We start from the raw sequence: 57,671 nt of genomic DNA, 5'->3' as shown, positions 1-57,671 counted from the left end.
AGTTTCTAACCCTTGAGCGCTTGACCCTCATTAAAACGAGCGCCAATTTTTCTACAAATGTCTACAGGCACCTCCAAATATTCCTGAGCTTGTAAATACTGTTCAAGTTTTATTAGAGTCTCTCCCAAATTAGCCATTGCTGCTGCTTCCCCAAAGCGATCACCTATCTCCTGTGCTATCGCTAAATACTGCTGATGGAAAGCAAAGGCTTGGTCATAGTCTCCCAGAAAATATAGCGCTTCTCGTTTGGATGAAGTAATTATTTATCTGTGTCCATCTGCGTCCATCTGTGGTTCTTATTTGTTGATGTATTGCACTCAACACTCGAACCGCTATAGTAGACATTACCCAAATTACCCACCGTTTACCCAACACCTGGGCGATCGTAAATCGAGGTATTGATGTATGAACAGGAACGGGGGAAACTACGTCCCCTCTCCCCACGGCGGGGGGCACCTGGAGAGGTTAACCGAGAAGTATTGGGACACTCCTCCCAAGTGGCGTCCCCTACAGTATAGATATTTAATTCAGCAACGCCCGATTTTTCATCTGAATTCAGCCTGTTTGCTCCTCCTACCCCAGCGCTTCAACTGTTTGGGCGCTACTTTCTAAAAAATTGTTTGCTTTCATAATTTCATAAAGATTCGTATCTGTTTCTAACAAGCAAGCGTGTCCGCTTTGTGGTAATACCACCATTTTGGCGTTAGGCAAGATATTGACTAAACGTCTTGCTTCATCCAAAGAAGGTAAAAGTCGGTCGTTGGCACCGGCAATCACCAAAACGGGTTGAGTGAGGTGACGTAACTCCACATCATCAACATGAAACTCTCTGAGTAAAGAGATTCGCCAAAGGACAGTTTGTGGTGGTACGGTGCGCATGGTTTTCAGGAGCTCGTGCCTATCGCTCTTGGAAATGCGTGCCAAAGCTGCCAAAAACGGCAATAAACCTAATGCGCCGACGTCATAAAGGTTGGATGGGACTAAGTAAGTCAGTTGAGAAGTCCAAGTTAACAAAGGGCGAAGATTAAAGGCGCTTGCTGAGTTGATAAGAACGATGCGCTTAAAAAGCTGCGGTGCTTTGATCGCCACTTTCTGAGCCAAACAACCCCCAAAGGACTCTCCACAGAGGTAAACAGGACGTTGAGAGCTTTTTTCTAATTCTGCATGGATCAAGTCCAATACGTTATTAGCCAGCACATCCCAACTGGTCAAGTCTTCCCTTGGTATTGCTAAACAACGCACATCAAAGCCGGCTTCTAATCCAGCAGTTTGCGATCGCAATAGTTGACCAGTTCCATCCATCCCTGGCAAATATACAAACAGCGGAAACTCTGGCTGGAGTCGTTTAGGTGTGAGGAAACACGGTTTTAGGTCAACTTTTGGAATAGTCATGAGTCAACAGTCATTAGTCATGAGTCATGAGTTAACAGTCATCAGTCATTTGTTATTTGTCAATAGTTATTCGCTCACTAAGGACAAACCACATCGGACTAATGACAAAGGTTATTAGTAGCAACCTTCATGTAGTAACTTTGCAATTTCAGAGTGACAATGATTTGTCAATTCCGTCACCACAGTTTTTGCTTTTTTCCCTTGGTATTTTTCTTTTTGTAGAGGCTTAATCCAATATGGGCGACCAATCAATACGGCTACACGACGATATGTGACTAACGGATGCCAACCTGGTTGATTAAATAAAGGTTCTGAAGGGTCAAACAGGCTTAATACCCTCAAAGGTACAGCAGATGTGTTAACTTCTTCAAGGGACGCTATTGCAATTGGCAAAATTGCTAAATCCTGTACTTGGGCTCGCAATGCCAAGTGAGCAAAACCTCGTTGAAATTCGCCCACCCGGTTGGGCTGGGTAAATTCCACCATCGGTTTTGTTCCTTCGGGAAAGACTCCTACTATTTGCTTTGACTGCAACAGGAGTTGTGACTGCTGAAAAAAGCTTTGCTGGCGCTGTTGGTTTGCCTCCTCTAAGGGAAAACAGCCTAATTGTCCTGTGACAATCTCCCGCATTATTGGGACTTGCCCCATGTAGTGATGGCAAGCAAAGCGAATCGGATTAGATAGCGCCGCCATTAAAATTGGTGCATCCATAAAGCTGCGATGATTGCTCACTACTAACACACTGGCATCTTGGGGAATGCGATCCTCGTAATAACGAAATATTTTGGTTGATAGCGCCGCCAGTAACCAGCGAGAAATCTCAAGGGGGCTACTTACACTCATGTCTTTTCAATATAAATTTTCCGAAAATTTCGCAGCTGAACTTGATAAAATTTTTACATTTCTTTACTAATCAGGACGACTGTCTTAAGGTAGAAATGTTAAAGCAACAAAATCGTTAAAATCCATTGTGCAGCAATAGGTTTATCCTTTAATAATCTGAAATGTAATGACAATTTTTTGTGGATATTAACAGGAATTTCTTGTCTTTTTTATAGAGATTAACTGAATTTATACCTATGATAAAACAAACTTAAACCAAAGAAATTTGTTATTATGAAAATATTGATTGAAAAGATGAGATTTATGTTATATAATGACGTGGTTTTACCAAAAAAAGTAAGATAGAAAAGATTTTTTACAAGTGATTTTTTATTCTCCATGAATCAAGTAAATAAAACAGAAAAGACATTTGCACTCACAACACCGCTATATTATGTAAACGACTTACCCCACATCGGCAGTGCTTATACAACGATGGCAGCAGATGTAGTGGCACGATTTCACAGACTTTTGGGGCGTAGGGTACTGCTGATTACGGGTACAGATGAGCATGGGCAAAAAATTCAGCGGACAGCCGAGAGCAAAGGGCGATCGCCACAAGAATATTGCGATGACATTGTGCCTAGTTTTGTTTCTTTGTGGGAGTTGTTAAACATTCAATATGATCGCTTTAGTCGCACCACGGCTCCTCGTCATGAGGCGATCGTCAAAGAATTCTTCCAGAGACTGTCCAAAGCAGGGGACATCTACCTGGGACAACAACAAGGCTGGTACTGCGTCTCCTGTGAAGAATTCAAAGAAGAAAGAGAACTGTTAGAAGGACACCGCTGTCCTCTCCACCCAAACAAAGAAGTTGAGTGGCGAGACGAGCAGAATTACTTCTTCCGTTTATCTAAATATCAAGAGAAACTGCAAGCACTTTACGAGTCTCAACCGGATTTTATCCAACCACAGAGTCGTCGGAATGAAGTCCTCAACTTTGTCAATCAAGGGTTGCAGGACTTTTCTATTTCGCGGGTGAATCTAGATTGGGGTTTTCCAGTACCAACCGATCCCAAGCACACTCTTTATGTTTGGTTCGATGCGCTTCTAGGTTATGTCACCGCATTGTTAGAACCGGACGAAGAACCGACGTTAGAAAATGCCCTAGCGAAATGGTGGCCGATAAACCTGCACCTAATTGGTAAGGACATCCTGCGCTTCCACACAATTTCCTGGCCCGCAATGTTAATGTCAGCTGGTTTGCCATTGCCAGATCGAGTTTTTGTGCATGGATTTTTAACCAAAGATGGTCAGAAAATGGGCAAAAGTTTGGGTAATACCCTTGATCCTGTAGCGCTGGTGGAGCGGTATGGTAGCGATGCTGTTCGTTATTACTTTCTTAAGGAAATCGAATTTGGCAAAGATGGAGACTTTAATGAAAGTAGATTCATTAATGTTCTGAATGCAGATTTGGCAAATGATTTAGGTAATTTGCTAAACCGCACTCTAAACATGGTGAAGAAATACTGTTCAGGAAATGTGCCGCCAATTACAAATGAAGATATTCCTATTGACAATCCGTTGAAAGCCATTGGTTTACGTCTTGGGGAACAGGTGGAAAATGCTTATAAAACGCTAGCTTTCAATCAAGCTTGCGAGGCTATCCTCTCACTGGTGCAAGCCAGCAATAAATTTATTGATGACCAAGCTCCTTGGTCATTGTATAAACAAGGACAGCAACAAGCGGTAGAACAAGTTTTGTATGCAGTTCTTGAATCAGTGAGACAAGCAGCTTATCTCCTGTCTCCACTGATTCCGGATATTAGTAGCGATATTTACCAGCAATTGGGCTACGGAATAAATTTTAATGAACAAATAAAAACTGCCATAGCCGCTCCTTTTGCCATTCATGGCACATGGGGGGTGCTAACCAATCAACAACAGCTGGGTGAACCTCGACCAATCTTTAAGCGAATAGAACCTCCTAAAAACAATTAGTTGTTTCAAATTTCAATTACTGATTTTGTCTGAATTTATCGGGACTAAATTTATTTGTCCTGAAAGATTATCATAAGCGGCTCTAACCTTGCATCTAAAAGTAGACAATTAAGTATCAATTATTACATTTGATAAAAGAGGTATGACAACAATGTTGAATAATCTGGAAAACGACTCGATATTTACGCCAGAGCAAGTTTTAGAAAATCGGGGTCGTGTCGCCATATTTATTGATGGCTCAAATTTATTTTATGCAGCCCTGCAACTAGGAATTGAAATAGATTACACAAAGCTGCTCTGTAGATTAACCGCTGGCTCTAGACTGCTGCGAGCCTTCTTTTACACTGGAGTAGACCGCACAAACGAAAAACAGCAGGGTTTTCTGTTGTGGATGCGGCGCAATGGGTATCGAGTCATTGCTAAGGATTTGGTACAGTTGCCCGATGGCTCAAAAAAAGCCAACTTAGATGTAGAAATTGCCGTGGATATGATGGCTTTAGTAGATTCCTATGATACAGCAGTGTTAGTCAGTGGCGATGGAGATCTCGCTTATGCAGTCAATTCTGTGAGCTATCGTGGTGTAAGGGTAGAAGTGGTGAGTTTGCGCTCAATGACGAGCGACAGTTTGATTAATGTTAGCGATCGCTATATTGATTTAGAAGCGATAAAAGACGATATTCAAAAAACCCCTCGCCAAAGCTATCCTTATCGACCATTATCCAGTATGGGTTTTTTGGAAGACCCCAGGGAAAGTGATGGTCATCTAGAAATCCAAGACTAATGCTGCAGCAAAAAAGCAAAAAAAGAAGAACGAAGAGTGAAGACAGAAAAATTTTTCTTGTTCTTTCTTCTTTATTCCCTCTTCTATCTTCTTTCCTGGTCATAGGACTCGTTGCTTGTGGCGGGAGTCAATCTCAAGTAGCGACCAAAACACCTTCTGAAACCCCATCACCTGGAGAAAAAGAAAGCAATTTGACTTTCTCTGATGTCACCTTAGAGCAAGCAGATGAAGTTGGACGACCTGTATGGAAAGTCAGAGCAAAAAAGGCGAAATACACCAAAGAAAAACAAATTGGTGAGGCGGAAACTCCATATGGGGAACTTTACCAAGATGGCAAAGTTGTTTATCAAGTACAAGCTCAAACGGCAGACATAGCACAAGATGGTAAGCAACTTTTTCTTAAGGGAAAAATCATTGCTACAGACCCTCGCAATGGTGTTGTGTTGCAGGGTAATGAGTTGGAATGGCGACCTAAAGAAGATTTGCTGATTGTCCGCAACCAGCTTAACGGAACCCACAAACAATTACAAGCGATCGCGCAAGAAGCACGAGTGACAACCCGTTCTGAACGCGTAGAATTTTCTGGAGGGGTGGTGGCAAACTCCTTGGAACCGCAAATGCAAATGCGAACTGAGCATTTGATTTGGCGAATAAAAGAGGAAAAATTGATCGGCGATCGCCCTGTGCAAATGGATCGCTATAAAAATAACCAAATTACCGACCGAGGTAGAGGAGACGCTGCCGAAGTCAACATGAAAACAAAGATTGCCACTATTAAGAAAAATGCCCAGATAGAATTACTAGACCCACCAGTGCAAATAGCTAGTAATTCTATGACCTGGAACCTAAATACAGAAACAGTCACCACAAATTCTCCTGTGCGGGTATTCCATCGCGCTGAAAATCTGCTCGTGACTGCTAAGGGCGGTGAAATGAAGATACCACAAAAAACTGTTTATTTAACAGGCAACGTTTACGGTGTTGGGCAGCGTCGCCAGTCGCTCAAGTCTAATACCCTAACTTGGTATCTTGACAATCAATTAGTTGAGGCTCAAGGCAATGTGCTTTACCGCCAAGTAGACCCTCCATTCGCTTTTACGGGTGAAAAAGCCTCTGGTAATCTACAAGCAGAAACTATTGTCGTCACTGGTGGCAGTTCTGGCAATAAAGTGGTAACAGAAATTATTCCCCAAGAAGGTAAAGTGAAAAGTCAGTAGTTTATGGTTAGTTGTTAACAACTCACAAATGTAGAGACACGCTATAATCCGTCTCTACAACAACTAACCTCCATATAACATCTCATTACGATTGGCTGCACCAAATTGGGGTAATGTGTTGATTGCTACATGGGGAGTCAGGGTAGCAGGGACACTTGGAGCAACTTGTAGTTGCTGCGAAAGACGTTGCAACAATTGGTCTTGCCCAGTGCGGAAAGCTGATACATTAGTACCACGGTTAATAATGGCAAACCAGACCAAACCGCGATCGCGTGTGGGCATAACTCCTGCTAAAGCACTGACATCGCGGAGAGTGCCAGTTTTCATAACAGTGGCAACGGGTAGGTGTCTGGAGTGCATCGTTCCCCGATTGTCGAACCCTGAGACGGGAAATAAGTCAGCCAAAGTCAACTGATGAGTGAGTGCTTCCTGTTGAACTGCCATAAACATAGCACAAACTGCTCTGGGGGAAATGCGATTTTCCTGCCCTAGTCCTGAACCGTTGATTAACTGAATTTCTGACTGCGGTACCCTTGCCAGCCGAGCAGCTGTTGATTGTACTATCGGCGCTCCTCCTACAGCGTCTGCCAGCATTTGAGCGATTTCATTGTTGCTGTAAACGTTCATCTCCCGGATAATTTGCTTTAAGGGGAGCGAGTAGTGACGCAGTAGCAAGGTGTGTTGAGGATTGAGTTGCGGTTCTACTTTTACTCCTCCAGCAATGACAACTTGAGGCTTAGGAGTTCCTTTTGCCATCAGCGAGTGTTGGAAAGTGGTTGCACGGGGCCAAGTGGTAGCATTTAATGCTTGCTTGAGCATTTGACCTGCTAGCAGGGGATGGCGTTGGAAATTCATGGCAAAATTGCCGGTAATGACCAAATTTCCTGTGATCCGCTTTATGCCCATTTTGTTGAGACTATTACCAAGGGCGATCGCTTCCTCCCAGACAAACAACGGATCGCCGCCACCTGTGATCACCAAATCGCCTTGTAATACCCCATTTTGCAATGGTCCTGTCGCACTAACCAAAGTTTGAAATTGATGATCTGGTCCAAAATTGTTTAAAGCAACGAGTGAGGTGGCAATTTTGGTTAAGGAAGCAGCCGGCAGAGGAACCGTACCTTGGTGATTAGCCATGAGCATAGGTCCTGATTGTATCCAAACTCCCTGGCTCTCGGTTTGATTCGCTGCCACTAATTTCAATGTTTGCAGCCCCTTGAGATATTCCAGCACTGTAGTAGCCCCAGCTGGATTTGGATCGGCGGCAACAACCAAGCCAGGGCTACCTTGCCAAGCCAATAGATCCAAAGCATTTATCGGCTTAACTTGTACCCCAGCCATTTCGAGCCAAAAAGAAATTAAACCTGAACCAAACAATTCCAGCATGCTTCATTCCTCTGTAGAATGTGCTACTTTGTTTACTGTATTATTATGTAAGTGTTTAATGCTGCTAAGCATTGAGTCATGATAACTGGTGATTTTGCCTTGTGAAAGTGGGGCGCATAATAAAGTTTTTGTAGAAAGCATAACCCTCACTTCATGCATATCTGAAAATAGGGATTTTCATCTTACACTGTTAGTTAATCTAATACTTAATGTCAGGGTATCTATTTCTGGGCTTGCAGTCTGTTGTTGCCCAGATTCCAATCTACATTTTCTCCTAAAATATACACTGAGGTTCTTTCCCTGAAAGTACAAACATAAACTTTAGGGGAAGAGTGATTCTACTGTGTTAGGAGAACGAAGGGAAATTTCCAAAAAGGATGGATGATGTGAAAGCAGGGAACAAAGAATGAAGAAGACAGGATGAAAAATGAAAATTTTATACCTATTACTTCATTTTTTTGCCTTTTCGGACTTGCTCCGACCCTTTGGCAAGCTGTCCTGCAGGAAAAGACACACTTTTGCTTTTAGTTCATATTTCATCCTTCTCAATTGCGCCTTGAATTAACGAGCGTTTTGTCTATCCAACATCTTCCTGATATGAGGACTTCAATCAGGCTATTTTTTGATTTTAGGCAGGTGTGTGCTTTTTGTACCAAAAAAATGCTATGTCGGTTGAAAGCTACTAAATTTTATCCTCCCTGCCGTGATTTTACTCCTCAGTTACAGAGGGAATTCATGCTATGTTGGGCTTGGCAGAACCTCTCTTTGAAAGGATGAAAGAAAGGGTAAAGGACAAAGGATAAAGGACGAAAACTTTATACTTCATGTTTCACACTTTATACTTGATTCTTTTGCCTTCATCAGAACATCTACGACTTTCAGCGGAGGCATCTGGTAAAATTTGTAAGGTTTCTAGAAGCTCTGAGCAATGGGATCGACTTGCGTACGGATAGCAATTGACGCAATGGGAGGGGATCATGCACCCAGTGAAATCGTTGCTGGCGCACTGCGGGCACGAGAAGAATTGGGTGTAAAAGTATTATTGGTGGGCGATCCCCAACAAATAGAAAGCAAACTGCCGCCAAAAATAAATATGGCGCAGTTAGAGATCGTTCCTGCTGAGGATGCGATCGCAATGGATGAGGAGCCTTTAAGCGGCATCAGACGCAAACCGAAGGCTTCAATCAACGTAGCAATGGATCTGGTAAAACAAAAGCAGGCAGATGCTGTGGTTTCTGCCGGTCACTCTGGGGCAGCGATGGCGTCAGCTTTGCTCCGGTTGGGACGACTACGGGGAATTGACCGTCCAGCAATTGGTGCGGTATTTCCCACGATGGTAGCGAGTAAGCCAGTCCTCATACTTGATGTCGGCGCAAACGTAGACTGCCGTCCTAAATTTTTAGAGCAGTTTGCCGTTATGGGGTCGGTTTACAGTCAGTATGTCTTGGGTATTCCAAAACCATTAGTAGGTTTGTTAAATATCGGTGAAGAAGACAGCAAAGGCAATGACGCAGCTGTTCGTGCTCACCAACTGCTGCGTGAAAATTCGCGAATTACTTTTGTTGGCAATGCTGAAGGGCGTGATGTCCTTTCGGGTCACTTTGATGTAATTGTGTGTGATGGATTTGTGGGCAATGTGCTGTTAAAATTTGCCGAAGCAGTCGGGGAAGTCATGCTGCAGATTGTGCGAGAAGAGTTACCCCAAGGATTGCACGGTCAAATTGGTACAGCAATTTTAAAACCAAATCTAAAGCGAATTAAGCAGCGCATGGATCACGCAGAACATGGAGGTGCTTTACTTTTAGGTGTTGACGGAATTTGCATTATTAGCCACGGGAGCTCTCAAGCACCTTCAATTTTTAATGCAATTCGTATGGCAAAAGAAGCTGTAGATAACCAAGTGCTGGATAGAATTCAGTCACAATATCAAAGCATTCAGCGCGAGAGTGGTTAGCAGCAGTCACTAGTCATTAGTGAGCCAGCGCTGCAGGGGGGTTTCCCTCCGTAGGCGACTGGCGTTCGCGAAGCGTCTCCGAAGGAGATACCCGAAGGGTCATTAGTCATTTGTAATAACTCCAGACTAAGGACTAAAGACTAACGACTAAGGACTAAGGACAACTATGCTGATAGCTTTGGAGATGCTAGAGTGCAAAATTTAGGAATAGCAATGACAGGAAGTGGGTCAGCAGTACCAGCAACTTTCCTGGATAACCAGTCACTTACAGAACTGGTTGAGACCTCAGATGATTGGATTACCACAAGAACAGGAATTCGTCAACGGCGGTTGGCTTCTTCAAGTGAAACCTTAGCTGAGCTTGCCACTGCCGCTAGTCGGCAGGCGATAGCGGCGGCTGGAATCAACCCACTAGACTTGGATTTGATTCTACTAGCAACCTCTACTCCTGATGACTTGTTTGGCACTGCTTGTCAAATCCAAGCTCAATTAGGAGCCACCAAAGCGGTAGCCTTTGACTTAACAGCAGCCTGCTCTGGCTTTGTGTTTGGACTGGTTACAGCTGCCCAATATATCAGGACTGGCGTTTATCAGAACGTGCTGCTGATTGGAGCGGATATCCTCTCTCGTTGGGTAGATTGGCAAGACCGACGTACTTGTGTATTGTTCGGTGATGGTGCTGGGGCTGTGGTCATGCAGGCGAATGAGAAAGATTGCTTGCTGGGATTTGAACTCAGAAGCGACGGAACTCAGAACAACTGCCTTAACCTTGCCTACACAGCTGAACCCAAAGAACTTACCCAAGGCGTCAACGTTGGTAAAGGCAACTTCCAACCCATCACTATGAACGGCAAAGAAGTGTACCGCTTTGCTGTACAGAAAGTGCCAGAAGTTATTGACAAAGCTTTGTTCCGCGCCAACCTGAGTGTTGACCAAATAGATTGGCTACTCTTGCATCAAGCAAATCAGCGTATTCTCGACGCTGTTGCTCAACGCCTGAACATTCCAGAACAAAAAGTTATTAGTAATCTTGCTAACTACGGCAACACCTCTGCCGCCTCCATTCCCCTTGCCTTAGATGAAGCAGTGCGGCAAGACAAAATTAAACCCGGTGACATCATCGCCACCTCTGGCTTTGGTGCTGGACTAACTTGGGGTGCAGCAATCTTCCAATGGGGAAGATAGTCTTTTGTTCTTTGTCATTGGTTATTTGTCCTTTGTTAATAAAAAATGACTAATGACCAATGACTAATGACTAATGACTAATGACTAATGACTAATGACCAATGACTAATGACCAATGACTAAAACTGCATGGGTGTTTCCTGGGCAAGGTTCGCAGTCCCAGGGAATGGGAATAGACTTATTAGATGTGCCATCCGCGAAAGAGAAATTTGCCCAAGCGGAGGACATATTAGGTTGGTGTGTGATTGAAATGTGTCAGAATGCCGAAAAGTTATCGCACACTCTGTATACACAGCCTTGCCTATACGTTGTAGAAAGTATTCTTGCTGATATCTTACGAGAAAAAGAACAACCAAATTTAGTTGCAGGTCACAGTTTAGGAGAATACGTCGCTCTCTACGTGGCTGGCGTGTTCGAGTGGTCTGCTGGGTTGCGCCTGGTGAAACGTCGTGCCGAACTTATGGACAACGCCGCAAGTGGCGGGATGATGGCGGCTTTAATGAATTTTGATCGCGAACAGTTGGAAAAAGTGATTGCCGAAACTCCCGACGTGGTGGTGGCAAACGATAATAGTCTGGCTCAAGTGGTCATATCGGGTACACCCGCAGGAGTAGAAGCCGTGATGTCCCAAGTCAAGGCAAAGCGTGCTAAGCCCTTGAATGTTTCTGGAGCATTTCACTCACCCTTAATGGCAGCAGCTGCTGCTGAATTCCAAGATATTTTAGAATCTGTCGAATTTCAACAAGCTTTTGTACCAGTATTATCAAATGTAGAACCAGTTCCGACTGTTGATGCGACTGTTTTGAAACAGCGTTTAATGCAACAGATGACTGGGGGAGTGCGGTGGCGAGAAATTTCACTAGCACTACCAGAAATTGGCATCCAGCGAGTGGTAGAAATTGGTCCTGGTAACGTGCTAACTGGTTTAATTAAACGTACTTGCCCTGACTTAATTTTAGAAAATATCCGTAGTCTGGGTGAGCTAGGAATGTAGAAAAACTAGGGGAAGCAGGGGACTAAGGGGAGCAGGGGAGGTGAAATTAATCTCCTTCATCTCCCCTCACCCCCTCATCTCCCTTATCTCCCTCATCTCCCTCATCCCCCTCCCACTGCATTATGTCTCAAAGCCGCGAACCGTATGTAAGTTTGTTACTTTACCACGCCTTGAAGTGGTCGGTGGTCAGTCCTATGTTCCACAATTACTTTCAAGGAAGGATTTATGGTGCCGAAAATGTCCCTCCAACCGGATCACTGGTGATAGTCAGCAATCATGCCAGTAACTATGACCCACCAATTGTTTCTAATTCCGTACGCCGTCCGGTGGCGTATATGGCAAAGGAAGAATTGTTTAAAATCCCGATTTTCAGTAAAGCAATTCAGTTGTACGGTGCTTATCCGGTAAGTCGGGGTAGTAGCGATCGCACTGCTATCCGTGCGGCATTGAAGTATCTTGATGATGGATGGGCTGTAGGTATTTTTTTGCAAGGGACTCGCACGCCAGATGGACGCATTACAGACCCTAAACGGGGTGCAGCGCTGCTCGCAGCTAAAGCAAAAGCCCCTATTTTGCCTGTGTGTTTGTGGGGAACTCAGGCGATCGAGCAAAAAGGTTCGATAACTCCTCGTCCAGTTCCAGTAACAGTGCGAATTGGCGATTTGATTGATGCTCCCAGTTCCACTGATAAACACGAATTGGAGGCGGTAACGCAAAAGTGTGCAGCAGTGATTAACGCGCTCCACGATTTGGGAAGATAATTTGGAAAAGCCTGAAAATATGCTTAAAGGAAGTGGCAAGAGCCGCTCATTTTGTGTCAATTTAAAACCATGCGATTTTGGATTTTAGATGTTAAATCGCTAATGGGCTTAGATAATTGCCAATAATTATCTGAAAATCAGTAGATTTTTTACGTCCACCAGTGGGGAAAAATACCACAAACCCCTAATCTAAAATCTTAAGTTCAAACTTATGCTTGTTCCAGGCTGCTGGACGCAATTAATCATAATTAGGCTCTTTTTAAAGCATACTTCCTAAACAGTATATGAGCGGTTTGGATGCCAACAATTTGTGGAATCGCCTGAATAATCTGGCGTTAGTTCGTTTTTTGCTTTTAGTTGCTTCTGGCTGGGCAATTGTACAACTTCTAGCATACTTTGAACCAGTTATCGTTATTTTCACATTTGCTACTATTCTAGCTTTTTTGTTGAGCTATCCCGTACAATGGTTACGGCGTTTTTTGCCTCATGGTATAGCGGTTGTCGTAGTTTTTTTGTTAAGCATTGTCATTCTTGGTGGTCTGACAATTACTGTAGGCTTAACAGTGTTATCTCAGGGACAACAATTAATTGACAGTGTTACTGGATTTTTAAACTCTTTAATACCGTTTATAGAGCGAGTAGAGGAATTTTTTCGTAACCGTAATTTGCAAATAGATTTAAGTGCGCTCGAAGAGCAATTGCGAAATCAAGCTATATCCCTACTTGTTAACAGTTTAAATATTTTTCAAAGCTTTCTCAGTAACTTTGTGACTTTTATCTTGATTGCAGTCGTCGCTTTTTTTATGTTACTAGATGGCGAAAAGCTTTGGCATTTTGTTATAAAAATAGTACCAGAACGACGACGAAATAGATTTACAAAAATAACGAAGCGCATCTTTTTAGGTTTTTTTCAGGGGCAATTGATATTAACCTTGTTTCTGACATGTTCGACTTTCATTGTTTTCTTGGTACTCAAAGTACCTTTTGCATTGATATTATCAGTTTTCGTTGGAATTATTGATATAATTCCCGGCATAGGAGCTACTTTAGGGGTTAGTGTCATTACTCTAATTGTGTTATCACAAAGCGTTTGGATGGGGCTCAAAGTTTTGGTAGCTTGTATCATACTTCAACAAATACAAGACAACTTGATTTCACCTCGGATTATGCAAGGTGCTCTCAATCTTAATCCTGTAGTTGTATTCTTTGCTTTGCTTGTTGGGGCTAGAGTCGCAGGGTTATTAGGAATTTTTATTTCTATTCCTATTGCTGGGGTAATTGTTTCTTTATTTGAAATTGATGAAATGAAATCAGAAGTTGAGTGATTATTTATGTTGGGTTTGTTTAATATAGTAACTAATGACTACTGACGAATGACTGATGGCTAATACAGATTTAAGAGTGCAATTAACAGAAAATTTGGATGAGGCGGAGTGGGAATGGTTAATTCCCCATGTACAACGAGATGCTGTGATTTTAGTGGCTGTAGAACTGGATTTACTTGATGTGGGGGTAGCGATCGCTAGCGATAATACCTTGAAAGTGCAAACATGGATAGATGAGGCACTGATTACCAAACCTTCAACGGCACAACTGGGAGAGTGGAACACTCAGCATACAAAGCGGTTTAACACTCTGATTATCCAGCCTTATGTACTTGTACAAGAAAAAGCTGCTGCTTAACAAAATATAGCCATTTGCAATTGGGTAAGGTACACAAAGAAATAATGAACCACAGATGGACGAGGCAGTGCGTTGCGGAGCCAGTGCTGAAGACGGGTTTCCCGTCGCAGGCATCTGGCGTTGGGGTTCCCCCCGTTGAAGCAACTGCCGTACAGATGGACACGAGATTTATCTGTACTTCATTCAATTGAATTGCGCTATATAAAATTATGGCAACAAAGAAACCCAGTTTCTTAAAACCGGGTTTCTTTATAGAGTTTTTTAATTCATGAGATCCCTTGCAAAAACCGATGGGAAGTCTTGAAAAGAGCTTTGCCTTTGAAGCAAAGTAACATTCCTTTACTGCTTGTTTTGAAATTCGTTAGCACCAGCATAACCAGTTGCTACCCAAACTATAGCTCTGACTCCATCACGGATAGATTTTTCAATGGGTTCAGGAGAATTTTCAGAAGGAACTGCTACAGGTTTAAAATCAATCCCTCGACTACTTAAAACAATCTCACCGATAACTCTGGCGCGGCGCATATGGTAATCAGAAGTTACTAAATATACACTCTTTATGCCACTTTTTTTTAAATCATCGACTATTGTAGTGAAGTTTTCCACAGTATTGTTTGCTCTGTAATCTAGGTGCAACCGTCTTGGATCAACCCCAACTTTAGCAAACACCTTTTTGGTCACCCTCGGCGGACTACCCCCAGAAATCCAAATGGGTAAATTCGGGTGTTTGCGGGCAAAATCTGCTGTAAACTTCTCTCGCTCTAATTTTGATGTCGAACCACCCAAGACTAAAATTGCTTGGGGCGGGACAAATTGGCTTTGAATTTCCTTATAACCCCACAACATCATCAGTGGTAGGGCTAGGAACATAAACCGAGAAGAAATACCTTTAAATCCTGTCTTTTTCAAGGGTCTATCACTTGGGTTGCTTGAACAGAATTTTATAGCCAGAAGAATAATAATCTAGATTATCAGAGTTCTGAAAAGTATAGCTAAATTTGTATTTGACTATACTTTTCAGTTGCATGTGTCTATACCAAATCCGCTGTAGAGACCTCCCCTAAAGACCGCCGATGCGGTCTTTTTTTGACAAGCCGCAACTTGCAACCGGAACTGGTGGAGGTAACAGACGCAGATTTGGTATCAACTGTGCCTATAAATAAGAAACATTTCTAGATTCAAAGCACAATTGTTTCCGCAACTGGAGCAGATACAAAGGTTTTTTGACTAGTTTATTGAATCTATCAGACAACGGGACTGGCCAGATTCGAACCGGCGACCTAGCGCTTAGGAGGCGCTCGCTCTATCCTGCTGAGCTACAGCCCCAAATAACTACTATTTTTGATAATAGCAGTTTTAGCGCGACTGCCAAGAATTGTCCCAGGGTCCGCCGCCTATTTCTAATCCACACAGAAAAGTACGTGCTTTCAGGATAATTTTTCTTTTTCCAATACCTAATTCTCGCAGTTCTATATTTAACTCTCCCTGCATAGTGTCACGACAGCAAAATATCAAACCTTTGGCTGTTGGCGCACGTAGAGGAGTCCCGGGTAAATTGGTAGTTCCCGTTACCTCAACCTCGTACTGCAAATTTCGCGCTTTCATTTGCCATCTACCCCAAGGTTGAATATCCCAGTGTACTTGGGAATTCCAAGGTACAAATTCATAGAACTTGCCTTGATGGTGTATGCCAATCATTGCGACAGATTCCATCCACCATAAAACACCACGCCGTCCGCCACCAGCGGTGAGGGCGAGGTCATCTTCGCCTTCAAAGCTATTGCAGTTCATCCAAAACCATTTTTGGGGAAAAGCGCCTCCCCAATTTTTCTCGCTGTAAGCTGGGGCGTTAGTAAATTCGTAGCGTTTGCCATTCCAGTCAATCCAACCGGAAGCCAAGCCATGCGCCATCAAAATTTGCCATCCAGGTTCAAAAATTTGCAAAAATGACAGCCAACCTGCTGTTGATTGTTGAATACTTCGTTTATCACCCCATCCGTAGATAGGATGGATTTCATACTGCCAACGACAGTAGCACCCAGTCGCAGGGTCGTGAATTGACCCCTGATTTAGGGTAGCTGTTGCTTGATAGCCTTCTTGCACATGGTGTTCAAACTCGGGTGGTGGTAGGTACAGAGGTTGAATGTGTAGATTTGTTTTACCCCAATGACCCAAGCTCAAAACGTCACGACTCGCCCAAAATTTGCTCACATCCGGAAAAGTCCGGCACAGATACTCATCGTTGGGACCGAGGATTTGTGCTGCACCACCACTGTGGGGTTTACCGCCAATGGGGTCTTCAATAGAATACATAAAGGCAAAAGTTTCACCTTCTGCGGGCAAAGTGACCCGGTAGTACCAACCTTCAAAGAAGCGACGACTACTACCATCCCAGTGGTAACCGCTATGGGGTGTTTGGGTTGAATGATCAGGGTTTGTGGGAATAGTTAACATAGATTTACCGTGGTGCAAAATTCCTCTGTATGAGCGATCGCCTTAACATAAATGATGCCTACTCTATCCTGGAACTGAAACCTGATGCATCGCCAACAGAGGTTAAGCGAGCTTATCGTAAGCTAGTTAAGATTTGGCATCCTGATCGGTTTTCTCATCCACAGAAGAAACAGGAAGCAGAACAAAAAATTAAACAAATCAACGAAGCTTACAACAAGCTTAAATCTAATCTACCTAGTTCTGCACCTCAGCCAAGTCAAACAAAAGAAACAAAAATTTATGCAAATCGCTCCAACGCCGAACTTTTCTACAACTCGGGAGCAGAAAATGCAAAATTAGGAAGATACGAGGAAGCACTTACAGACTTTACTCATGCAATTCGCCTCAATCCCCACTACATCGAAGCGTACAAATACCGTGGCTTTATCTGCTCCCTACTTGGATATGAATATCGAGCCACTGCTGATTTAAATAAAGCTGCACAGATGGAAGCGAAGTTAAAAAATAAACAGGCTCATTCTGCATCGCCATCATCAAGACACTCCAGTAGAACCCGAGGAAAATCAAAGCTAAAAACCCTTTTAGAAAGGTTTTTGCGGTGGATAAAGTCCCTGCTAGGGTTCAAGCCGCGCTGGCGATGAAATCTCTACCGTTTCATCCAAGGCGCGAAAAATCCGGCTACCTCATCACCCTTCGGGTATCTCCTTCCCAGAGGCTGCGCCAACGCCCAACGGGAGAGGGGGAAACCAACGCCAGTCACCTGGGCGTGGGAAACCCGCCTGCAGTGCTGGCTCCTCCTGCAGCACTGGTCTCACCTCGTGCATAGCCCTGGCTGACAAGTTAACGGGATCACAAGTCCACTATGTTGGCGGAAAAACCGCCCCAAACCGGGATTTTTCACCTCAAAACGCAGCTTACGATTGGGCGGTTTTTCACTTTTGTTGCCGGATTTTTACACGTTTTAGCCCAACCGATTGATGCACTTGTTTTTGTCATGTTCCATTGACATGAGACAGGATAAGCACAGATTCGAGAAATTTATTGGAAGAAGATGAGGATAGGCTTGTGAAACCGCGTTACGCACTCAAGTTGTTTTTTGATTCGAGGACCCAGCACAACAGTCTCCCTATTATGACCAAATTCCACTGGCTAGAAGTTAGCGAATACGCCTCCCTCTCTCTGTCTGCACTAGGATTAGTCACAGCGGCTGTCACTCAACAGATGATTTATGCAGCAGCTCCCTTGACTGTTACAGTTTGTTTGAACGCCGCGAATCGGGAAAGGTTAAAGTATTTGACGACTCAGCAACAACAAGCAACAATTGCCAAACTTGACCTACTGATTGACCCACTCCGACAGCGGCTTGCAAACTTTGATACTTTCACTCAAAAACTTAGTACCACAACCCAACAGCAGCTTGAGGAATTACGAAACAACCAGGAGCAAGACTTTAATATTTTTACAGAGCAATTTGAACAACTTTATGGGTCTTTGCTAGAGATCACTATAAAAATTCAACAACAGATACAGGAATTACAGCAAAATCAGCAAGAACAAAATATTGATACCTTGAAACAGCGCCTGACTCAACTCGATAACCTGACGCAAGAGTTGAGTACAGCGACTCAACAGCAGATTGATCCACTTTATGAACGCCTTGCACAACTTGATGCCTTGACACAACAGGTGAGTCAATCCACTCAGCAGCAGATACAAGCATTACAGCAAACTCACCAAGAACAAAATACTGACGCCCTCAGACAACGCCTGACTCAACTCGACGCCCTCACGCAACAGTTGAGTAGAACAACTCAACAGCAGATTGACCCGCTTTATCAGCGTCTTTCTCAACTCGACTCGTTTACACAGCAATTGAATCAATATACTCAGCACCATATACAAGCATTGCAGCGAACCGTGAACGAACAAAATGTCGATGCGATGAGACAACAGCTGAGTCAACTCGACGCCCTCACAGAACAATTGAGTACAAATACTCAAAAGCAGATACAGGAATTCCAGTATGCGATCGCCGTCATTCAGACGGAACTACAAGAGTTATCTCAAATCAAACAGCAATACCAAAATGTGCCCGAAAAAAAGAAAAAACCAGAAGGTTTCAGCCCTCACCCAGGTCAACCAACGACTAAACCACCAGTAGCTGTCGCCCAAAACAAGCAACGCACAAATTCTTCTCCACCCTTACCCCCAGTTACGGCAATACAAAGCTCGAATCAGGTAAATAACACAACAAATGAAGTGTTGGCACCGATTGTAACGGCACCCACATTAGCGCCAACAACAGAGAATTTAACAATTGAAACCACTGTTAAAAAAGTTTCATATAAAGTGACTTCCGTCGCCTTTAGTCCCAACGGGCAAATATTAGCTAGTGGTTGTGATGACAAAACCATCAAAATATGGCATCTGGCTGATAAGGAACCCCGGATTCTCAAGGAAACCGGAGGGTTTTCCTGTACTGAAGCAGTCAATTCCCTGGCATTTAGCCCTGATGGCAAGATTTTGGCGAGTGGAAGTGACGACAAAACCATTCGCTTGTTGGATATCTCCATAGGGAAGGAAATCTGTACCTTCACAGGACATAAAGAAAAGGTTTATTCTGTTGCGTTTAGCCCAGATGGAAAAACTTTAGCCAGTGGTAGTAAAGATAAGACCATAAAGCTTTGGTCTATAGATACATATAAAGAAACATCTATACTCCACGGACATTGTGACGAAGTTTTATGCGTTGCTTTCAGTCCGGATGGCAAGATTTTAGCGAGTGGTGCTGCTAGGAAGGATAAAACTATCAAAGTTTGGTATCTGGCTGAAAATAAATTTTTGACTCTTAAAAGTCATTCTCAGGAATTGGGAGGAATTCATTCTATTGCTTTCCATCCAGATGGAAAGCAGATCGCAAGTGGTAGTACAGACAAGACAGTTAAGATTTGGGAACTGTCAAGCGGTCAAGAACTCCGTACTCTTACAGGACACTCAGATGATGTGTTTTCTGTTACCTTCAGTCCAGATGGCAAGCAGATTGCAAGTGGTAGTAAAGACAAGACAGTAAAACTTTGGCAGGTGGACACAGGGCAGGAAATACGTACTTTCACAGAGATTGAAGAGCCAATTTATTGCTTAGCTTTCAGCCCAGATGGTAGGACGCTAGCAGTTGGTGGCAATGGTGATAATAGTGTCATGTTATTGCCTTGCAATTGAGGCTGGCACAAGTTAAAAGCGCCAGTTTGCTCTTCTTATCAACTCAAACATTGGCAAATCGACTTCTCCAGGAACAATGTAAAACAAGATTATATTTATAAGAAATTTTGGAAAATGTTAAGACGGATTAACCGTTATAAAATTTGGTAAATTTATAGACTAGCATCAACTGGACAATGCTACTTTAAAGATAGGCACCCAGAAGTTAGAAGTTTATCTAACATCTTAGTATTAGAGCTTGTGCCTCCCGCTCTAATCGATTCGCAATCATTTCTCAGTTGTTGTGTTTTGTATAATGTGTTTTCGCCTAAGTTGAGTGATGAGTTCTGGAGGTTTTTGAACGTATCAACAAACATGCCTGCCTAGCTGGAATAAAGAACACACAATTGTGAATAGACTGGTTGCGAAACTTGTCCACCTTAGTTTAGTTACTTTCCTCTGATTTTTAACTCTTCTAAATCGTCTCAAACAAATAAACCGCCGAAAGCCGCTGATAGATTCCATCGTAGCTTTCGGCGGTTTAATCTTAATGACTCGTTAAAGTAATCACAGTCACTTCCGGTGGGCAAAACAAACGTCCTGGTGAATAGGTTCCTAACCCACGATTAATGTAAAGCTGGTTCGTTCCCACCTTGTGGAAACCCTGCGCCCATTCCCAGTGTTTCACGACTTTAGAACAGTCTGCCCGCAAAAATGGTATCCATCGCCGCAGTTTTCTGGGAAGTTTGCGAACCGCCTGCTTATAGTACATCACCACAGGACCAATTCCTGGGAGTACGATTTGACCACCGTGGGTATGACCAGACAGTTGCAAATCTACTCGCCATTTTTGCAAAATCTCAGCACTATCTGGGTTATGGGATAGTACGATGCAAGGTGTAGCACCGTCTAGCTGATTCATCACATCTTTAGGGTGAAATTCCCGTGACCAGTAGTCAGCTAGCCCGACGAGTGGTAATTCTTTTCCTAAAGGATAGGCTATTTCATTCCAAAGAACTTTAATATCGATACTATCAAGTGCAGCTGTCACTTCTGCTTTTGAACGGCTGTAATGTAGATCATGATTGCCAAGTACGGCATAAACCCCAGCGCGACTTTGCAGATGTTTGAGTCGTAGCACCAGCTGATGAATTGGTGATGGATCGTCAGTCACATAGTCGCCTGTTAATAGAACCAAATCAGGTTCAGCTTCGTTGCTGACTGCGATCGCTTGTTCCAACATTTTTTCCGACAGCCGCTTCCCGTCATAATGCAGGTCTGACATATGTACCAGCTTCGTACCTTGTAACGATGCTGGCAACCCTGCAATATTAACCGTCAACTTCTCGACGCTTAGAGGTCCAGATAACAACCAGTGCATTGCGCTGACATTACTCCTCCTACCAGCGTTTTCAGCTTAACAAATCATCTCTGAATGAGTATAGAATTCTGGACGACTTTTTGAAAAATTTATGAAAGTTTTTGTAAATGTTAAACTAAATCCCGTCTCAATCACAAAGTGATTTAAGCTACTATAGGCTATACTGTATCGCCAAACCAAATCTATGGAGCTTGCTTACATAAAAGACTACAGTCATTTTGAACAGCACGTAGCAACACTTCTCCATAGGGCAGGTTGGACAGTGATAACTACCAAATCAAACCAGCCTGGCTACGATTTAGTTGTTAAAAAAGGAAACTTAGTTGGCGCAGTTCATCTCAAGTGGCTCAGAAACAATGTAGCAGCTCCACAGCTTTTAAAATTTGCCAATTTTTTAGATTCTGATGAGGGAAAAATTTTTAATTTTGGCTTATTTATAACAACAAAAGGTTTCAGCGGACCTACACTCGCTTTAATTAGGTCTTGGGGGAAAGATACTAAAATTCGCTGTGGAATTGCTAAGGAAAATAAACTTGTTGGAATCGATAGCGCTGATTACGAAGATAAAGTTAATCACCACAACTCAACTAAACCAGAAAAGATTTATTTTGGCATTTTTACTTGTAAAGGCGGAGTAGGGAAAACGACTATAGCAGGGCATTTAGCAGGAGCATTTGCACTACAAGGATTTAATGTGGCACTTGTAGATTTAGATCCAGAACAAAATTTGCAAAAACTTGTTGGAGATGGTGTTTTTGTTCCTAATCTTAGAGGGATGGGAACGACGATTGAAGTATTTGATGGTAGGGATTGGCATGAAGATTCCGCCCGTGATTGTAAAATAGTTATTTGCGATTGTTCACCAGCAATTGAACGCAATCCAACAAATTTAGTTGAAAAATTTCACTATTGCATCATACCAACAACCTTAAATCCACTAGGCATAAACAAGCATGGGAAGGTGATTCGAGATACTGTGACAGAAATCCGTCATTTTAACAAAAATGCTCACTTGTTTGTCCTAGTTAATAACTTTAAATATCCCGGTTCTCAAAAATTAAGTCTTTTAAGAAAGGTTTATTTAGAGACGTATAAAGACATTATCAAAACAGATGATAAGTTTCATTGTATAGACCCACAAGAAGTTTGTATTCGTACTAGTGAACAACTTTATTACTGGGGAATACATATTCTGGAAAACCCAGAAAATCCATCCAGCCGATTAGCATTTGACTTGATTGGTGGAAAGTGCTACCCGCGTGATGATTTTATCAGCTTGGCAGATTATATAGAAAGAAAAGCTGGTATCGGAATTTTGCGAGATCAGTAGGTAGAGACGTTGCAATGCAACGTCTTACATTATGAATATGCGAATTATCTTATCTAAACAGAATTGCTTTGTGAAGTACCCATACTTAGCTTCGCTTGAAGTATGGGCTAAGCGCTAAGGCGCACGCTTCGCGAACGCGTCTCATTTGCCGTTGCTCTGTTGGGTACACTCATTGTTGGGTGTCCGGAACTAAATCCGGTCTAAGTCTTACACAGCGTCTCTGGTATTGCTACCTTTATCTCCCCGTGGAGAACCCGCGCAGCCATCCCACTTCCTGGGACAGTTATTATTTTTCGTACATTCCTGTATGGCTTATTTTTTACCGCTTTAGTAGTAGGCGAACCAGTGACCGGAATCTTTCCCCCTTTCTCTCGCTCTTAGACGAGGGTTCGAGTATGACCTCTACTGTGACCGTTTGTTGTGAGTCGAGTGGGTGGGTCAACAACCATCTATATACTATCATTTATGTAGATGTTGTGTAGATGAATATGAATAAAAAAGGATTGAACTTACGGATATCTGAACGTCGTTTAAATAAGCTTAGATTATATGCAGCAAGTAAAGAAAAAACGATGACTCAATTGGTAGAAGACTGGATTGACCGACTGCCGACACCAGAGATTGGCAACTCCTCAGCCATCCCCAGTCCTGTCAATCCTGCGGATTAAGTTGGTCGGGGATGTCTTCATCGTTGCCCGCTGTCCATCCCCACCTTATGAGTACATTGAAGGTGGGGACTTCCGCGATACCGTTAAAATAAAAATCAAAAAACAAGTGACGTTTTATCTCACAGTGAACACATCTCTAACTGAGAATATGTTATGTGCATCTGTCTTTAGCAGCGATCGCCTTTTATGTCTGTAGCAGGGTTAATATCCAGTTCTTAACTTATTAAATGTTTATTAAGTGATGTAAAGCAGTTGCTGGTAAGCGATGTAAGTAACCTAGGCAACTGCGTGTTTAGTAAGCAATCGGAGATTTTTATGACTTTCACTAGCGACTCAAAAACAAAAGAATTAGTAGAACAGTTTCGCCGCTTTGATGTCGATACACAGCTAGCCTTCCTGTGGTTCGGCTACCTAGACATCAAAGATCAACTGACACCAGCAAATCAAACTTCTGCACAAGACACCGCTGCAGCTTTGTACGACACAATCGTAGCACTACCCAAAGAACAACAGCTTCAAGCACAGCGCGATATCGTTGCTGGTGCAGATAGTGAGATTAGCCACGCCTATAAAGCTGTAAGCTCTAGCGCTAAATTGGATGTGTGGTTAAGATTGGCACGGGCTATGGAAGATGGTACTGTTATTCAAGTACCTTCTGATTATGACTTGCCCGCTGAAACAAACGACTTTGTGAATAAAATCAAAGGTTTGGATTTTGAGCAACGCATTGACTTTACTCGTAGCGTAGTTTTCGAGTACGGTGCTAAATAGTCATTCTAACTAGTCATTAAGCTATCACAAACCCGGTTTCTTGGAGAAAGCGGGTTTGTGTGCTTTTGAACTACTGACAGTTATTGTGTGTGTAATTTTTCCCATTCTGGGCGCAGAAGACCATATAGAATTAGGTCAAAGCGCTGTCCCTCACGCTGAATAAAGCTACGTTGGACACCCTCCTGGCGGAACCCTACTTTTTCATGTGCCTTGATCGAACGGATATTGTAGGCGATCGTAGATGATCCTACTCGGTAAAGGTTTAACTCTCGGAAAGCGTATCCAAGAATGAGTTGCAAAGCATCTGTGCCATAGCCTTTACCCCAGTATGCGGGATCGCCGATGGCAATACCCAACAACCCAACCTGATGCATCCATTGGATTTGAAACAAGCCAACGACGCCAATTAAGGTATCATCAGCCAAAGTTCGCAAACGGAAGTGGAAGCTGTTTGGTGAGTTGAGAACACTTGTTTCAAATTGTGTCCAGCCTTCAGGAGTCATCGGTTGTGCTGGATCATTATCCGCAACCCGCAGATACTCGTCATTCTCAGACCATTTAGCAAAATACTCGTTGTCCTGAGGTTTAGGTGCAGCCAGACGAACTAACTTGCCTGTAAAAAGAGGCTTGAATTCCATGTAAGATTCCTTTGTTGATAAGTCTTTGAGGTTGTAAATCAATACAAAAACTGTTCGCACTAGAAGCGGAGTGCGAACTCATACCAATTTGGGCTGTTTGGGAAACAGCTATCAGCCCAAAATGACGTTTTTACTCAATGACAGGCAACAAAGGCAATCCTTAGATTAAAATGTGATATTACATTTGTATTTCTTTTGACTGTAGCTTGTCAAGTCACTTGCTTATAAACCAGTCCATTTGAGTAATGAAAAGCGTGGATTGAACTTTAAAACCATAGATCCAGACAGATTAACACTAGTTATTTATCTGTGTCCATCTGTGTCCATCTGTGGTTCCATTTTCTTTATTCTTAACTTTTAGAACAGTAGTTTAATAAACTTAAATTTTTATTGAAAATTTCATGCAAACAAAGTTTAAGTAAAAAAGTTAAGTATTATAACTTTGCCACAAAGCGACTTGCTGCCTTAGTTCCGACATATCTAAATGATTGCTGGCAAAAGCTTTGCGTAAAAGTGGGTAAGGAATAAAATCATCATACTTTTCAAGTTGTGGTGCTTCAGCATCACTGAGTAAATCTTCATTTTTTATTCTTTGTTCACATAAGGAAAGAATTTCAGAATAAAGATTGTTAATCTTTTGGGGAGCTAATTTAATTGTCAAAAAATAAGGATTATCGCCACTGATACCGCTAATTTCCAATGATTCGCGGCAAAAGCGGTTAAGCAACCTTTCCAAAGTGCGGTAAGCGACAGTACCCATCCAAGGAAAAATGCAGCACTTACCTTTTTCTAATTGCAAAATATTACGTTTATCTAGTCCAGCATCTCTTGCTAATTCACGAACTAACTGCAAACGCTTTAAAGCATTTTTTTGTAAGTAGCTATACTCTACATCCTCAAACAGGACTTGTCGCATCCGTTGCAAAATTCTTGTATGAATGATGCCACTACCACCCCGCCAATAAATACTAGCTTTCCCCTCTACCTGCTTCACCAAAATAATCTTTTTTTTAAAATCAACATCTACAACTTCCCAAGTTTTCCCTGCTAGGGCGAATGAATGTCCGACAGGAGACGGCGTAACGATACTGCCAATTTCTGTATTTCCTTGCTTAACAACATACTCCTGATTATCCGGAAAAACAGCATAAAACTGAAATCTTCCTACCACTTTTTCCCCTGCCAAACCAATAATTAACTTACCTTGCTCGGTTAGGTAAATATGGTCAATATCAATTAAATAACGTAGCAAAAACTTAAAATATTCTTGAGAAATAGCAGCAAAAGTTGGCAGACTTAAAACCTGTTTAGCAAGGGCAGCAGCTTGTAGTTCCCCTGTTGCTACTAAAACGCTCATCGTCTGATGATATAACAAACTCAAAGGATATTTTAAAGGCTTTATCGGTTCAATCCAACGCTCCTCCAAATAAAGTTGAATAATCGCAATACATTGCAAAAGTTGCCAAGGAATTTGTTCCGGTAACGATGCTTCTTTTGATACCTTCTCCTCAGCGCAAACAAACCGCATATCAGCAGCTTCACCTCTTCTTCCAGTACGTCCCAACCGCTGTAAAAAACTAGCAACAGACAGAGGCGATTCCAACTGAATAACTCGCTCTAAATAACCAATATCTATACCCAATTCTAAAGTCAACGTAGCAGCAGTCACCGCTGGTTGATTGAGTTCACGCATAGCAGCTTCAGCCGCTTGACGCAAAGAGGCAGAGATACTGCCATGATGCACATGATAAATATCTGGATACCCCTCAACACCTGCAACTTGACGCAAACAAGCAATAACAGATTCCGTTTGGGATTTATTATTAGCAAAAATCAAACACTTCCGAGACTTACTCAAATTAAAAATATACCTATCATATGCACTTATACCTCCTTCTCTCTCCTCTTTTCCTCTCTCTGCGTTCTCTGCGCCTCTGCGGTTCGTTTCAGAAACATAAAAATGCTCCACAGCAAGTCTAATTTGACGCTTCCCTCCCTCAATATTTGGAGTCATCACCAACTTATCAGTCCCAGAACGCAACCACTCCTCAGCCAATGAGTAATCACCAAGAGTCGCCGATAAACCAATTCTTCTAGGTTGTCTTTGCGTCACCCTTGCCAACCGTGCCAATTGACAAAGAATCTGACAACCCCGTTCCGAACCCATAAACGCGTGGATTTCATCAATGATCACAAACCGCAAATCACCAAACAAACGTACTAACTCATTATGTTTATTAATTAACAAACTTTCTAAAGATTCCGGCGTAATTTGTAAAATTCCCTGAGGATTCTTAAGAAGCTTCATTTTATGACTTTGGCTAACATCACCATGCCAATGACAAACTGGGATATCCGCCTCTCTCAACAAATCATTCAGACGTTCAAATTGGTCATTAATTAAAGCTTTAATAGGACCAATATAGAGTGCGCCAATAGTACTAGAAGGGTTTTCATGTAATAGAGTCAAAACTGGTAAAAAAGCTGCTTCTGTTTTCCCCGAAGCAGTCCCAGCAGCAATTAGCAAATGAGCATCAGTGTCAAAAATAACTTTACAAGCTTCGATTTGAACTGCTCTTAATTCCGTCCAGTTGTGATTGTAAATATATTCTTGAATAAAAGGGGCGAGTCTGGAAAATGTAGCATTGCTCATCTTGTACTTACACCTTGACAGAATTAAGTTAACGCACCCTCTAAGTCTGTGTCCTCTATAGTTTTTTTATAAACTAAATTCCGCAACATCATCCTCATCCGCATCTGCATCCTTACCCAAAACGGTAGGTTTAAAATTAGCACCATGAATGAGTTCACCAAAAGAAAGATTTGGATTTTGATAAAGAATATTCAACACACTAATAAAATCTCGCACAATTTCACCTGGAGTCAGCAAAGCTTCTGTACCCAATCGGTTAACAATTTCTTGGATAAAATCTTTCAAGTCACGGCTTTTTAAAGTCTTTTCGTAACCAAAGTTAATCGCATGAATTTCTGTTAATCTTTGCAAAAGCGCGAGGATTTCTTCTTCTGTTAGTGTGTTAAGCCGCATCACTGGTCCCATATACTCCTGCACACCTGCTTGAGTCACAAAACGACTTTCTTTTGTCCGTCTTCGCCAAGCAGCATCGGCAAAAAGCCCCCGATTTGGGTCTTCTAAAAATCTTATAGTACCACCAAGAAAAATACCAAGATGCTCTGCTTTACACTGCATGGTGTCGTTGAACATCCCCAGCAGTCTGTTATAGTTTTTTTCCCGCGTTACTGTAGGAGAGATCTGATATAAATGTGCCGCTTCATCAAGCAGAATTAAAAGACCTTTATAACCAATTTCAGCAACAAATTTAGCGATGAGTTTGATGTAGTCATACCAACTTTCATCATCAATGATGACACGCACTCCTAAGGCAGCTTTTGCCTCAATTTTTGTTGTAAATTCGCCCCGTAGCCATCGTAGTGCGGCATTTTTTAAATCATCATTATCCAAGCGGTAACCACGCCAATAGGCAACAATGACGGTGCCAAAATCAAATCCGTGAACTAAATCCTCAATATACTGAACAACTTCCCTAATTTTTTCTTCAACTTTGTCATCAAAACCTTCGTCATTGGGACGCATTCCGGTTTCTTTAGCGACTTCTTGTTGGATTTTATTAATCCATCCTTCCAAGATGGAAACCAACGCACCACCATCTGGACGAGTTTTTGTGGCGAGGTGACTCATTAATTCTCGATATGTTGCCAACCCTTCGTTGTTACTTCCTGCGAGTCGGCGTTCCCAGCATAAGTCAGCATCTGCTACAACAAAACCTTGTTCCATAGCACGGTTACGAAGCAGTTGCAGCATAAAACTTTTGCCTGAACCGTAATTGCCAATGACGAAGCGAAATGCTGCTATCCCTTCTGCTATATCATCAAGATTTTGCAATAGGCTTTTGAGTTCTTGTTCCCGTCCTACTGCTATGTGTTCCAGCCCAACTCTGGGTACGACTCCCGCACCAAGAGAATTTATCAAAGCAGTCGATACTTTTTTTGAGATTTTGAGCTTTGTCATCTAGATTACTGCACCTCATTTTTCTCGTTCCTACGAAGGGCGTGGCAAGGCATTCAGTGGGCTGCTGCTTCCTGTAATTTACCAAAGGTAGAGCATAATTGTGAAAGCGTTCCCAGGCTAAACCTGAAAATGAGAATTTGCTATAAACATTTAATTTAATGAGGTTTGTCCAGCCATTTTGCCCTCGTACATTACAATAATTTTTTTTACATTGGTCATATGTTCTTGATAAATTTCTGGCGTTTCCGAACTTGGATTAATTATTAATTCACCAATCGTATCATTAGCATGTTCATTAATGGAATCAATCAGTAAATTTGGCATTGTAATATTTTCTTCAGCAATTTTTTTAATAGCAGCATTAGGGTTATCCTGCTCTAAGATTGCTTTTAATACCTGAATTTCATAACTGTGTAGCTGTTCGATAAATTCAGCCCATTCTTCAGAGAAATTTTCTAGCTGATCGCTAGTCTCTATTGGTTCTAAGGATTCTATGAATTCAGAGAAAGGAAACAGATCAACGCTCGCTTCCTGTTCGTTTTCATTCAATTGTTCCTGAGTAGTCAGGGTTTCCATTTGGTGAAGGAGTTCCCAAACTTGGCTTTGCAACTGGTCGCGTTCGTCTTGCAAGACTGAGACTTGCCCTTGTAACTGTTGTAGTTGAGTTTGTTGTTCTGCAAGTTGGGTTTGCAAGGAATTCAGGTTTGCTTCTATAAGTTCTTTCTCAGCTTTTTTATCTAAAATAAATTGCTTTTGCTGATTTTCCTGAGCTTCTAACTCTTGTATTTGGACTCGTAACTCGTGTAATTTTTCTTCTAATTGAGGCTTTAATCTGTTCAGTAGAGTTAAGTTACTTTCTAATTCTTGTTTTTGCTGCTGAAGTTCACTTATATGAGCTTGCAGTTGAGTGATTTCAGCACGCGAAACATTATGGTTCAATTCTAAACGACGTTTTTCTGCTGTTAGTGCCGAAAAGGAATTATTGAGTTCTACTTTTGATTGATCTAATGCATGAAGTTCATTTTGTAAATAGTTTATTTGTGCTTCTAACTGTTTTTTTTCTAGAACGTAAGTGCTTAGCTCTCTATTGAGAGTATCTCTTTGGTTACGTCGTTCTAAGACTTGGTTTTGTAGCTTGCTTGACTCTGCATATAATGAAGCGTTATGTGCTTCAATTTGATTCATTTCTGCAACAAAACGCGACTTTAACCCCTCAAGGTCTCTAATTCGCTTTTGTAGAGAATCTAAAATGAGCATTTCATGATTTCTTCTTCTTTTATCTACAAATAATGCTGATAGATATGTCGCAGGTACAGTGATTACACCTGTGAGAACGGCTTTGTTAAAATCCCAGGTAAGGACGAGACTAAGACCAAAACTCACGCCAAAGGCAACTATACCTATAATAAGTCGATTGCTCACCGTTGCTGATTGCATATTGCTTGTTTTTAACATAGTCAAGTCGTCAACCTAAGCATTTTTTAAATTACTAAGCCTCACACTGTCGCTGGAAAAGCTATCGGTGTAATCATTTTCGTACAACAATAAAGAAAAATTAAAAATGAAATTTCTCTATTTCATAATTCTGTGTTCGCTGGAGAGTGGGTTGAACTCGATAGTGTCAAATCTGCTTTTAAGAAATCAACAAATTGTCTTGCTGTTCTTCCAGAACGACCATTATGGCGAGTCGCCCACTGTAAAGCTTGGCGTTCCAAATCTTCCTGACTGATATCGATTCCAGCTTGTGCCGCAAGATGCCGGATAATTTGTAAGTAAGTTTTCTGATCAGCTCCTTCAAAAGTTAAGGTCAACCCAAAGCGATCGCTAAAAGAAAGCTTCTCTTGCATAGTATCCCATGCATGAATTTCTTCGTTGTCCTTGGGAGATGGTCTATCGGCAAAAAACTCTCGAATTAAGTGGCGGCGGTTGGAAGTAGCATACACGACAACGTTTTGCGGTCGTGCAGTTAAATTACCTTCCAAAACCACTTTGAGTGCTTTAAAAGCATCGTCATCTTCTTCAAAAGACAGGTCATCGACAAAGATGATAAATTTCTGTGGGACACCGCGCAACTGCTCCACAATTTTTGGTAAATCTTTCAATTCAGATTTTGCCACTTCCAGTAAGCGTAAGTTGCGATCGCCATACTCCTTCAACAAAGCTTTTACCAGAGAAGATTTTCCCGAACCGCGACTCCCGTAAAGTAAGACGTGTAGCGCTACCTGTCCAGATAATAAAAACTCTGTGTTTTTCAACAAAGCTTCTTTTTGCGACTCGTAACCCACGAGTTGACTCAACTCAACTGAATCCGGATAGCGTATTCCGATAAACTGCCCAGCTTGCCAACGCAAAGCCTTATACTCTGCAAATAAACCTGTACCAAATTGGCGATAATAAGCTGCCAATTCTTTCACAGCATCAGCCCAATTTTCCAACTGTTGTAGTTTCTCTATGAGCGGTAATTCGTGAATTCCTGCTACTCTATCCTGCTCTACATACCACACAACTGGTGAAACGGGTAGATGAGCAACGGCTTGCACCCACTGACTCAAAGCAGCGCTGCTGCACTCATAAAGATTTTGCAACGCTTGTAAATCATGCTGAACTGCTGCTACTAGTGCAGGCGGTAAATTCTCAAATTCTTGCTGTTGAGCTAGCTGAGTAAAAGGATTATCTGCTCTCAGAATTTGAGTCATCAGATACTCCTCCCAGTTTTGATGTCTGGCAGCTAAGCACTTGAAGTAATTGCCGTATGCCTGGAGACAACTCTGCGCGTCCGCATCAGTGTAACGTATTGCTTGTAACAGGTCAAGATATGCAATCCCCACTTCGCCTTGGAGGACGGATTGGTAGAGTAAGAGGGACGCTGCTTGGCGCTGGAGAAATTGAACCTTTGCGATTGCTCTATTATCCATCAATCAATTATGGTGATGTAGCTAAATAGCTATGGTAAATTGTCTGCCGATGCTTGCAGCAAAATCAAAATCTACATAGGTTTTAACAATGACTTTAGGTATTGTTGCAGCCCTTGCCTATGGCATCTTAGCTATTATCGGTGGCATCATTGGCTACCGTAAAGCGAATAGCAAAGTTTCTCTTATTAGTGGTATCATCAGTGGTTTACTACTGATGATTGCTGCTTTTGTCCATCTCCAAGGACAAACTTGGGGTTTGACGTTAGCAGCTGTGATCACTGGTGTTTTGATAGTTGTCTTTGGATTTCGACTGGTTAAAACACGCAAATTTATGCCTGCGGGATTCATGACTATTTTAGGTGTGCTCGCACTAGCGACGATGGTAACTCAACTGGCGGTACTGAGGTAGCATAAGCTTACTCGTCATAACCATTCTCGGTTTTTGAACGCACGGGCTTGGCTACACAGGCAAAACCTGCCTGTGCGCTATCCTTGTGGCTTTCCGCAAGGGTAGCGCATATTCTATTGCCCAAGGTGTGTTGCAACTGATGCCCTAAACTTCCAGCCTCTAGGCATTCATCAATTTTTTCTATGAAGTCTATAGGCTTTTGTCGTAATTCATCCTCCATTTCTAGCGGTTTTTAGGTAAATGAACCACATTTGTGATCTCGCTTCCATTCCTCTTTACTTATAGGACAGAGGAACCTTGAATCTTTCCCCCAACCCTAGTAGGGAAGGAGGGTTAGGTTTATTGGCGTAGTCTAATTAACAGCAAAATTGCTGTAAACGTAGTGCGTCACGTTTACGTACACGCCCGTAGAGTTGTGCCTCCTTTAAAAGGGCAACGCTTACGCGTAGAGTAACACCCTACCTCAGCAATATTTGCTGTCAAGTGTTTTTTTCTTTTCAGAGTTTATTAAAAAATGTTTTTGAGTTTAAGAAGAAGTCAAAACATCAGTTCATCTGTTTATTAAAAAATGTTTTTGAGTTTAAGAAGAGGTAAAAAATTTTGTTGATTAGCATTCTTGGGATTCTCAATAAAATGTTGCATAAACTACAGAAAATAGAATTTTATTTTCTGGTAAAAAATTCCTAGATCAAAAGCACAATCAGTAACTTCTCTGAAGTCATTTGATACTTCACAAAAATGTAAGCTTCGCAATAGCGTTGCTGTAAGAATTTCAGCTACTAGTCATTCTAAAAAGCAAGATTGCTTCGTAGCAAAGTCATTGGTAGCTCCGGAAATTAACTCAGATGTCATGTACTTTAGGATGTCATCTAAAGGAGGAGAAGAGGTCTGTTAATGTATATTTATCATCCAAAAGTTATAAGCCATTATGAGCATCAAAATGCAAATTTACAAAAGTTGATTTATAGACTTAAGTATGTAGACACAGACATTTGAAAGATTTGGCTGAACACTTACGCAAAATTTAAAGCAATAGTAAAGGTAGGATTGCCATTTTGGCAGGTTCATTTTAGAAAAATCGGATATTAGTAGATTGTGCCAATCGTTATTGATACTCGCACGCTTGGTTGCTATCTACTGAATACTGTTGAAGCGAAGCCAATACTGAAATAGCGGATTATCCAAGCAATTTTACGCTATAGGAAATAATACATGGTACTTTCACTATCTTCTCATAATGTTATCCAGTATCTGCATAAAGCAGGTCTGTGTAGCTCAGAAGAAGGCGTATATGCCGATTCTGAATTACTGCTAACTAGCATGAAAAATTGCAATTTGCTTGTGAATTTGAATGGAAATTACAAGCTGCTGGTTAAACAGGAACGATACATTAATAATGATGCCAACTCCCATGAGTTTTTCAATGAATGGCTGTTTCACCAATTGCTTCAGCAGTTTCCAGTTTTAGGAAATATTCCTGCGATCGCATCTTTATTAGTGCATTTTGATGAAGAGAAATCTATTCTTGTTCGCAATTACCTAAAGGAATATTTTGAATTAGCAAGTTTCTATCAAAAAAGTTTGTCCTTTCCCAAAGCAATTGCAAGCGCTATTGGCACCAGCTTGGGAGCGCTACATCGTGCTACTTTTAATCGCCGAGAATATCGTGATTTTATGGCAACTGCTCCTCAGGGACAGTTTCGCTATCAATTTTATAATCCAGCGCAAGGAATAGGGTCAATTGGCTCTGAGATTTTTGGAAATGTTCCCACAGATGCACTGAAATTCTACGTTCTTTATCAACATTATGAAAGTTTGGAAGCCGCAATTGCAGAATTAGCATACGAATGGAATCCCTGCTGCTTAACTCATAATGATTTAAAATTGGAAAATATTTTAGTCCATTCAAGGTGGGATCAGTTAGATAATTGTCTTGTACGACTCATTGACTGGGAAGCTTGTGCTTGGGGAGATCCTGCTTTTGATTTGGGAACTTTAGTAGCAAGCTATCTAAAAATTTGGTTAGAAAGTCTAGTGGTAGATCCCACTATCGAGTTAGAAGAATCTTTGCTTCTAGCAGCGGTACCATTGGAAGTTCTCCAACCGTCAATAATAGCCCTAACTCTGGCTTATCTTGATTCTTTCCCAATGATTCTTGAGTATCATGGCGACTTTGTTCAACGAGTTATTAAGTTTGCGGCTTTAGTTCTGATTCATCAAATTGAGGAAAAGATTAAGCATCACAAATACTTTGATAACTCAAGTATTTGTATGCTCCAAGTTGCTAAAACTTTACTCACCAAACCGCAAGAGTCTGTGCTGACTGTTTTCGGGATTGCAGAGTCAGAGATTATAAAACATTTTGCGAACTTCCCTCAATTCTCTCACCCAGAACCAGAGAATAACTTGCTTCGCCTTTATTACGACAAAACTCGTTTGCGTGGTTGTTAATACGAGAAGGTGACGATAATGGAGAAGTCAATAAACAATCGACTTCTTACAAAAGTATGATTTGGATATTTAGAACCGCAGATGCAGACAGATAAATTATCTGTGTCCATCTGTGTTTATCTGTGGTTTAATTTTCCAAAAATTGCCAAAAAATTTCATTTCGCACTTTTGTTTAATTACTACCCTCCCTGAATACTCGCGCTCGTCGCAAAGCGTCCCGTGAGGGATACCCTCTCTACCGTACTCTCTCATTTAATAAGTTCCAATAATGCTAGAGTCATCTACCAAACCGCTGCTAAATTCTCTATTAGATATTGCTAGCAATATCCAAATTGAATCTAACTTTTGCATTCGCCACCCTAAATATCAACCCTTTGCTCTACCAGCCAAAATAGCAGAGCGATTTCGGCAAAATCCGCCAGCATTACAACAGAAGTATCTTGCTCTACTTTTGCGAAATTTCCTTCACGGAATATATTACAACGGCTCGCTACAAACCACATTGTCACTTGATGGTGATGCGAGTCATAACTTAGCATACAAAAACCTAGAGAGCCATTCGATTTTAGAGATTGATTGGCAATTTTACGAGCAATTACATACCAGCAATCACGGTACAGGTTACTTTGATCCTGGTTGGCAGGTGTTGCGACGGGAACCAGATGGTAGTATCGCAGTTACTAAAGGCGGTTTGACATTGTATGTTGAGTACAATAGCAACCTAGAACCATCAACGCAGAGCGCCAAAGTAGGAGAGTATATTAATATCTGGATGCCTAAAAACCGACTGGAAAACGGTTTTTACGTAGCGGTTAGTAATGTCGGACAGGATTTACAGGTTCACCCAGATGCTGGTTTGGGCGCAGGGCGAATTTACTTTAATGTCACTCCATTTGGTGCGACCGCCCTCATGAACAGCCTCACACAGCAACTGAACGCTGCTGGAATTCCTTTTAATTTTCAGGTTTTACATAATCCATTAGCCTATGGGCGCTACGACTCAGGAGTGCTGTGCTTTGAACGCGAAGACTACCTAGCAGTGCGAAAAGTCCTTCAGGCTGTCTATGCAGATTATCAATCGCATTTTCACAAAGAAATCCCCTTATTTACCAAATTTTTGGCACCAGGGCTAGGTTTAGCTGAAGAAGTCAGCCAAAAATTTGCAGCACAAGAAAGTTTTGGAATGAATCGGTGTCAAATTGTAGCTAATGCTTTGTTGGAAGCTTGGCAACAAGGTAACAATTCAACGCACGAGCGAATGAGGGCAATTGAGCTACATTTTACTCGGTTCGGCATTGATTTACAGCGTCCCTACCTCAATCCTTACTCTGAGGATATTTACTACGAACTAAACTGATAAAACGAATGGTTGCGGTAAAATTATTTACTATAGCCGGCAAATAGTCTGCTATATATTTTTGAATTTTGAATTTCTCAAAATGCCTTTTACATATAACCGCACCGTTCGCTTTCAAGATACTGATGCTGCTGGAGTCGTTTACTTTGCTAATATCTTGGCTATTTGTCATGAAGCTTATGAAGAGTCTCTAGTTGTATCTGGCATTAACCTCAAAGATTTTTTCACCAATCCATCTGTGGCTTTTCCCATTGTTCATACTAGTGTGGATTTTTTCCGTCCGCTGTACTGTGGGGACAATTCGGTTATTAGATTAATGCCACAACAGCTTAGTGTTGATAGGTTTGAAGTCGCTTATGAAGTAATAGTTGGTGAGGTGATGGCTGCTAAAGCAGTGACTCGACACGTTTGTATTGAGACAAATAGCAGAACTAAAAGAGAGTTGCCAGAAGAAGTGACGGAATGGTTGGAGGCGAACCGCCGAGGCGCAGAGAGCGTAGAGAGAAGAAAGTCAAGAGAGGTTCTTTGAAAGAGTTAGGAAACGAACCGCCAAGACGCCAAGAACGCCAAGAAGAAGAGAGGTTATTAAAGAGAGTTTTGAAGAAAACTTGTGGCTATTTGCTGTAGCTGTTGGCGATTGATTTTGCCTTGAGAGTTGCGAGGTAGGGTTTGTACAGGAATCCAATGTTTGGGAATTTTAAATTTGCTAAGTTTCTGTTTTAGGAGATTTCGGATTTCTAAATCAGAAGTCTTCGAGTTTTTCGGAATGTAAATTGCTGTGACTGCTTGTCCCCAAAGTTTATCTGAGATGCCGATGACACAAACATCTGCTACCATTTGTGTTGCTCTAATGGTTGATTCAATTTCGATTGGATAGACATTTTCACCACCTGTAATAATTTTGTCGCTGTTACGTCCAACGATATGTAAATAACCTTGGTTATCTAAAAACCCCAAATCATCTACCCGCAAATATTCCTGATTATCCCAAGGATTAGGATAGTAGCCTAAAGCTAGAGATTGAGAATAAATTGTGATATTTCCTATTTGATTTGAATTCAATTCCTCGCCTTGCTCATTGCAAATTTTTACAGAGGCATGGGGAAGGAGTTGAGTACAGCTATCTTTCCCATTAAGAAAATCATCGGGTTTGAGGGTAGCAATTTGTGAGGCAGTTTCTGTCATGCCATAGGTGGGAGCTAATCGGATGTTATAATATCTTGCTTTTTCTAAAAGTTCGTTCCAAGCTGGCGCACCTCCCAAAAGTACGGTTTGAAATTGGGATAACCAGTCAGTTAATTCTGGATTTTGTAGAAGACGCTGTAACTGTGTTGGTACTAAAGAAATACAAAATTTTGATTTTTCAATAGTACTTGTTTGATTTTTGATTTGACCATATTCTAAGTCTTTAAATGGCTGAATAACGAGTTTTCCACCAGTATTGAAGGAGCGCATAAATTGCATTAAACCGCTGACATGATAAAGCGGTAATACGCAAAAGGAATTAACTTGATTGAGCGAAAAATGTTCTGTAAATCCTCTTACGGATGCCATTAAAGTTTCCCAGCTATGAATGGCAAACTTCATCTTTCCCGATGAACCACCAGTGGGAATCATGATGAGTGCTGTGTCAGGAAATGACGAGGTGGGGAGGTGGGGAGATGAAATTTTTGAATTTTGAATTTTGTAGACGCCCCTTGGGCGGTGAGACAGCGCTGCAGGAGGGTTTCCCTCCGTAGGCGACTGCGAACCCGAAGGGCTTCCCGCAGGGTATTTTGAATTGTTTTGTCCCCAATTTCTTGTCCCTAGTCCCCAAATTAAATCTGGGTTGACTAAATCAAAAACCTGTTGCCATTCTTGTTTTCCCCAATCGGGATTGCAAAGAAAAATCGGACAACGAGCAGCACAAGCGGCGAGAAACCCTGCTAAAAACCGCACTGGATCGCGTTCAGCTAGGAGAATTTTCAGTGGTGTGCCTCGATAATATGAAAACTGCGTTAATTCTAAATACAGTTGTTCGCTTAACTGGGCAAATAAATCGCTATCATCACAAATTAACCAGTCTTTAGGTAGAGGCTGGTAAAATGTTTGCTGCACAATATTTTCTAGAGTTTTTTCCATAAAGCTTCTGGCAAAGTTTCTTCTTGGGCAAACCAATGGTTGACACCAAAACCTACTGCTCTGTTACCCTGAGATAATTCAGCGGCTAGCTGGAGCGCTGCTTGTCTACCAATTGCGGTTTCAAAAACGGATGAAAAGACAGCATCAATTTTATGCTGCTGACAAAACTGACGCAGGCGAGATGGTGAACCGACTATCCCAGGCTTAATTACAAAAATTCCTCGCCAACCTTGTTTGAAGCATCTGGTTAGTTGGTTAAGTGTGGCGACAGACTCATCTAGGGCGATCGCCGTCTTATAGTCATGAGTTAACTCCAACATCGCCTGAAATTGATCCACAGACAAAGGCTGTTCAATAAATTCAATTTCTAGGGATAATTGCTCATTTGCCTTGATATTGTCGCAAGCCCGCAGCCATACATTAGCTTCTTTAAGCTTGAGTCCGCCATTGGCATCTAATCGTAGTTTTGCAGAGGTTGGCAAAGTTTGAGCAAGTAATTCAAAAATTTCTAGTTCTTTGGCAATGGGATAGACACCAATTTTCCATTTAAAAGTCCGGTATCCCTGCTCCCACAGACTTTGCCAGGTTTGTAGTGCTGCTTCTCCAGCTGGTAACAAACCACTGTAGCAAAAAAACTTGGCGTTCTTGGCGTCTTGGCGGTTCGTTTCCCAAGCGGACTCAAACCCAAATTGACACGCGGGTAATTGATCCGGGATAGAGAAAATCATCTCTTGTGTGATTTCCTCTGAAAGCTCGTGGCAAAATTCTAGAGCTTGTTCTAGAGTTTCCGAACCAAACCAGCTGATGGGTGCAATTTCCCCCCAGCCGATTTTTCCTGTTTCATCGGTGAGACGCAGGATAATACCTTCGCGAATATCCCAGGTTCCGTGACTTGTGGTGAGCGATCGCACAAATCTCTGCTGATAAGGACGAAACTCAAATCGATATCGCATCAAAAGCCTGCAAGCAAAAATCCCAAACCCAACAGCAAGCAACTCCAAAAATGGACTGATACGGCAATGAATTTACAGTTACTTACTTTTTCCGGGTGGTTATGATTTTGCTGAACATGACTGCATAACTTTTTCGCAAACGGTAAACTTGCAAAACTTAGTAAAGTCCACACGGGGAAAATTCCACAAACCACAAACAGCAAAGTTAGGGCATAAATGCTACCAGTAAACCAAGTTAACAAGTCAGCCGCTTTTTGTGTTCCTATCCGCACAATTGGGGAACGTTTTCCTGCTGCTATGTCATCCTCAACTTGGTGAAAGTGCGAACAAAACAAAATTAAGCTTGTAGCAATTCCAACAATCACCGAAGCTGCGAAACTCATCATTGACCAGCTACCAGTTTGACTGTAATATGCTGCTGCTATAGCCAAGGGACCAAAGGCAAAAAAGCAAATGATTTCCCCTAAACCCTGGTACCCTAGACGAAAGGGAGGTCCTTGGTAAGTGTAGCCCAAAGCACAACAAAGCACAATGATTCCTATGACGGTTAAGTCTTGTTGCCACCAAGCTATTGCTAGTATTCCCAGCAAACCCAGACCTAAAAATAAATTTCCCAACCAAAATATTAATAGCTTATTGCCTGTTAAATTCACCAAAGAATGGTGTTTATTTTTGTCAATCCCTGTTTCAGAATCAAAGACATCATTACTAAGATTCTCCCAAGCTAGGATAAAAATTGCCGCGACTGAGAAAGTAGAAAAAACTGCTCCATGAAACATTTTAGTTTCCGCAAACGCGATCGCCGTTCCTACCCAGATGGGCATCAGAGCAACGCTGTACATTGGCGGTTTTATTGCCGCCATCCATAACTTAGTGTTGGGATAAGAAATCAGCTTTGTAGTCATCAGTCGTGATTAATGAAATTGCCAACAACTTTTTGGGCAAAAGTTCTTATGGTTTGTAAATACACCATATACAGACAACACATTCAAAAAAGCCACTTTTGTTGTAAGAGTGAAGCATTGATCAGGTGCATTCAGGCTATAACCTGGTTATCCTCTGTCTCACTCTCAAATGACAGCATAAACTTGGCACTGCAATCAGGTTTTTGCCAAACCACAATCTGGCAGAGCCACTACGCTGGTTACAAGGCGACTGTTTTGTGTTACCTGTAGAAATACGACCACGAATTATCACTCTTTTGGAAGTTAACTTTAGAAAAATTTACTCTTTCTAGATCCATGACAGTTTCTCCATGTAACGCTGACTTTTTTGTATATAATAAGGAACTATGCCGCTTTCTTTTAGCTGTTCAGCAAAATTGCATCAGGAATAATGTCACACAAATTGCTAGTCTTTCCCTGGAGATTGACAGAATTGACCCCTTAGTTGTACTTGAGCGCCTGGCACAACCAAATAGAATTAATTTTTATTGGGAGAATAAAGGAAAAAAGGAAGCGCTTGCTGCTGTTGATGCTGTTGCTAAATTAGAAATTGTAGGGAAAGACCGTTTCGCTAAATCAGAAGAGTTTATCAAAGAGTGTCTTCAAAATATAGTTTGCTTTTCTAGGACAAATCAAGCTTTTTCAGGAACTCAATTTTTATGTAGTTTTAGTTTTTTTGACCAAAATACCCAACTAGACTATCCATTTCCAGCAGCTACCATTTTTCTCCCACGTTGGCAAGTGGCTGTTAAAAATGAACGTTGTGTATTAGTTTTAAATACAATTATCAATTCTGACGTAAATATTCAAAGAATTCTGCAAATTTTCTGGCGCAAGATTGAAATTATCAACTCTATAGGATATGACTCGCAAACTCTTGATTATTCTTTGCCAAAATTTAGCAAACAATCGGTTGCGAATCCTCAAAAGTATAAGCGTTCCGTCTTGTCAGCGTTGGACAAAATTCGCTCTAATGATTTAAATAAAATTGTTTTGGCAGATGCACTTGATGTGAGGTCAAATGCTCCTTTTAACTTAATTCAATCGTTAAATAACCTGCGACAATTGCATCCTAATTGTTATGTGTTCTCTATAGGTAACGGCAAGGGACAGAATTTTATCGGGGCAAGTCCGGAACGCTTAATTAGTATTGAGCAACAACAGTTAATGACTGATGCTTTGGCTGGTTCTGCACCACGGGGTAAAACACCTGCTGAAGATGCTGCTAATGCCAGTTGTTTACTCAATAGCATGAAAGAAAGGCACGAACATTCGTTGGTGATTGATTTTATCACTCAAGGTCTGTCTGAGCTGGGTTTGTCACCTCAAGTCTTAGCACCTCGGTTGCGGCAATTATCTAACATCCAGCACTTGTGGACGCCGATTAGCGCCGGAGTTCCTGATAAAGTACATCCTTTAAAGATAGTCGCCCAACTGCATCCTACACCAGCAGTTGCAGGTGCTTCCAGAGAAGTTGCTTGTGATGAAATTCGTCGTTACGAAAGTTTTGAAAGGGGTTTATACGCTGCGCCACTGGGTTGGGTAGACTTGGAGGGAAACTGTGAGTTTATTGTGGGAATTCGTTCAGCACTCATAGATGGCGATCGCGCCCGACTTTACGCAGGTGCTGGTATCGTTGCTGGTTCTGATCCCGACAAAGAACTTGCAGAAGTTCAACTCAAACTACAAGCGTTGCTCAAAGCATTAGTTTAGAATTTTGTGTAATGCGTGTAACAATTGCTTAACCGTGTAGGGCTTTGGCAAAAATGTTTCGACGCCAACCGCTTGCGTCCGTTGCTTGTTGTCTGAAAGTCCGCTGGTAGCCATAATCTTGACACATGGGTTCATTTTTAGCAAAGCACGGATGGTGGTTAAACCATCCATCACTGGCATCATCATATCCACCAACACGACTTTAATTTCTTCCCGATTTTGAGCGTACGATGCAAGCGCCTCAATGCCATCACAAGCTGTCAACACTTTATAGTTATAGTTTTCCAGCGTGATTTTGGTAATCTCTCGAATTTCAGTCTCATCATCAACTACCAAAATTAATTCTCCATTTCCCCTAGGCAATTCCAAAGTTTCTGCTGGCGGCGTTTGGTTCTCTTGGACTGCTTTTAAAAAGACCTGAAATTCTGTTCCTTTACCAACAGTGCTAGAAACACTGATAAAACCGCTGTGGCTTTTCATAATGCCAAGCACCGTTGAAAGACCAAGCCCTGAACCTTTGCCAACGTCTTTGGTTGTAAAGAAAGGCTCAAAAATTCTATCCAAGACTTCAGCGGGCATACCAATTCCAGTATCCCTGACGCTGATCACAATGTGGGGTCCAACAGTTGCATCAAGATTCATCCGCGCATAGTTTTCGTCAATCAAGAAATTTTCGGCTGAAATACTCAAAATACCGCCTTTTGGCATTGCATCGCGAGCGTTAATAACCAAATTTATAAGCACCTGATGCAGTTGTGTTGCATCTCCAGACACAGTCCAAAGATTTGGTGCTATATCAGTGCAAAATTCGATAGATTTGGGAAATGTCTGTTTGGCAAACTGCTCAATTTCCAATATCAAATGCCGTAGTTGTAAAATCGTGCGCCGACCTTCGACACCGCGTGCAAACGATAGCACTTGCTTAACCAAAGCCGCACCACGTTGAGCGTTTGTTTCTAATGTCTGAAGCAGCTGCTGGTTCTGCTCATCAGAAATTTTCATCTGCAAAAGTTGAGCAGACATGAGCATCGGAGCCAGTATATTATTGAGGTCGTGGGCAATACCGCTGGCAAGTGTGCCGAGGCTTTCCAGTCGTTGAGCGCGAAGAAACTGTGCCTGGAGTTGTTTCTTTGCTGTGATGTCGGTGTTTACAGTCAGAATTGATTTTGGCTTCCCGTGTTCATCGCGCACGAGTGTCCAGCGAGTTTCAACAATAACTTCCTTGCCATCTTTTCGGACTTGGCTCAATTCACCATACCACTCGCCTGCCAAGTTCACTTGAGACAAAGCTTCTTGGAGTTGCGACGAAATTTTTTTATACAAAAACTCGTTAGCGTTCCTACCTAAAGCGTCTTTTGCTTTCCAACCGTAAAGACGCTCAGCGCTCCTGTTCCAAAAGACAATTTTGTTTTCTAAATCTCTAACCACAATGGCATCTGTCGCGACATCCAGCCAAGCCGCTTGTTCGCCGATTTTCTGTTCTGCTAGTATCCGCTCGGTAATGTCCATTCCGACACCGAGCATACGGACTGCTCTACCAGTTTCGTCATAGTAGACTTGCCCTTTATTTCCTATCCAATGCAGCGCACCATCAGGTGATACTAATCGAAATTCGGCTTCATAATCTGTCCTATTTTCAATAGCATCTGTAATGGCAGCAAGGACGCGATCGCGATCTTCAGAATAAACAGCATTGAGAAAATCTTCAAATGTATGGTCATGGGAGCCTAAGGGAAGACCACAGAGCGGTTCCATTGGGTTACAATCCACAACATTATTGGTTGTGATGTTCCAGTCCCAAGTTACCATGCGGGCTGCTTCCAGAGTTAACCTCAATCGCGCTTCGCTGTCTTGCAGTGCTTCAAGCGTCAGCTTTTGCTCTGTGATATCCATGCAGGAACCAATGTAACCCGCAAAACTACCATCTGAATGGAATCTTGGGGTACCTGTATCTAATAACCAACGATACTCACCATCAAAACGCCTGACGCGATATTCCATAGTGAAACTGCGGCGAGCATCAAATGCAGTTGTGTAGGTTTCCAAGCAAACCTGTAAATCGTCGGGATGAATAAGTTCTGCCCATCCGTCACCTAGTTCTTGTTCCAGTTTGCGTCCAGTAAATTCCAACCAGCCCTTGTTGAAATAATGACAAAATTGGTCAATACCAGCCATCCATATCATGACTGGGGCTGTGTCTGCCATAGTACGAAATCGTTCTTCACTTTCTTGGAGCGCGGCGATCGCATTCTTGCGTACAGTGATGTCAATAGAAATGCCAACAATGCCGACTAATTCCCCTTTGTCATCGTATATGGGCGAATCAGTAATTAAGATTGGGAACAAGGTGCCGTCTCGACGGCGAACGAGAAATTCCCCAGACCAACTTTTACCTTGTTGCAGCTCAGACATAATCTGGGCGGCTTGCTCTTGTGAAGTCTCAGCAGGAACAACTTCCAAAATATTTTGACCTATGACTTCCAGCGCTGACCAGCCATAGAGTATTTCCGCAAAGCGATTCCAGTATATAATTTCCCCGTCTAAATTAGTGGCAATCACTGCCTGTTCTACCGTTGATAGCAGATGCGCCTGAAAGTAAATTGCTGCTTCTGCCTGCTTGCGTTCGGTAACGTCACAAGCTATACCCAAAACCTGTACAGGCAAGCCATCTGCATTTTTGGAAAAAACAGTATCTCGACTACGCAGCCAACGCCACTCGCCATGACCATCTCTCATTCGGTACTCTAGTTCGAGAACTTCACCCTCTTTCACACTTTCAAAGCGTTTATGGTATTCTGTAATTCGTGGCATATCATCTGGATGAACGAGATTAGGCAATACTGCCTCTCTCATGGCTTCAATTTGTTGCGGCGCATAGCCTAAAAATTCAACAGCTTGTCGGTTTACATAGATGTTGCGCTGTTCAACTAAGTCGTAGACGTATATCAGATCCGGGCTTGTTTCAACAATCCGCTCAATAAAATACTGCTTTTCTTGCAAAGCAGCTTCTACCTGCTTGCGTTCAGCCAGTTCGCTTTGTACCTGTAACAACAGCGTAGATTGCTGAATGGCGATCGCCAGTTGATCAGCCACTGCACAAGTTAATTCCACTTCCTGCTGTTGCCAAGAAAAAGAGTAGTTATTTCTGATCAGGCTAAGACTACCCCAAAGAGTAGAGCCAAAATGCACTGGAACCAGCAACCATGCTCCCTGATAAGTTTGGGCAAAGTTACGGTTGATTTCATCTGAACAAGCACTAGCATCTTCGATTTCAACAACTTCCAATCGCTTGAGTCGGGCAGCAATTTCATTGTCAACATCGGGAATTTCCAACCCCAAAGCACTTGGTAAATCTGGAATTTGATGATAATCAGCGACATTCAGCCACAGTTGCCGTTCGGGTAGATATTGCACAATTTCGACTCGATCAGCTGGCACAAGCTGAGTAATCTCATAAACTGCTGTGGAAAAAATTGTTTCTAAGTCCAGAGAATTACGGATACTTTGAATCACCCGATTGAGCGCCTGCTCTTTTTGTTGGCGTCGCTCCCGTTCGTGTTGCTGTCGTAGCGCCTCTTCAGCCTGCTGCTGAAGAGATGCTAATTGTTCTAACTGAGAAAGGTTTTGGCGCAGTGCAGCTAACTCTTCAATCAACTGCTCTTTTGTCTTTTCCTCGTCTTTCATTGCCTTATATATTAGGAAAAAGCTCTGTTTGAAGCAGTCACTTAGAAGATTTACAAGAAAATTTTATCCCTGTTATCGTTTCAAAGTATAAAGTCATGTCTCCTTTTAAAAGACACGTTTAACAATTGAATTATGAAGGTTTTTCAGATTTTTCATTATTCAATCAGCGAACATAATTGAACAGAAAATATTTATTTAGTAATTTATCAATGACAAGGTAAATGCACAATAAATTTCAACTAATACGCAGATAGCTTGATTCTGTAGGGTAGGCACTGCCCACCACTACGAATTTTTATGGTAAAAATATAATACCAATTCTTGGCAATAGCTTATGGGTAGTTCGTAGTTACGTTTAAGTGCAACTAAAAACCAAAGCGAAAATCTGAAATTGGTTGACTATAAATCCCTATGGATAAAGGGCTTGGCATCTGCACCTGTGTAAGTAGCCACAATATGACCATTGCCAGTCATCTGATATTTGTATGTTACCAAACCTTCTAAGCCAACGGGACCACGAGGAGGCATTTGTTGAGTACTAATTCCGACTTCTGCACCAAAACCATACCGGAAGCCATCAGCAAATCGGGTAGAACAGTTGTGGTAAACTCCGGCTGCATTTACCAGCGCCAGGAAAGTTTCAGCAGCCTCTGCATCTTCAGTGACAATGGCATCGGTGTGTTTAGAGCCATAATCGTTAATGTGGGCGATCGCATCCTGCAATGAATCCACAACTTTAATCGACAAAATCAAATCAGAGTATTCTGTCTCCCAATCTTCTTCTGTTGCAGCTACAAGACTTGACAAAATCTCGTAGGTGTGTTTATCCCCTCTTAATTCCACATTGAGTTTTTGCAAAGCCTCAGCAATTTTCGGTAAAAATTCTTGAGCAATGCTAGCGTGAACTAGCAAAGTTTCAATCGCATTACAAGCAGCAGGATAGCCCGTTTTCGCATCGACTGTAATAGCAATGGCTTTTTCAATATCTGCGGCTTTGTCTACATAAAGATGACAAATTCCATCAGCGTGACCTAATACAGGTATGCGGGTATTTTCCTGCACAAATCTGACAAACGAGTTAGAACCCCTAGGAATAATTAAATCCACATACTTATCTAATTTCAAAAGTTCTAAAATTTCTTCTCGTGTTGTTAACAACTGCACCGCATCTGGATTAACAGCAGTTTGAGATAATCCTTGTTTAATCGCCTTAACTATGGCTTCACAAGAACGAGTTGCTTCCTTACCACCCTTGAGAATAACACCATTTCCCGACTTGATAGCAAGAGAAACTATTTGAATTGCCGCTTCTGGACGTGCTTCAAAAATGATACCCAAAACTCCCAAAGGACAAGTGACGCGCTTCAGAATTAAGCCTGTATCAAGTTCACGGTGAATCTGTACAGCACCAACTGGATCAGAGAGTTTGCCCACATCTCTGACACCAGTAATGGCATCTCTTAACTTATGTTCATCTAACTGCAAACGCTTATAAAGAGGCTTAGCAATTCCTTCTGTAGTCGCTCTTTCACAATCAGCAACATTTGCTTGCAAAATTTCATCTTTTGCAGCTTCTAAAGCTTGAGCGATCGCTTCAATAGCTTGATTTTTCGCGTCAGTTGACAGCACCGCCAGCTTGAGTGCAGCCTGTCGGGTTTTTTTAGCAACTGCAATTAGGTTTGATAAATCCTCACCAGAAATAGTCATGCTCAAAAATCACGTTAACCTTATATCTTTCCCCAATGGTACCAACACTAGACCTCTTGCACTAATCCCTAAAACTCCCCTCAATCTCCAAAGCAAGCGGAGGGAAGTTTTAATTCCCTCCTCGCTTGCGGGGAGGGTTAGGGTGGGGTGCTAAATATTCGTGCAACAAATCTATTAATTATTCTCTCCACCTCCGCATCCTCCACTTGGTTCACCCAACTGGGTATGAAAAACTACTCGATTCGGGTGAGGTTTAAGTTAAGTAGCCCAAACTACTTTAGAAATATCGAACGCAAACAAGTTTAGGAAAAAGAACAAATGACATCTACTCAACCATCTACCGAAGCTCAACTTGACAGACCCGAACTAAGAGAAGGTTCCACAGGAGAAGCAGTTAAAGAATTACAAAATTTGTTAAAGAAATACGAACTTTACACAGGTGCTATTGATGGCATTTTTGGTCCAGCAACAACAAAAGCTGTCAAAGCCTTCCAACACCGTGTATTCTTAAAAGAAGATGGTATTGTTGCCGATAAGACTTGGCGAGCACTTTACAAGGGTGCGCCAGTGGATCTGCCAATTCTGAAAAAAGGTAGCAAAGGCGATTTAGTTGTTACTATTCAAAAAATCTTGCTAACTACCAAAGACTATACTGGTAGTGCTGATGGCGACTTTGGTGTCCGCACAGAAACCGCAGTGAAAGCTTTCCAAAAGCGTGTAGGTTTACCACAAGATGGCGTTGTTGGCGATCGCACTTGGTTTGAGTTCAGCAAGATTCATCACTAATAAAACTTGCGTACCATATTTTTCTGTTAAAACTTTAACCAAAAGAACTCAGGAGTCAGGAGTCAGAATTCAGCTTGGGTATTCTGTATGACTGGCGGATGAGTAAAGGGGTTTAAATAACGACAGTTAACACGGTGTCCACAATTGGTTGGGGTTTGAATCCCCATCCAATCATATTGCTGACTCCTGAATTCTGGCGTATCTGTTTTCTTCTTCAATACGACTCAAAAACCCAGTTTCTTTAAGAAAGTGGGTTTTTCTACTTCTCACTTTTTTTATATTTATATATGTAAAGGAAATCAAAAGATTACATAAAAAAATTTTCAAACGTGCTGTATACAAAGCAACATAATTAATAGATTTCAACAACTTTATTGAGTGAAAGCTAAAGGAGGACCTGATGGTTACTGCGACTGTACCAGAAAACCAGGTTAAAATCGGTCCCACCAAGCTGCTGATTAATAACGAGTGGGTGGAAAGCGTTAGCGGTCAGCGGTTTGAAACTATCAACCCCGCTACGGGTGAGGTCATTTGCGATGTTGCAGAGGCGGATGCACCAGATGTTGATAAGGCAGTGCAAGCGGCTCGCAACGCTTTCAACAGTGGCGAGTGGCGTAAGATGTCTGCTACCCGTCGCGGTGAGTTACTTTATAAACTGGCTGATTTGATTGAGCATAATATTGACGAACTCGCACGGCTAGAAACCCTAGACAACGGTAAGCCGTTGCACGATTCTTACGGCGACATCAAGTTAGTTATTGCCTGCTACCGCTACTACGCAGGCTGGGCTGACAAGGTGCAAGGTAAGACCATTCCCATCAATGGTCCTTACTTCTGCTACACTCGCCATGAACCAGTGGGTGTGGTCGGTCAGATTATCCCTTGGAATTTCCCATTACTGATGCAGGCTTGGAAACTCTCTCCAGCTTTGGCAACTGGTAATACTGTAGTTCTCAAAACAGCCGAACAAACACCTTTGTCAGCACTGCGGATCGGCGAACTCATTATTGAGGCTGGTTTCCCTCCTGGTGTAGTCAACATTCTATCGGGATATGGACCAACAGCAGGAGCGGCGATCGCCCACCATATGGATGTTGATAAGGTTGCTTTTACCGGCTCAACTGAAGTTGGGCATTTGGTCATGGAAGCAGCTGCTAAGAGTAATCTCAAGCGCGTGACTCTAGAACTCGGTGGTAAGAGTCCCAACATCGTCTTTGCCGATGCTGATATGGAGCAAGCAATTGTTGGTGCTCACCACAGTTTGTTCTTCAACCAAGGTCAATGTTGCAACGCTGGTTCACGGCTGTTCGTCGAAGAGAAATGCTATGACGAGTTTGTCGCCAAGAGTGTAGAAAAAGCCAAACAGCGCGTCGTGGGCGACCCCTTTGACTCGAATACCCAGCAAGGACCACAGGTAGATCAAGACCAGTTCAACAAAGTCATGAGCTACATCGAGTCAGGGATGCGGGATGGTGCTCAGATGTTATGTGGTGGGAATAGAGTTGGCGATCGCGGATTCTTTATCGAACCGACAGTCTTTGCCAATGTCAGCAACGACATGAAGATTGCTCAAGAGGAAATCTTTGGTCCAGTAATGAGCATCATCAAATTCAAAGACATTGATGAAGCCATTCATCTGGCAAACAGCACAATGTACGGTCTCGCCGCCGGAGTATGGACAAAAGATATTACCAAAGCTCACGCCATTGCCAACAACGTCCGTGCAGGTACGGTTTGGGTGAATTGCTACCACGTCTTTGACGCTGCTGCACCCTTCGGCGGCTTCAAGCAATCTGGTATGGGTCGCGAACTTGGTGAGTATTGCCTAGAGCATTACACTGAAGTCAAGACCGTAACCATCAAATTGTAAGAAAATTTAAGGTTTTAAACCACAGATGGACACAGATAAATCATCGGTGTGCATCTGTGTTCATCTGTGGTTTCATTTTCATTGTTCTCCTGCAAGTTGAACCTTAGCTTGTTGCCACAGCGTTTCTAATTCCTCTAAAGTGTAATCAGAAAGAGGACGCTTAGCAAAAGCCTCCATTTTTTGCAAACGCTGAATAAACCGCTGATTTGTTCCCTGCAAAGCTGCTTCCGGGTCAAGATTATTCCAACGCGCAAGCTGGAGAAGAGAAAACAGCAAATCACCCAACTCAGCTTGTTGTCGTTCTGGTGTTTCGTGTTCTAAAGCCTGTTTGAATTCCGTCAATTCCTCATTAAACTTGTCCCACACCCCATCAATATTTTCCCACTCAAATCCAACAGCCGCCGCCTTTTGCGAAATCTTCATCGTCGCTATCAACGGCGGAAGCTTACGCGCATAGCCGCCTAGCTTGTGACTGAGTGTTTGACTATCTGGCGATGGTTCACCTTTTTCCGCAGCTTTAATTTCTTCCCAGTTTTGCCGCACTTGATCAATGCTTTGCACCGACACATCACCAAACACATGAGGATGACGACGAATCAGCTTTTGGGAAATCCCTTCAGCCACTTCCTTCAAGGAAAACTGTTCGTATTCGCCAGCGATTTGTGATTGTAGGACAACTTGTAAAAGTAAATCGCCCAATTCTTCAGCAATTGCGTCTTTATCCCCACTATTGATAGCATCTACCACTTCATAAGCTTCTTCTATCACATATGGTGTCAGCGTTTGGGGAGTTTGCGCCAAATCCCAAGGACAACCCCCATCAGGAGAGCGCAACTTTGCCACTATATCAATTAATTCTTGTAACGCCGCCAAAGTCTCAGCGTTCCTTTGGGTTTGATTAGTTTCCATAATTAATAAAAACTCTGCGTCCTCTGCGTCTTCTGCGGTTCAAAATCTTACTCTTTGTAGTTGGCAAGCAGAATGCCCACCCCACAATATATTTATGACTTTGTGCGGCTATTTCTAGCTTTTACTTTACCCCTACTACTACCGCGACTCGTCGCTTTACGTTTCTTCATTTTCGCACGCGGCGGCAGCAACCCACGAACTCCCTGCTTTTGGAAACGCTTGTACGCTGAGCCGCCCCAGTCGCTGAGAGAATGGCTCATAGCACCAAGTTCCAGTCCTATAAGTAGGGCAAGAAATTCTGTACTGTAATGAGTGAGCGTGGATGTAACAGTTCCGCTTGCACTCTGCCAATTGAACTCCACATTCCACAGCTTTTCGACAACAAATAAAGGGAAAATTGCCGCGATCGCTATCAAGCTACTTAGATAAAGTACACGTAGCGTCGTGCCGATGACTGGTCCATGAGATAAAAAAGAACGATGCCGTAGACTTTTTTGATAAGGTAGCCAAATATAGCGTAAGAAACCCCAGCGTTGGTAGTGGCGGGAGTAAATGTCCAAGTCAGGACCGAACATCAGCCCTCCGAACAGAAAACCACCGACAACCAACAAAGTCAAGTTACCGCTCTTGGTTTGCCAGAAAGTCACACCAGTTACGAACGGCAAAGCCCATAAAGTAATGCGATCGTGAGTCCGACCAGAGGGCATAAGCAATTTTATGATTCGCTCATTTAAGATGTACAAGCCATTGTGACTCAGTAAGCACTAAATTCAATGCACAATAGCATAGAAGAGATTGGGATTGAGCAAAGAAAAATTTTTTCAAAAATACTATCGCGTTCTCAGAATTTATGTGCTAATATTAGTTATTGTGTACGACAGCGGGCAGTTAGCTCAGTTGGTAGAGCGCCTGCCTTACAAGCAGGATGTCACTGGTTCGAGTCCAGTACCGCCCATTTACCGCTGATTTCAAATCGTTAAGCGAAAATAAACTTTCTCATGCAATTTTAAGCCTAGTTTGCCGCGATGACAAACCAGGCTTGAAACATTTGGCAAAAATTGCACTTTTCGTAAAGCAGTTTGATATCAAGTCCGCTTAATTAGTTATCAAAAAATTTTGCGTCTTTCTTTGCGACGCCAGAGCCGGCACGAGGGAAACCCTCCAAAGGGCGCTGGCTCGCCAAGCGCGTCTTTGCGCGAGATTTAACGATAATTATTCATCCGGACATATATCAAACCCTGAAACAGGGCAAGCCGCACCAAGCAGAAAAGCTGAAGTCAATTGATTGCTGTGAAACGGAGAAGGGGGGATTCGAACCCCCGTTAGGTTTCCCTAAAACGCATTTCGAGTGCGCCGCATTCAACCACTCTGCCACCTCTCCAAAGGCATGATATTCCTATAATAAGGAATATATCACGAATTGGCGGTTTTTTAGCTTAATCGGTCATTCATCCCACACCTGACCCGATAGGGCAGTGTGGGATGAATGACCGGACAAAAAGATTGCGTCCCCCGACCAATATCAACTGTCAGTTGATGAGGGAGTGGGGATAGCAATCTTTTTGTCTATCTCTGGAGTTGGTAATGAGTCAATGAAGTCTTCAAGTATCTGAGTCATCGTCTTGTCTTTCCATGCCGAATATAAACGCAACTTATTTAATCTGCGCTCAGATATTCTTAAGTTCAATGTCTTATTCTTCATTAATGCCAGTACAGTAGCCTTACATTAATGATATTATATATGTACAAAGGAGGTGATGAAAAGTGTTGAAAGCAATCAAGGTCAGACTGTACCCAACAACTGAACAACAAGTAGCTCTATCCAAATCGTTTGGTTGTGCAAGATGGTATTGGAATTATGCTCTCAATGCTTGCCTTCAACACTATTCAGAAACAGGTAAATCTCTGAAGCTAGGTGTTTACAAGGCTTACCTCCCACAATTAAAGGTAGAACACCCTTGGTTGAAAGAGGATTGTTATTCCGCTGTTTTACAGTGCGTAGCAATCAATTTGAACAAGGCTTACACTAATTTTGTTGAGGGTAGAGCTAAGTTTCCTAGGTTCAAATCAAAGCATCATAAGCAATCAATCCAATATCCTCAAAACGTTAAGGTTGCGGATGATTGTTTGGACGTTCCCAAGATAGGTGTTATTAAAGCGGTCTTTCATAGACCTATTGAGGGAAAAATTAAAACAGTTACCATCAGTAAAACTCCTACAGACAAATACTTTGCTTCAATTTTGTGTGAAGTAGAAGACAATAGTAGTGAACCATCTGGTAACCCAACGGGAGAGCAGTCCCCTAGGTTGGGAAACCCGCCTACAGGGCTGTCTCACAAAATACTAGGTATTGATTTGGGATTGAAAGATTTCGCCATTGTTCATGATGGTGAACAAGTTACCAAACACTCAAATCCAAAACACCTGAAACGTCACGAGAAGAATCTAGCTCGCAAGCAGAAGAAATTTGCTCATAAGGTTAAAGGAAGTAATTCAAGAAACAAATACAGAAAACTTGTAGCTCTTGTTCATGAGCGAGTATCAAATTCCCGCTACTGACTTCCTACACAAATTAAGTAGGAAACTGGTAGATGAGAGCCAAATCATTGTTGTGGAGAATCTCCACGTCAAGGGAATGGTACGGAACCGCAAGCTAGCAAAGGCAATATCCGACGTGGGTTGGGGAATGTTTGTTAATTTCCTCGATTACAAGTTGAAGCGTAAAGAAGGACGACTTGTAGAAATAGGAAGATTTTTCCCCAGTTCCAAAACCTGTTCGTGCTGTGGTCATATCGTTCCGGAGTTAACGCTCGATATCCGTGAATGGGATTGTCCCAAGTGCAAGACTCATCATGACCGTGATGGTAATGCAGCATTGAACATAAGGAATGAAGGTATTCGGATATTATCTATGGACGGAGGGAACCCCGTTCTTGCCGTGTCGAGGCAACGTAAGACCAATAAACCGCAAGGTGGAAAGGCTGTTGTCGTTGAAACCGGAAGCCTACACCGACCCCTTGCGGCGGTGTAGGTAGTTCACAAAATAGATGTTTTGTTTTCTGCTGCCTGGATAAATGTCTCAAACTGTCGGTTGGGTGTCCACTGGATAGCGCCGTCTCTGCCTGTAAAAAATAGTTTTGTCTGACTTAGGCTTAATTCAGAGAGCGTTTTTTGGTCAACGTTGGTGCTTGTGGCGATCGCCACCTGTGGTTGTAAGGCAGGAATTAATTCTTTTAAAGACTGACCAGGACACCACAAGACTTGCGTACGAGGTAAACCTCCAGTTTTCAGTAGCTGAGCCAGTTGACTTGTTTCAAGTTCACCCACTAACAGCCAATTTTGGCCTAAAATTTGCAACTGTAAGATGGGCAATTGGTTGTTGATGTGCGCGACTACCGAACCAGTACTGACAGTTTGACCGACTGACAAAGCTTGGTAAATTCCCTTACCCTTTTCCACTTCCTTTTGAATGACCTGACTGGTCATGTAATTTTCTAATGTGGGAGAATAGTCATAGAAAACTCCAATTGGTAAACGTTGTAATACCTCCACCCATGCACTATTGCGATTGCGATGGAAATTAGAAGCAATTGCCCAATCTATCTTATTCACACCCTGCTGTTGTAAAAACGGCAGTATAGTGAAGCGTCCTGTCCCTTCATCCCCACTATTAATGAGTGTGACCTTTCCTTGGTCTTGAATCACTAAAACTGCTTCCTCGCCAGATGCTAGGACTGTTATCCGAAATAGGGTGTTTGCAGAATGCCAAACTGGAATAAATACCAAACCCAAGGCAACCATACCAGCAAACCACCATCGCTTTTGCCACCAATGCACCACCCATGCCAAGATAATTAATGTGTATATTGCCAGCATCTGACCAATGGATATGCTACCAACAGCAACTGTGCTTGCTGGTAAGTTCGCGAAAAATTCCACCAACTGTAGCAGCCAATGAGTTGGATGGTACAACAAATTAGACAAGGCGCTTCCTGCGTCAGGCAAAATTAAGCTTGCCAAGGCGCTTACCATTCCACCGATACTGATGACAGAAATCAATGGGGTGGAAAGGATATTGACTGGCAAAGTGTAAACGGCTATTACACTAAAGACATTCAACAGAAGGGGTAATGTCCAAATGGCAGCAGCGAGGGGAACTGCAATTGAAGATGCAATAATTGGTGGCAACCATTCCAAACGTTTTATGATTGGGGACGCTGTGACAATTAACCCCAGCGTTGCCAGAAAACTGAGTTGAAATCCTAAATCCCAAATCCATAAAGGATTAAATAGCAATAATAGTACTGCTGCAAGCAGCAATGACCCGAACTGTTTGACTTTGCGTCTTAATCCTAATCCAATAAGTGCCGCAAATCCCATAATGACGGCTCTCAGTACCGATGGTTGCAAACCTGTTAGAATTAAGAACAGAATGAGAGCTATGCTGCCAAGTGTAATTTGGGTTGCTTTTTTCGCCTTTGATGTTAAACCCAGTATGACACCCAAAATTAATGACGTTTGAAACCCTGACGCTGCCAAAGCATGAGCGAGTCCCACCTGCACGAAACGGTCTCGGGTATCATAGGGTAAATCAACAACTTTACTACCCAAAACCATAGCACTAACAAGCGGACCTTCTGGGATACCCAATAAACGAACTTGCGATCGCACAATTCGTTGGCGAACTTTCCACCATCCCCATTCATCCCCTTCATCGAGAATATTAACTTGCCGTCCACTTAGACCAGCAAAAGCACCTTCTTGTTGAAGAAATTTTTTAAAATCGAAAGCACCAGGATTTGATGGTGGTTTTGGTTTGTACAGAACGCCAGTGATACCAATTTGTTGAGTGATGTGTAACCCAGTGGCTTGAAGTAAAGGTACAGTGACATATAACTTTCCAGTCACTCCTTTAGTTGTACCTGCTGAACCACTGTCATTTCTTACCTCATCTAGCTGAGTTGCTTGTAACCACAATTGTCCACGCCCAGAACGAGTCATGCGGGGTGTACTAAGCACCTCACCGCGAACAATAAAAAGTTGTTCTTGATTGTTGCCATTTTCTGACGGAACGAATTTACTAATATCGTTTCCTTCTGGTGTGGGAACTCGCGATTGAAAGTACAAGCTAGCCAACAACCCCACCACGCCAGCAATCAGCCACACTCTAGCGTGAGGAGTGGTTTGCGGTAACTGTGGCGCTGTCTTAGTCTGTGTTTGGGAATTTTCCTTGTTTTGTGGGGGTTTCCGTATATTTGGGCGTCGTCTTCCAAAAAAGATCCCTCCTACTACGCCCAAACCCAACACCCAAAAGCCACCCCACGGAACTGCTGTAAACAGCAACCCCAGAATGTAACCAAGACAGATTATCACACCACTTGCCTGAATCATTAGAGTTTTTGCAACAAGCACCCGGCAAACAGAAGTTGTGACTATACAGGCTTAGTCTGTGCAGGCGTACTTTATGTGTTTATCCTGAGTAGACAAGCTTGATTTGTATAGCCTCAGACTTCCAGTCTGCCGAAGTATAAAGATTTTGGCAATAGGTCTATCAAAAACTCATACCCAATTTCAAACCCAATGCGGCGTGTACAAACAGGAGACAAAGTGCTGTGCTACCCAAATAAGCATGCAATATGCGTAATGAAGGTTTATTACCTACAAATCCACTTAAAGAAATTGCACCATTAATAAATAACAGTAACAGCACAATCGAGCCAGTCCAAAAGTGAGGGCTTTCCAGAATTGGCTGATGATGCATGACTAATGCCAACAATCCGCCTATGTAACCAAGCGCCATGAATAAAAACATCCACGGCGCTAATTTACGATGATCACTCCGACTTTTCATTGCAGCTTCTTTATCTTCAACAAGTCGCCCTCTCCAACCCGCCAATCCAACAAAGCTACCCATCACAAAAACGACAATACCCATCATCACCGGATGTCCCCAATGGACTATAGGATGAGGGATTCCCAGAGAGCGAAACCACGCTGCAATAGGTTCCAAAACTTGGCTGAGATTGACCATTCCTCAAAAACCTTGACTTTTTTGCAACATCTAATTTAGCAATTTCTTGCATAAATCGAAACAAAAGCTTAGGAAAGTCGGCTTTATTTGTGTAACCTCACCCTTTTGGGCGAGGCAGTTTTACAAAAAATATGGGCTCAACTAGCCGCTTTCAACAACGGAAAACCCAGCTTTTCTCGTTGTTCTACATATAATTGCGCAACCTTACGCGCTAAATGTCGAATTCTTGCAATATATCGGGTTCTCTCGGTTACAGAAATGACTCCTCTGGCATCCAGTAAATTGAAGGTGTGCGAACATTTCAACACGTAGTCCAGGCTAGGTAACACCAGTCCTCGTTCACTCAATTGCTGCGCTTCCTGCTCGTACAAGTTAAATAATGTAAGCAGCATTTCAGGATTTGAAGCTTCAAAGTTGTAAACACACTGCTCAATCTCGCCTTGGAGGTGAACATCTCCATATGTAATGTTATCCGTCCAGTGAATTTTAGTCATTGCTTCAACCCCCTGGAGATACATTGTCAGTCTCTCCAAGCCATAAGTCATTTCAATTGACACAGGACGACAATCGAGTCCTCCACATTGTTGGAAGTAGGTAAATTGAGTAATTTCCATCCCATCTAACCAGACTTCCCAGCCAGTTCCCCAAGCTCCCACCGTTGCATCTTCCCAATTGTCTTCTACAAAGCGGATATCGTGATCCTCAGGACGAATTCCCAAAGCCCTCAAAGAATCCAGATAAATCTCTTGAATATTATCTGGTGAAGGCTTAATCAGGACTTGAAACTGGTAATAGTGTTGGAAGCGATTGGGGTTTTCACCGTAACGTCCATCTGTAGGACGGCGACAAGGCTCTACATAAGCGACAGCCCACGGTTCTGGTCCCAACGCTCTTAAAAAAGTATGGGGATTCTTAGTGCCAGCGCCCTTTTCAATATCGTACGGTTGGGCAATGAGGCAACCGCGATCGCTCCAGAACTTATGCAATACAGCTATAACTGACTGAAAATTCACAACTACCCTTCCTTCATCACTTTTGAGTGCATCTCCCATTTTTGCCTAAACCCGTGCCAGGGAGCAGTTTTGGGTAGTCTAAAAAAAACTTGGAAATTTTTTGAAAAAGGAGTTGACAATCCAGGAGTGGGTGGATATATTAAA

General features: G+C 42.3%; 45 protein-coding genes, 3 tRNA genes and 1 pseudogene. 24 read left to right on the top strand and 25 right to left on the bottom strand.

Annotated elements, in window-relative coordinates; translation table 11 throughout:
* Window positions 1-5: 5 nt before the first annotated feature.
* The 3 genes from AACT52_RS14145 to AACT52_RS14135 form a co-directional block, all read right to left on the bottom strand.
* Window positions 6-227, bottom strand: coding sequence for a tetratricopeptide repeat protein (locus AACT52_RS14145; protein ID WP_339374984.1), 222 nt, complete (start codon window positions 225-227; stop codon window positions 6-8).
* Between the two features lie 346 nt (window positions 228-573).
* The gene (locus tag AACT52_RS14140) at window positions 574-1,392 is read right to left on the bottom strand and encodes an alpha/beta fold hydrolase (RefSeq protein WP_073631498.1); all 819 of its coding nucleotides are present in this window, start codon (window positions 1,390-1,392) and stop codon (window positions 574-576) included.
* Window positions 1,393-1,506: 114 nt separating this feature from the next.
* Window positions 1,507-2,235 (bottom strand): lysophospholipid acyltransferase family protein, encoded by a 729-nt coding sequence (locus AACT52_RS14135; RefSeq protein WP_073631495.1) that lies wholly within the window; start codon window positions 2,233-2,235, stop codon window positions 1,507-1,509.
* Between the two features lie 378 nt (window positions 2,236-2,613).
* On the opposite strand from AACT52_RS14135, the gene metG reads away from it, so the two are divergent.
* The 3 genes from metG to lptC all read left to right on the top strand — a co-directional run bounded on the left by metG (window position 2,614) and on the right by lptC (window position 6,213).
* Window positions 2,614-4,215: a methionine--tRNA ligase gene (gene metG / locus AACT52_RS14130; protein WP_073631493.1), complete on the top strand. Its 1,602-nt coding sequence runs from the start codon at window positions 2,614-2,616 to the stop codon at window positions 4,213-4,215.
* Window positions 4,216-4,366: 151 nt separating this feature from the next.
* Window positions 4,367-4,996, top strand: a complete 630-nt coding sequence (locus AACT52_RS14125) for a LabA-like NYN domain-containing protein (RefSeq protein ID WP_073631492.1) — start codon at window positions 4,367-4,369, stop codon at window positions 4,994-4,996.
* Window positions 4,996-6,213, top strand: coding sequence for an LPS export ABC transporter periplasmic protein LptC (lptC, locus tag AACT52_RS14120; RefSeq protein ID WP_073631490.1), 1,218 nt, complete (start codon window positions 4,996-4,998; stop codon window positions 6,211-6,213). Before AACT52_RS14125 ends, lptC begins: the two co-directional genes overlap by 1 nt.
* A gap of 63 nt (window positions 6,214-6,276) precedes the next feature.
* Here the strand turns inward: lptC and AACT52_RS14115 are convergent, their stop codons facing one another.
* Complete coding sequence (locus AACT52_RS14115; protein ID WP_073631488.1) at window positions 6,277-7,599, bottom strand: D-alanyl-D-alanine carboxypeptidase; 1,323 nt, start codon at window positions 7,597-7,599, stop codon at window positions 6,277-6,279.
* Window positions 7,600-8,527: 928 nt separating this feature from the next.
* Here AACT52_RS14115 and plsX point away from each other — a divergent pair.
* From plsX to AACT52_RS14085, 6 genes are all read left to right on the top strand, one after another.
* Window positions 8,528-9,553 carry a phosphate acyltransferase PlsX gene (plsX, locus tag AACT52_RS14110; protein ID WP_073631486.1) on the top strand — a complete coding sequence of 342 codons (1,026 nt, stop codon included), beginning with the start codon at window positions 8,528-8,530 and terminating at the stop codon, window positions 9,551-9,553.
* Window positions 9,554-9,745: 192 nt separating this feature from the next.
* Window positions 9,746-10,738, top strand: coding sequence for a beta-ketoacyl-ACP synthase 3 (locus tag AACT52_RS14105; protein WP_073631484.1), 993 nt, complete (start codon window positions 9,746-9,748; stop codon window positions 10,736-10,738).
* 115 nt (window positions 10,739-10,853) lie between these two features.
* Window positions 10,854-11,732 (top strand): ACP S-malonyltransferase, encoded by an 879-nt coding sequence (fabD, locus tag AACT52_RS14100; RefSeq protein WP_073631481.1) that lies wholly within the window; start codon window positions 10,854-10,856, stop codon window positions 11,730-11,732.
* 122 nt (window positions 11,733-11,854) lie between these two features.
* Complete coding sequence (locus AACT52_RS14095; RefSeq protein ID WP_073631479.1) at window positions 11,855-12,493, top strand: lysophospholipid acyltransferase family protein; 639 nt, start codon at window positions 11,855-11,857, stop codon at window positions 12,491-12,493.
* Window positions 12,494-12,777: 284 nt separating this feature from the next.
* Window positions 12,778-13,818 (top strand): AI-2E family transporter, encoded by a 1,041-nt coding sequence (locus AACT52_RS14090; RefSeq protein WP_073631477.1) that lies wholly within the window; start codon window positions 12,778-12,780, stop codon window positions 13,816-13,818.
* A gap of 55 nt (window positions 13,819-13,873) precedes the next feature.
* Complete coding sequence (locus tag AACT52_RS14085) at window positions 13,874-14,176, top strand: DUF2288 domain-containing protein (RefSeq protein WP_073631475.1); 303 nt, start codon at window positions 13,874-13,876, stop codon at window positions 14,174-14,176.
* A 339-nt stretch (window positions 14,177-14,515) separates the two neighbouring features.
* On the opposite strand, the gene AACT52_RS14080 is transcribed toward AACT52_RS14085, so the two are convergent.
* The 3 genes from AACT52_RS14080 to AACT52_RS14070 all read right to left on the bottom strand — a co-directional run bounded on the left by AACT52_RS14080 (window position 14,516) and on the right by AACT52_RS14070 (window position 16,630).
* The gene (locus tag AACT52_RS14080; protein WP_073631473.1) at window positions 14,516-15,046 is read right to left on the bottom strand and encodes a YdcF family protein; all 531 of its coding nucleotides are present in this window, start codon (window positions 15,044-15,046) and stop codon (window positions 14,516-14,518) included.
* Between the two features lie 382 nt (window positions 15,047-15,428).
* Window positions 15,429-15,502 (bottom strand) — tRNA-Arg (locus AACT52_RS14075).
* Between the two features lie 30 nt (window positions 15,503-15,532).
* The gene (locus AACT52_RS14070; RefSeq protein ID WP_073631471.1) at window positions 15,533-16,630 is read right to left on the bottom strand and encodes a tocopherol cyclase family protein; all 1,098 of its coding nucleotides are present in this window, start codon (window positions 16,628-16,630) and stop codon (window positions 15,533-15,535) included.
* 29 nt (window positions 16,631-16,659) lie between these two features.
* Here AACT52_RS14070 and AACT52_RS14065 point away from each other — a divergent pair, with 29 nt between their 5' ends.
* The 3 genes from AACT52_RS14065 (at window position 16,660) to AACT52_RS14055 (ending at window position 19,849) form a co-directional block, all read left to right on the top strand.
* Complete coding sequence (locus AACT52_RS14065; protein WP_073631469.1) at window positions 16,660-17,271, top strand: J domain-containing protein; 612 nt, start codon at window positions 16,660-16,662, stop codon at window positions 17,269-17,271.
* Window positions 17,229-17,456 (top strand): hypothetical protein, encoded by a 228-nt coding sequence (locus tag AACT52_RS14060; protein WP_143172783.1) that lies wholly within the window; start codon window positions 17,229-17,231, stop codon window positions 17,454-17,456. Before AACT52_RS14065 ends, AACT52_RS14060 begins: the two co-directional genes overlap by 43 nt.
* Before the next feature lie 305 nt (window positions 17,457-17,761).
* Window positions 17,762-19,849 (top strand): hypothetical protein, encoded by a 2,088-nt coding sequence (locus AACT52_RS14055; protein WP_073631576.1) that lies wholly within the window; start codon window positions 17,762-17,764, stop codon window positions 19,847-19,849.
* Between the two features lie 526 nt (window positions 19,850-20,375).
* Here the strand turns inward: AACT52_RS14055 and AACT52_RS14050 are convergent.
* Entirely contained in the window at window positions 20,376-21,209 is an 834-nt protein-coding gene (locus AACT52_RS14050; protein ID WP_073631465.1) for a metallophosphoesterase, read from the bottom strand.
* A 184-nt stretch (window positions 21,210-21,393) separates the two neighbouring features.
* Between AACT52_RS14050 and AACT52_RS14045 the strand changes: the two genes are divergently transcribed.
* The 3 genes from AACT52_RS14045 (at window position 21,394) to AACT52_RS14035 (ending at window position 23,978) form a co-directional block, all read left to right on the top strand.
* Window positions 21,394-22,539, top strand: a complete 1,146-nt coding sequence (locus tag AACT52_RS14045; RefSeq protein WP_073631463.1) for a nucleotide-binding protein — start codon at window positions 21,394-21,396, stop codon at window positions 22,537-22,539.
* Between the two features lie 488 nt (window positions 22,540-23,027).
* The gene (locus tag AACT52_RS14040; RefSeq protein WP_073631461.1) at window positions 23,028-23,207 is read left to right on the top strand and encodes a hypothetical protein; all 180 of its coding nucleotides are present in this window, start codon (window positions 23,028-23,030) and stop codon (window positions 23,205-23,207) included.
* A 315-nt stretch (window positions 23,208-23,522) separates the two neighbouring features.
* The gene (locus AACT52_RS14035) at window positions 23,523-23,978 is read left to right on the top strand and encodes an orange carotenoid protein N-terminal domain-containing protein (RefSeq protein WP_073631459.1); all 456 of its coding nucleotides are present in this window, start codon (window positions 23,523-23,525) and stop codon (window positions 23,976-23,978) included.
* Window positions 23,979-24,058: 80 nt separating this feature from the next.
* On the opposite strand, the gene AACT52_RS14030 is transcribed toward AACT52_RS14035, so the two are convergent.
* The 5 genes from AACT52_RS14030 to AACT52_RS14010 all read right to left on the bottom strand — a co-directional run bounded on the left by AACT52_RS14030 (window position 24,059) and on the right by AACT52_RS14010 (window position 31,579).
* Entirely contained in the window at window positions 24,059-24,616 is a 558-nt protein-coding gene (locus AACT52_RS14030; protein WP_073631457.1) for a GNAT family N-acetyltransferase, read from the bottom strand.
* A gap of 427 nt (window positions 24,617-25,043) precedes the next feature.
* Window positions 25,044-27,269, bottom strand: a complete 2,226-nt coding sequence (locus AACT52_RS14025; RefSeq protein WP_073631455.1) for a DEAD/DEAH box helicase — start codon at window positions 27,267-27,269, stop codon at window positions 25,044-25,046.
* A gap of 66 nt (window positions 27,270-27,335) precedes the next feature.
* The gene (locus AACT52_RS14020; protein WP_073631453.1) at window positions 27,336-28,664 is read right to left on the bottom strand and encodes an ATP-binding protein; all 1,329 of its coding nucleotides are present in this window, start codon (window positions 28,662-28,664) and stop codon (window positions 27,336-27,338) included.
* A 150-nt stretch (window positions 28,665-28,814) separates the two neighbouring features.
* Window positions 28,815-30,119, bottom strand: coding sequence for a tellurite resistance TerB C-terminal domain-containing protein (locus AACT52_RS14015; RefSeq protein ID WP_233153934.1), 1,305 nt, complete (start codon window positions 30,117-30,119; stop codon window positions 28,815-28,817).
* Between the two features lie 122 nt (window positions 30,120-30,241).
* Entirely contained in the window at window positions 30,242-31,579 is a 1,338-nt protein-coding gene (locus AACT52_RS14010) for an ATP-binding protein (protein ID WP_073631449.1), read from the bottom strand.
* A gap of 88 nt (window positions 31,580-31,667) precedes the next feature.
* On the opposite strand from AACT52_RS14010, the gene AACT52_RS14005 reads away from it, so the two are divergent.
* A complete protein-coding gene (locus AACT52_RS14005) occupies window positions 31,668-31,988 on the top strand; it encodes a TMEM14 family protein (RefSeq protein ID WP_073631447.1) in 321 nt (106 codons plus the stop codon).
* A 7-nt stretch (window positions 31,989-31,995) separates the two neighbouring features.
* Here the strand turns inward: AACT52_RS14005 and AACT52_RS14000 are convergent, their stop codons facing one another.
* Complete coding sequence (locus AACT52_RS14000) at window positions 31,996-32,208, bottom strand: hypothetical protein (protein WP_073631445.1); 213 nt, start codon at window positions 32,206-32,208, stop codon at window positions 31,996-31,998.
* A 992-nt stretch (window positions 32,209-33,200) separates the two neighbouring features.
* On the opposite strand from AACT52_RS14000, the gene AACT52_RS13995 reads away from it, so the two are divergent.
* From AACT52_RS13995 to AACT52_RS13985, 3 genes are all read left to right on the top strand, one after another.
* Window positions 33,201-34,439 (top strand): aminoglycoside phosphotransferase family protein, encoded by a 1,239-nt coding sequence (locus tag AACT52_RS13995; RefSeq protein WP_073631443.1) that lies wholly within the window; start codon window positions 33,201-33,203, stop codon window positions 34,437-34,439.
* A 268-nt stretch (window positions 34,440-34,707) separates the two neighbouring features.
* Complete coding sequence (locus AACT52_RS13990; RefSeq protein ID WP_073631441.1) at window positions 34,708-35,796, top strand: T3SS effector HopA1 family protein; 1,089 nt, start codon at window positions 34,708-34,710, stop codon at window positions 35,794-35,796.
* An 82-nt stretch (window positions 35,797-35,878) separates the two neighbouring features.
* Entirely contained in the window at window positions 35,879-36,325 is a 447-nt protein-coding gene (locus AACT52_RS13985) for an acyl-CoA thioesterase (protein WP_073631439.1), read from the top strand.
* 56 nt (window positions 36,326-36,381) lie between these two features.
* Here AACT52_RS13985 and AACT52_RS13980 read toward each other — a convergent pair whose 3' ends face one another.
* From AACT52_RS13980 to menA, 3 genes are read right to left on the bottom strand one after another with little or no spacing between them, the layout of a single operon-like run.
* Window positions 36,382-37,917, bottom strand: a complete 1,536-nt coding sequence (locus AACT52_RS13980; RefSeq protein WP_073631437.1) for a 2-succinylbenzoate--CoA ligase — start codon at window positions 37,915-37,917, stop codon at window positions 36,382-36,384.
* Window positions 37,902-38,870, bottom strand: coding sequence for an o-succinylbenzoate synthase (locus tag AACT52_RS13975; protein WP_073631435.1), 969 nt, complete (start codon window positions 38,868-38,870; stop codon window positions 37,902-37,904). The genes AACT52_RS13980 and AACT52_RS13975 overlap by 16 nt, the downstream gene beginning before the upstream one ends.
* On the bottom strand, window positions 38,870-39,775 hold the full coding sequence (gene menA / locus AACT52_RS13970) for a 2-carboxy-1,4-naphthoquinone phytyltransferase (RefSeq protein ID WP_073631433.1): 906 nt from the start codon (window positions 39,773-39,775) through the stop codon (window positions 38,870-38,872). The genes AACT52_RS13975 and menA overlap by 1 nt, the downstream gene beginning before the upstream one ends.
* 336 nt (window positions 39,776-40,111) lie before the next feature.
* Between menA and AACT52_RS13965 the strand changes: the two genes are divergently transcribed.
* On the top strand, window positions 40,112-41,527 hold the full coding sequence (locus AACT52_RS13965) for an isochorismate synthase (RefSeq protein WP_073631431.1): 1,416 nt from the start codon (window positions 40,112-40,114) through the stop codon (window positions 41,525-41,527).
* Here AACT52_RS13965 and AACT52_RS13960 read toward each other — a convergent pair.
* Both AACT52_RS13960 and AACT52_RS13955 read right to left on the bottom strand, forming a co-directional pair.
* Window positions 41,519-45,211 carry a PAS domain S-box protein gene (locus AACT52_RS13960; RefSeq protein ID WP_083630309.1) on the bottom strand — a complete coding sequence of 1,231 codons (3,693 nt, stop codon included), beginning with the start codon at window positions 45,209-45,211 and terminating at the stop codon, window positions 41,519-41,521. The two genes, AACT52_RS13965 and AACT52_RS13960, sit on opposite strands and share 9 nt — an antisense overlap.
* A 399-nt stretch (window positions 45,212-45,610) precedes the next feature.
* Complete coding sequence (locus AACT52_RS13955; RefSeq protein ID WP_073631429.1) at window positions 45,611-46,918, bottom strand: glutamate-5-semialdehyde dehydrogenase; 1,308 nt, start codon at window positions 46,916-46,918, stop codon at window positions 45,611-45,613.
* A gap of 318 nt (window positions 46,919-47,236) precedes the next feature.
* Between AACT52_RS13955 and AACT52_RS13950 the strand changes: the two genes are divergently transcribed.
* Window positions 47,237-47,704, top strand: coding sequence for a peptidoglycan-binding domain-containing protein (locus tag AACT52_RS13950; RefSeq protein WP_073631427.1), 468 nt, complete (start codon window positions 47,237-47,239; stop codon window positions 47,702-47,704).
* Between the two features lie 400 nt (window positions 47,705-48,104).
* The gene (locus AACT52_RS13945) at window positions 48,105-49,574 is read left to right on the top strand and encodes an aldehyde dehydrogenase family protein (RefSeq protein WP_073631425.1); all 1,470 of its coding nucleotides are present in this window, start codon (window positions 48,105-48,107) and stop codon (window positions 49,572-49,574) included.
* Window positions 49,575-49,652: 78 nt separating this feature from the next.
* On the opposite strand, the gene mazG is transcribed toward AACT52_RS13945, so the two are convergent.
* Both mazG and AACT52_RS13935 read right to left on the bottom strand, forming a co-directional pair.
* Window positions 49,653-50,483 carry a nucleoside triphosphate pyrophosphohydrolase gene (mazG, locus tag AACT52_RS13940; RefSeq protein ID WP_073631423.1) on the bottom strand — a complete coding sequence of 277 codons (831 nt, stop codon included), beginning with the start codon at window positions 50,481-50,483 and terminating at the stop codon, window positions 49,653-49,655.
* Window positions 50,484-50,575: 92 nt separating this feature from the next.
* Window positions 50,576-51,190 carry a metal-binding protein gene (locus tag AACT52_RS13935; RefSeq protein ID WP_073631421.1) on the bottom strand — a complete coding sequence of 205 codons (615 nt, stop codon included), beginning with the start codon at window positions 51,188-51,190 and terminating at the stop codon, window positions 50,576-50,578.
* Between the two features lie 175 nt (window positions 51,191-51,365).
* Here AACT52_RS13935 and AACT52_RS13930 point away from each other — a divergent pair.
* Window positions 51,366-51,438 (top strand) — tRNA-Val (locus AACT52_RS13930).
* A 341-nt stretch (window positions 51,439-51,779) separates the two neighbouring features.
* Here the strand turns inward: AACT52_RS13930 and AACT52_RS13925 are convergent.
* Window positions 51,780-51,864: transfer RNA gene (locus AACT52_RS13925), tRNA-Ser, on the bottom strand.
* Window positions 51,865-52,247: 383 nt separating this feature from the next.
* Between AACT52_RS13925 and AACT52_RS13920 the strand changes: the two are divergent.
* Window positions 52,248-53,514 (top strand): annotated as a pseudogene (locus AACT52_RS13920) (RNA-guided endonuclease InsQ/TnpB family protein).
* 5 nt (window positions 53,515-53,519) lie between these two features.
* Here AACT52_RS13920 and AACT52_RS13915 read toward each other — a convergent pair.
* The 3 genes from AACT52_RS13915 to glyQ all read right to left on the bottom strand — a co-directional run bounded on the left by AACT52_RS13915 (window position 53,520) and on the right by glyQ (window position 57,527).
* A complete protein-coding gene (locus AACT52_RS13915; protein WP_073631417.1) occupies window positions 53,520-55,874 on the bottom strand; it encodes a ComEC/Rec2 family competence protein in 2,355 nt (784 codons plus the stop codon).
* Between the two features lie 160 nt (window positions 55,875-56,034).
* Complete coding sequence (locus tag AACT52_RS13910; protein WP_073631415.1) at window positions 56,035-56,514, bottom strand: DUF4079 domain-containing protein; 480 nt, start codon at window positions 56,512-56,514, stop codon at window positions 56,035-56,037.
* A 137-nt stretch (window positions 56,515-56,651) separates the two neighbouring features.
* Window positions 56,652-57,527 (bottom strand): glycine--tRNA ligase subunit alpha, encoded by an 876-nt coding sequence (gene glyQ, locus AACT52_RS13905; RefSeq protein ID WP_073631572.1) that lies wholly within the window; start codon window positions 57,525-57,527, stop codon window positions 56,652-56,654.
* Window positions 57,528-57,671: the final 144 nt, after the last annotated feature.

The sequence above is a fragment of the Scytonema sp. HK-05 genome (genome assembly GCF_963872035.1).
Taxonomy (GTDB): domain Bacteria; phylum Cyanobacteriota; class Cyanobacteriia; order Cyanobacteriales; family Nostocaceae; genus Kalymmatonema.
This window is presented reverse-complemented; position numbering and strand designations above follow the sequence as displayed.

Excerpts from the sequence above, each read along its gene's own strand:
- AACT52_RS13960 (WP_083630309.1), bottom strand. The coding sequence starts at position 45,211 with ATGAAAGACGAGGAAAAGACAAAAGAGCAGTTGATTGAAGAGTTAGCT.
- AACT52_RS13965 (WP_073631431.1), top strand. The coding sequence starts at position 40,112 with ATGACAGTTTCTCCATGTAACGCTGACTTTTTTGTATATAATAAGGAA.
- AACT52_RS13915 (WP_073631417.1), bottom strand. The coding sequence starts at position 55,874 with ATGATTCAGGCAAGTGGTGTGATAATCTGTCTTGGTTACATTCTGGGG.
- menA (WP_073631433.1), bottom strand. The coding sequence starts at position 39,775 with ATGACTACAAAGCTGATTTCTTATCCCAACACTAAGTTATGGATGGCG.
- AACT52_RS14055 (WP_073631576.1), top strand. The coding sequence starts at position 17,762 with ATGACCAAATTCCACTGGCTAGAAGTTAGCGAATACGCCTCCCTCTCT.
- AACT52_RS14140 (WP_073631498.1), bottom strand. The coding sequence starts at position 1,392 with ATGACTATTCCAAAAGTTGACCTAAAACCGTGTTTCCTCACACCTAAA.
- AACT52_RS13935 (WP_073631421.1), bottom strand. The coding sequence starts at position 51,190 with ATGCCCTCTGGTCGGACTCACGATCGCATTACTTTATGGGCTTTGCCG.
- AACT52_RS14050 (WP_073631465.1), bottom strand. The coding sequence starts at position 21,209 with ATGCACTGGTTGTTATCTGGACCTCTAAGCGTCGAGAAGTTGACGGTT.
- AACT52_RS14025 (WP_073631455.1), bottom strand. The coding sequence starts at position 27,269 with ATGAGCAATGCTACATTTTCCAGACTCGCCCCTTTTATTCAAGAATAT.
- AACT52_RS14035 (WP_073631459.1), top strand. The coding sequence starts at position 23,523 with ATGACTTTCACTAGCGACTCAAAAACAAAAGAATTAGTAGAACAGTTT.
- AACT52_RS14005 (WP_073631447.1), top strand. The coding sequence starts at position 31,668 with ATGACTTTAGGTATTGTTGCAGCCCTTGCCTATGGCATCTTAGCTATT.
- AACT52_RS14090 (WP_073631477.1), top strand. The coding sequence starts at position 12,778 with ATGAGCGGTTTGGATGCCAACAATTTGTGGAATCGCCTGAATAATCTG.
- AACT52_RS13910 (WP_073631415.1), bottom strand. The coding sequence starts at position 56,514 with ATGGTCAATCTCAGCCAAGTTTTGGAACCTATTGCAGCGTGGTTTCGC.
- AACT52_RS13995 (WP_073631443.1), top strand. The coding sequence starts at position 33,201 with ATGGTACTTTCACTATCTTCTCATAATGTTATCCAGTATCTGCATAAA.
- AACT52_RS13945 (WP_073631425.1), top strand. The coding sequence starts at position 48,105 with ATGGTTACTGCGACTGTACCAGAAAACCAGGTTAAAATCGGTCCCACC.
- AACT52_RS14020 (WP_073631453.1), bottom strand. The coding sequence starts at position 28,664 with ATGACAAAGCTCAAAATCTCAAAAAAAGTATCGACTGCTTTGATAAAT.
- plsX (WP_073631486.1), top strand. The coding sequence starts at position 8,528 with ATGGGATCGACTTGCGTACGGATAGCAATTGACGCAATGGGAGGGGAT.
- AACT52_RS14080 (WP_073631473.1), bottom strand. The coding sequence starts at position 15,046 with ATGTTCCTAGCCCTACCACTGATGATGTTGTGGGGTTATAAGGAAATT.
- AACT52_RS14115 (WP_073631488.1), bottom strand. The coding sequence starts at position 7,599 with ATGCTGGAATTGTTTGGTTCAGGTTTAATTTCTTTTTGGCTCGAAATG.
- AACT52_RS14000 (WP_073631445.1), bottom strand. The coding sequence starts at position 32,208 with ATGGAGGATGAATTACGACAAAAGCCTATAGACTTCATAGAAAAAATT.
- AACT52_RS14010 (WP_073631449.1), bottom strand. The coding sequence starts at position 31,579 with ATGGATAATAGAGCAATCGCAAAGGTTCAATTTCTCCAGCGCCAAGCA.
- AACT52_RS14125 (WP_073631492.1), top strand. The coding sequence starts at position 4,367 with ATGTTGAATAATCTGGAAAACGACTCGATATTTACGCCAGAGCAAGTT.
- AACT52_RS14065 (WP_073631469.1), top strand. The coding sequence starts at position 16,660 with ATGAGCGATCGCCTTAACATAAATGATGCCTACTCTATCCTGGAACTG.
- AACT52_RS13980 (WP_073631437.1), bottom strand. The coding sequence starts at position 37,917 with ATGGAAAAAACTCTAGAAAATATTGTGCAGCAAACATTTTACCAGCCT.
- AACT52_RS14095 (WP_073631479.1), top strand. The coding sequence starts at position 11,855 with ATGTCTCAAAGCCGCGAACCGTATGTAAGTTTGTTACTTTACCACGCC.
- lptC (WP_073631490.1), top strand. The coding sequence starts at position 4,996 with ATGCTGCAGCAAAAAAGCAAAAAAAGAAGAACGAAGAGTGAAGACAGA.
- AACT52_RS14015 (WP_233153934.1), bottom strand. The coding sequence starts at position 30,119 with ATGTTAAAAACAAGCAATATGCAATCAGCAACGGTGAGCAATCGACTT.
- AACT52_RS14040 (WP_073631461.1), top strand. The coding sequence starts at position 23,028 with ATGAATAAAAAAGGATTGAACTTACGGATATCTGAACGTCGTTTAAAT.
- AACT52_RS13955 (WP_073631429.1), bottom strand. The coding sequence starts at position 46,918 with ATGACTATTTCTGGTGAGGATTTATCAAACCTAATTGCAGTTGCTAAA.
- AACT52_RS14135 (WP_073631495.1), bottom strand. The coding sequence starts at position 2,235 with ATGAGTGTAAGTAGCCCCCTTGAGATTTCTCGCTGGTTACTGGCGGCG.
- AACT52_RS14045 (WP_073631463.1), top strand. The coding sequence starts at position 21,394 with ATGGAGCTTGCTTACATAAAAGACTACAGTCATTTTGAACAGCACGTA.
- AACT52_RS13985 (WP_073631439.1), top strand. The coding sequence starts at position 35,879 with ATGCCTTTTACATATAACCGCACCGTTCGCTTTCAAGATACTGATGCT.
- AACT52_RS14070 (WP_073631471.1), bottom strand. The coding sequence starts at position 16,630 with ATGTTAACTATTCCCACAAACCCTGATCATTCAACCCAAACACCCCAT.
- AACT52_RS13975 (WP_073631435.1), bottom strand. The coding sequence starts at position 38,870 with ATGCGATATCGATTTGAGTTTCGTCCTTATCAGCAGAGATTTGTGCGA.
- metG (WP_073631493.1), top strand. The coding sequence starts at position 2,614 with ATGAATCAAGTAAATAAAACAGAAAAGACATTTGCACTCACAACACCG.
- AACT52_RS14085 (WP_073631475.1), top strand. The coding sequence starts at position 13,874 with ATGGCTAATACAGATTTAAGAGTGCAATTAACAGAAAATTTGGATGAG.
- mazG (WP_073631423.1), bottom strand. The coding sequence starts at position 50,483 with ATGGAAACTAATCAAACCCAAAGGAACGCTGAGACTTTGGCGGCGTTA.
- AACT52_RS14030 (WP_073631457.1), bottom strand. The coding sequence starts at position 24,616 with ATGGAATTCAAGCCTCTTTTTACAGGCAAGTTAGTTCGTCTGGCTGCA.
- AACT52_RS13990 (WP_073631441.1), top strand. The coding sequence starts at position 34,708 with ATGCTAGAGTCATCTACCAAACCGCTGCTAAATTCTCTATTAGATATT.
- AACT52_RS13950 (WP_073631427.1), top strand. The coding sequence starts at position 47,237 with ATGACATCTACTCAACCATCTACCGAAGCTCAACTTGACAGACCCGAA.
- fabD (WP_073631481.1), top strand. The coding sequence starts at position 10,854 with ATGACTAAAACTGCATGGGTGTTTCCTGGGCAAGGTTCGCAGTCCCAG.